This is a genomic window from Bradyrhizobium sp. AUGA SZCCT0105, from assembly GCF_018129565.1.
Taxonomy (GTDB): domain Bacteria; phylum Pseudomonadota; class Alphaproteobacteria; order Rhizobiales; family Xanthobacteraceae; genus Bradyrhizobium.
In genome coordinates this window covers 1-49282 of the sequence record NZ_JAFCMK010000020.1, presented here as the reverse complement: position 1 = coordinate 49282, position 49282 = coordinate 1, and the positions used below count along the sequence as shown (strand labels likewise).

46 protein-coding genes and 1 pseudogene are annotated in these 49282 nt (G+C 65.0%); 20 read left to right on the top strand and 27 right to left on the bottom strand.

Going from position 1 to position 49282, the window contains the following annotated elements; genetic code table 11:
• Positions 1 to 1516: pseudogene (locus JQ573_RS39535) on the top strand (hypothetical protein); the annotation flags it as partial.
• Positions 1517 to 1619: 103 nt separating this feature from the next.
• On the opposite strand, the gene JQ573_RS39530 reads toward JQ573_RS39535, so the two are convergent.
• The 3 genes from JQ573_RS39530 to JQ573_RS39520 all read right to left on the bottom strand — a co-directional run bounded on the left by JQ573_RS39530 (position 1620) and on the right by JQ573_RS39520 (position 6261).
• Complete coding sequence (locus JQ573_RS39530) at positions 1620 to 2846, bottom strand: GGDEF domain-containing protein (protein ID WP_212314390.1); 1227 nt, start codon at positions 2844 to 2846, stop codon at positions 1620 to 1622.
• A 106-nt stretch (positions 2847 to 2952) separates the two neighbouring features.
• Positions 2953 to 4464 carry a class I adenylate-forming enzyme family protein gene (locus JQ573_RS39525; RefSeq protein ID WP_212314391.1) on the bottom strand — a complete coding sequence of 504 codons (1512 nt, stop codon included), beginning with the start codon at positions 4462 to 4464 and terminating at the stop codon, positions 2953 to 2955.
• Positions 4465 to 4524: 60 nt separating this feature from the next.
• Positions 4525 to 6261: an extracellular solute-binding protein gene (locus JQ573_RS39520; RefSeq protein WP_212315430.1), complete on the bottom strand. Its 1737-nt coding sequence runs from the start codon at positions 6259 to 6261 to the stop codon at positions 4525 to 4527.
• 384 nt (positions 6262 to 6645) lie between these two features.
• Between JQ573_RS39520 and JQ573_RS39515 the strand changes: the two genes are divergently transcribed.
• Both JQ573_RS39515 and JQ573_RS39510 read left to right on the top strand, forming a co-directional pair.
• Complete coding sequence (locus JQ573_RS39515; RefSeq protein ID WP_212314392.1) at positions 6646 to 7482, top strand: invasion associated locus B family protein; 837 nt, start codon at positions 6646 to 6648, stop codon at positions 7480 to 7482.
• Between the two features lie 392 nt (positions 7483 to 7874).
• Entirely contained in the window at positions 7875 to 9149 is a 1275-nt protein-coding gene (locus JQ573_RS39510; protein WP_212314393.1) for an MFS transporter, read from the top strand.
• A gap of 50 nt (positions 9150 to 9199) precedes the next feature.
• Here the strand turns inward: JQ573_RS39510 and hspQ are convergent, their stop codons facing one another.
• Complete coding sequence (hspQ, locus tag JQ573_RS39505) at positions 9200 to 9532, bottom strand: heat shock protein HspQ (RefSeq protein WP_024584048.1); 333 nt, start codon at positions 9530 to 9532, stop codon at positions 9200 to 9202.
• Positions 9533 to 9653: 121 nt separating this feature from the next.
• Here hspQ and JQ573_RS39500 point away from each other — a divergent pair, with 121 nt between their 5' ends.
• A complete protein-coding gene (locus JQ573_RS39500; RefSeq protein ID WP_212314395.1) occupies positions 9654 to 10607 on the top strand; it encodes an AEC family transporter in 954 nt (317 codons plus the stop codon).
• A 12-nt stretch (positions 10608 to 10619) separates the two neighbouring features.
• Here JQ573_RS39500 and JQ573_RS39495 read toward each other — a convergent pair whose 3' ends face one another.
• The gene (locus JQ573_RS39495; RefSeq protein ID WP_212314397.1) at positions 10620 to 11804 is read right to left on the bottom strand and encodes a UbiH/UbiF family hydroxylase; all 1185 of its coding nucleotides are present in this window, start codon (positions 11802 to 11804) and stop codon (positions 10620 to 10622) included.
• 133 nt (positions 11805 to 11937) lie between these two features.
• Here JQ573_RS39495 and pcsA point away from each other — a divergent pair, with 133 nt between their 5' ends.
• From pcsA to JQ573_RS39480, 3 genes are all read left to right on the top strand, one after another.
• Complete coding sequence (pcsA, locus tag JQ573_RS39490; RefSeq protein ID WP_212314399.1) at positions 11938 to 12666, top strand: phosphatidylcholine synthase; 729 nt, start codon at positions 11938 to 11940, stop codon at positions 12664 to 12666.
• Positions 12663 to 13388 (top strand): TerC family protein, encoded by a 726-nt coding sequence (locus tag JQ573_RS39485; RefSeq protein ID WP_212314401.1) that lies wholly within the window; start codon positions 12663 to 12665, stop codon positions 13386 to 13388. The genes pcsA and JQ573_RS39485 overlap by 4 nt, the downstream gene beginning before the upstream one ends.
• 82 nt (positions 13389 to 13470) lie before the next feature.
• The gene (locus JQ573_RS39480; protein ID WP_092114426.1) at positions 13471 to 14445 is read left to right on the top strand and encodes a quinone oxidoreductase; all 975 of its coding nucleotides are present in this window, start codon (positions 13471 to 13473) and stop codon (positions 14443 to 14445) included.
• Positions 14446 to 14563: 118 nt separating this feature from the next.
• Here JQ573_RS39480 and JQ573_RS39475 read toward each other — a convergent pair whose 3' ends face one another.
• Entirely contained in the window at positions 14564 to 15760 is a 1197-nt protein-coding gene (locus JQ573_RS39475; RefSeq protein ID WP_212314403.1) for an acetylornithine transaminase, read from the bottom strand.
• 309 nt (positions 15761 to 16069) lie between these two features.
• Between JQ573_RS39475 and JQ573_RS39470 the strand changes: the two genes are divergently transcribed.
• A complete protein-coding gene (locus JQ573_RS39470; RefSeq protein WP_212314406.1) occupies positions 16070 to 16366 on the top strand; it encodes a hypothetical protein in 297 nt (98 codons plus the stop codon).
• A 6-nt stretch (positions 16367 to 16372) separates the two neighbouring features.
• Here the strand turns inward: JQ573_RS39470 and rimO are convergent, their stop codons facing one another.
• Positions 16373 to 17698, bottom strand: a complete 1326-nt coding sequence (rimO, locus tag JQ573_RS39465) for a 30S ribosomal protein S12 methylthiotransferase RimO (RefSeq protein ID WP_212314408.1) — start codon at positions 17696 to 17698, stop codon at positions 16373 to 16375.
• A gap of 120 nt (positions 17699 to 17818) precedes the next feature.
• Between rimO and JQ573_RS39460 the strand changes: the two genes are divergently transcribed.
• The 3 genes from JQ573_RS39460 (at position 17819) to JQ573_RS39450 (ending at position 19983) form a co-directional block, all read left to right on the top strand.
• A complete protein-coding gene (locus JQ573_RS39460; RefSeq protein WP_212314412.1) occupies positions 17819 to 18409 on the top strand; it encodes an ANTAR domain-containing response regulator in 591 nt (196 codons plus the stop codon).
• On the top strand, positions 18406 to 19563 hold the full coding sequence (locus JQ573_RS39455) for a CmpA/NrtA family ABC transporter substrate-binding protein (RefSeq protein ID WP_212314414.1): 1158 nt from the start codon (positions 18406 to 18408) through the stop codon (positions 19561 to 19563). The genes JQ573_RS39460 and JQ573_RS39455 overlap by 4 nt, the downstream gene beginning before the upstream one ends.
• Before the next feature lie 267 nt (positions 19564 to 19830).
• Complete coding sequence (locus JQ573_RS39450) at positions 19831 to 19983, top strand: hypothetical protein (RefSeq protein WP_212314415.1); 153 nt, start codon at positions 19831 to 19833, stop codon at positions 19981 to 19983.
• 154 nt (positions 19984 to 20137) lie between these two features.
• Here the strand turns inward: JQ573_RS39450 and JQ573_RS39445 are convergent, their stop codons facing one another.
• The 4 genes from JQ573_RS39445 to pxpB all read right to left on the bottom strand — a co-directional run bounded on the left by JQ573_RS39445 (position 20138) and on the right by pxpB (position 23264).
• Entirely contained in the window at positions 20138 to 20545 is a 408-nt protein-coding gene (locus tag JQ573_RS39445; RefSeq protein ID WP_212314416.1) for a hypothetical protein, read from the bottom strand.
• Positions 20546 to 20695: 150 nt separating this feature from the next.
• On the bottom strand, positions 20696 to 21469 hold the full coding sequence (locus JQ573_RS39440; RefSeq protein ID WP_212314417.1) for a LamB/YcsF family protein: 774 nt from the start codon (positions 21467 to 21469) through the stop codon (positions 20696 to 20698).
• A gap of 32 nt (positions 21470 to 21501) precedes the next feature.
• Positions 21502 to 22536 (bottom strand): biotin-dependent carboxyltransferase family protein, encoded by a 1035-nt coding sequence (locus tag JQ573_RS39435; protein WP_212314418.1) that lies wholly within the window; start codon positions 22534 to 22536, stop codon positions 21502 to 21504.
• Positions 22533 to 23264, bottom strand: a complete 732-nt coding sequence (gene pxpB, locus JQ573_RS39430; protein WP_212314419.1) for a 5-oxoprolinase subunit PxpB — start codon at positions 23262 to 23264, stop codon at positions 22533 to 22535. Before pxpB ends, JQ573_RS39435 begins: the two co-directional genes overlap by 4 nt.
• 213 nt (positions 23265 to 23477) lie before the next feature.
• On the opposite strand from pxpB, the gene JQ573_RS39425 reads away from it, so the two are divergent.
• Positions 23478 to 24176, top strand: a complete 699-nt coding sequence (locus tag JQ573_RS39425; protein ID WP_212314420.1) for a ribonuclease activity regulator RraA — start codon at positions 23478 to 23480, stop codon at positions 24174 to 24176.
• 23 nt (positions 24177 to 24199) lie between these two features.
• Complete coding sequence (locus tag JQ573_RS39420) at positions 24200 to 24604, top strand: cupin domain-containing protein (RefSeq protein ID WP_166205030.1); 405 nt, start codon at positions 24200 to 24202, stop codon at positions 24602 to 24604.
• Between the two features lie 160 nt (positions 24605 to 24764).
• Here the strand turns inward: JQ573_RS39420 and JQ573_RS39415 are convergent, their stop codons facing one another.
• Complete coding sequence (locus JQ573_RS39415) at positions 24765 to 25550, bottom strand: DUF2147 domain-containing protein (RefSeq protein ID WP_212314422.1); 786 nt, start codon at positions 25548 to 25550, stop codon at positions 24765 to 24767.
• A 188-nt stretch (positions 25551 to 25738) separates the two neighbouring features.
• Positions 25739 to 26512 carry a transporter substrate-binding domain-containing protein gene (locus JQ573_RS39410; RefSeq protein ID WP_409334701.1) on the bottom strand — a complete coding sequence of 258 codons (774 nt, stop codon included), beginning with the start codon at positions 26510 to 26512 and terminating at the stop codon, positions 25739 to 25741.
• A gap of 86 nt (positions 26513 to 26598) precedes the next feature.
• On the opposite strand from JQ573_RS39410, the gene JQ573_RS39405 reads away from it, so the two are divergent.
• The gene (locus tag JQ573_RS39405) at positions 26599 to 27117 is read left to right on the top strand and encodes a DUF1993 family protein (RefSeq protein ID WP_212314424.1); all 519 of its coding nucleotides are present in this window, start codon (positions 26599 to 26601) and stop codon (positions 27115 to 27117) included.
• On the opposite strand, the gene JQ573_RS39400 is transcribed toward JQ573_RS39405, so the two are convergent.
• From JQ573_RS39400 to JQ573_RS39370, 7 genes are all read right to left on the bottom strand, one after another.
• A complete protein-coding gene (locus JQ573_RS39400; RefSeq protein WP_212314426.1) occupies positions 27114 to 27773 on the bottom strand; it encodes a hypothetical protein in 660 nt (219 codons plus the stop codon). The two genes, JQ573_RS39405 and JQ573_RS39400, sit on opposite strands and share 4 nt — an antisense overlap.
• Positions 27774 to 27864: 91 nt before the next feature.
• Complete coding sequence (locus tag JQ573_RS39395) at positions 27865 to 29289, bottom strand: amidase (RefSeq protein ID WP_212314428.1); 1425 nt, start codon at positions 29287 to 29289, stop codon at positions 27865 to 27867.
• Between the two features lie 69 nt (positions 29290 to 29358).
• On the bottom strand, positions 29359 to 30348 hold the full coding sequence (locus JQ573_RS39390; RefSeq protein WP_212314430.1) for a hydroxyacid dehydrogenase: 990 nt from the start codon (positions 30346 to 30348) through the stop codon (positions 29359 to 29361).
• Between the two features lie 29 nt (positions 30349 to 30377).
• On the bottom strand, positions 30378 to 31478 hold the full coding sequence (locus JQ573_RS39385; protein ID WP_212314432.1) for an ABC transporter ATP-binding protein: 1101 nt from the start codon (positions 31476 to 31478) through the stop codon (positions 30378 to 30380).
• A gap of 31 nt (positions 31479 to 31509) precedes the next feature.
• The gene (locus JQ573_RS39380) at positions 31510 to 32421 is read right to left on the bottom strand and encodes a carbohydrate ABC transporter permease (protein ID WP_212314434.1); all 912 of its coding nucleotides are present in this window, start codon (positions 32419 to 32421) and stop codon (positions 31510 to 31512) included.
• Positions 32421 to 33359 carry a carbohydrate ABC transporter permease gene (locus JQ573_RS39375; protein WP_212314436.1) on the bottom strand — a complete coding sequence of 313 codons (939 nt, stop codon included), beginning with the start codon at positions 33357 to 33359 and terminating at the stop codon, positions 32421 to 32423. Before JQ573_RS39375 ends, JQ573_RS39380 begins: the two co-directional genes overlap by 1 nt.
• A 116-nt stretch (positions 33360 to 33475) precedes the next feature.
• On the bottom strand, positions 33476 to 34816 hold the full coding sequence (locus JQ573_RS39370; RefSeq protein ID WP_212314438.1) for an ABC transporter substrate-binding protein: 1341 nt from the start codon (positions 34814 to 34816) through the stop codon (positions 33476 to 33478).
• A 452-nt stretch (positions 34817 to 35268) separates the two neighbouring features.
• On the opposite strand from JQ573_RS39370, the gene JQ573_RS39365 reads away from it, so the two are divergent.
• A complete protein-coding gene (locus JQ573_RS39365) occupies positions 35269 to 36006 on the top strand; it encodes a Spy/CpxP family protein refolding chaperone (protein WP_409334702.1) in 738 nt (245 codons plus the stop codon).
• Positions 36007 to 36268: 262 nt separating this feature from the next.
• Here JQ573_RS39365 and JQ573_RS39360 read toward each other — a convergent pair whose 3' ends face one another.
• From JQ573_RS39360 to JQ573_RS39350, 3 genes are read right to left on the bottom strand one after another with little or no spacing between them, the layout of a single operon-like run.
• Positions 36269 to 36670, bottom strand: coding sequence for a VOC family protein (locus tag JQ573_RS39360; RefSeq protein ID WP_212314440.1), 402 nt, complete (start codon positions 36668 to 36670; stop codon positions 36269 to 36271).
• 24 nt (positions 36671 to 36694) lie between these two features.
• Positions 36695 to 37882 (bottom strand): acyl-CoA dehydrogenase family protein, encoded by a 1188-nt coding sequence (locus JQ573_RS39355; RefSeq protein WP_212314442.1) that lies wholly within the window; start codon positions 37880 to 37882, stop codon positions 36695 to 36697.
• Positions 37883 to 37893: 11 nt separating this feature from the next.
• Positions 37894 to 39300, bottom strand: coding sequence for an MFS transporter (locus JQ573_RS39350; protein ID WP_212314444.1), 1407 nt, complete (start codon positions 39298 to 39300; stop codon positions 37894 to 37896).
• Positions 39301 to 39567: 267 nt separating this feature from the next.
• On the opposite strand from JQ573_RS39350, the gene JQ573_RS39345 reads away from it, so the two are divergent.
• Both JQ573_RS39345 and JQ573_RS39340 read left to right on the top strand, forming a co-directional pair.
• Entirely contained in the window at positions 39568 to 39819 is a 252-nt protein-coding gene (locus JQ573_RS39345; RefSeq protein ID WP_212314445.1) for a PilZ domain-containing protein, read from the top strand.
• Between the two features lie 82 nt (positions 39820 to 39901).
• Positions 39902 to 40633, top strand: a complete 732-nt coding sequence (locus JQ573_RS39340) for an adenylate/guanylate cyclase domain-containing protein (RefSeq protein ID WP_212314446.1) — start codon at positions 39902 to 39904, stop codon at positions 40631 to 40633.
• A 142-nt stretch (positions 40634 to 40775) separates the two neighbouring features.
• Here the strand turns inward: JQ573_RS39340 and JQ573_RS39335 are convergent, their stop codons facing one another.
• A complete protein-coding gene (locus JQ573_RS39335; RefSeq protein WP_212314447.1) occupies positions 40776 to 42845 on the bottom strand; it encodes an ATP-dependent helicase in 2070 nt (689 codons plus the stop codon).
• A 112-nt stretch (positions 42846 to 42957) separates the two neighbouring features.
• On the opposite strand from JQ573_RS39335, the gene JQ573_RS39330 reads away from it, so the two are divergent.
• The gene (locus JQ573_RS39330; RefSeq protein WP_176531322.1) at positions 42958 to 43215 is read left to right on the top strand and encodes a hypothetical protein; all 258 of its coding nucleotides are present in this window, start codon (positions 42958 to 42960) and stop codon (positions 43213 to 43215) included.
• Positions 43216 to 43375: 160 nt separating this feature from the next.
• Here JQ573_RS39330 and JQ573_RS39325 read toward each other — a convergent pair whose 3' ends face one another.
• Complete coding sequence (locus tag JQ573_RS39325) at positions 43376 to 43630, bottom strand: hypothetical protein (RefSeq protein ID WP_176531323.1); 255 nt, start codon at positions 43628 to 43630, stop codon at positions 43376 to 43378.
• A 93-nt stretch (positions 43631 to 43723) separates the two neighbouring features.
• Entirely contained in the window at positions 43724 to 43924 is a 201-nt protein-coding gene (locus JQ573_RS39320; RefSeq protein WP_229166414.1) for a DUF3072 domain-containing protein, read from the bottom strand.
• 61 nt (positions 43925 to 43985) lie between these two features.
• Here JQ573_RS39320 and JQ573_RS39315 point away from each other — a divergent pair, with 61 nt between their 5' ends.
• Complete coding sequence (locus tag JQ573_RS39315; protein WP_212314449.1) at positions 43986 to 44306, top strand: hypothetical protein; 321 nt, start codon at positions 43986 to 43988, stop codon at positions 44304 to 44306.
• A gap of 364 nt (positions 44307 to 44670) precedes the next feature.
• Here the strand turns inward: JQ573_RS39315 and JQ573_RS39310 are convergent, their stop codons facing one another.
• Positions 44671 to 46626 (bottom strand): PAS domain-containing sensor histidine kinase, encoded by a 1956-nt coding sequence (locus tag JQ573_RS39310; protein ID WP_212314451.1) that lies wholly within the window; start codon positions 46624 to 46626, stop codon positions 44671 to 44673.
• A 283-nt stretch (positions 46627 to 46909) separates the two neighbouring features.
• Between JQ573_RS39310 and JQ573_RS39305 the strand changes: the two genes are divergently transcribed.
• Positions 46910 to 49282, top strand: a 2373-nt coding sequence (locus tag JQ573_RS39305; protein WP_409364741.1) for a HAMP domain-containing protein, incomplete at its 3' end; no start/stop codon positions are given.

Sequence of the window (49282 nt, the reverse complement as noted above, 5' to 3'; positions counted from 1 at the left end):
CGTCCAGGCCACCAACGCCGAGATCGATGTTTCGGCGGCGAACCTGTCGCAGGTGAGCTACGTGTTCGGCCCCGGCGGTTCGACGCCCGATACGCTCTGGGTGAGGGCCAATGACGGTATCTTGTGGGGCGCCTGGCAGAGCTTCACGGCGTCGCCGGGTCCCGACACGGCTCCGGTGGTGACGGCACCGAACGTAACCGCCAATCACGGGCAGTTCTCGGTTCTCGCCTCGAGCCTGTTCTCGGTCAGCGATGCCGAGCACGACACGATCACCCAATACGCGCTCTGGGACACGCAAGGTAACGGACATTGGGCCATCAACGGCGCCGTGCAGGCCACCAACGCCGAGATCGACGTTTCGGCGGCGAACCTGTCGCAGGTGAGCTACGTGTTCGGCCCCGGCGGTTCGACGCCCGATACGCTCTGGGTGAGGGCCAATGACGGCAGCCTGTGGGGCGCCTGGCAGAGCTTCACGGCAACACCGGGCCCCGACACGGCCCCGGTGGTGACGGCACCGAACGTGGCCGCGGTTCACGGGCAGACGTCGGCGCTCGCCTCGAGCTTGTTCTCGGTCAGCGATGCCGAGCACGACACGATCACCCAATACGCGCTCTGGGACACGCAAGGTAACGGACATTGGGCCATCAACGGCGTCGTGCAGGCCACCAACGCCGAGATCGACGTTTCCGCGGCGAACCTGTCGCAGGTGAGCTACGTGTTCGGCCCGACCGGCTCGACGCCCGATACGCTCTGGGTGAAGGCCAATGACGGCAGCATGTGGAGCGCCTGGAAGAGCTTCACGGCAACACCGGGGCCCGACCACCTTCCGGTCGTTTCGGCCTCGAACGTGGTGACGGTCTCCGGGCAGACGTTCGCCGCATCGAGCCTGTTCAGCGCCACGGACGCCGACGGCGATACCATCACGAAATATGCGCTGTGGGATTCCAACTCGAACGGGCACTGGAGCATCAACGGCACATCGCAGCCCGTGAATACCGAGATCGACATCACTGCGGCGCAACTTTCCCAGACGACCTATCAGGCCGGCTCGGGCACGGATCAACTCTGGATCCGGGCCAATGACGGCATTGCGTGGGGAGCCTGGCAGCCCTTCAACGTGACGGGCGAGAGCGCCACCAATGCCACCATCGCATCGGGCAGCACCCTGGAATTGACCGGAACGTCGAATGCCACCGTGGCGTTCCAGGGTTCGACGGGGACGCTCAAGCTGGACAATTCCGCGAGCTTTGCGGGCACCGTCGCCGGGATGACCGGTTCGGACGCGATCGATTTCGCGAACATCAATTTCGCGAACGTTCACACTCCGAGCTTCAGCGGAGACTCAACGCACGGAACGCTCACGGTGACGGACGGCACCGTCACGGCGAGCATTGCGCTGCTGGGCAACTACATGGCCTCGACCTTCACGACCTCAAGTGATGGCCATGGTGGGACCCTGGTTGTCGATCCGCCGGCGATGCAGGTCAGCCAGCTTGCGCAGCCACAGCATGCGTGAGGCTTGAGGATGAGGCATGCGGAGCCGCCCAGACAAGGCGGCTTCGCCTGCCGGCGATACCCGCGCAGCGATTGCAGCAACTGACAAGCGGCATAGAGCTTGTTTACGACGCCGCGCGCTCCGGCTTCTCGAACAATCGTCCCAGCAGCGACATCGCGGAATCGCCAGGCAGCAGCGTTGCGATGCTGACGGCGGGCTCGGCCCTGCTGTCGCGGCGGCCGTTCTGGGTGTGGCGCATCACGCTCGCCAATCGCCGCGTGATCGCCTGCGCGTTGCGCAGGTCGGTCCCGGCGAACGCCACGACCAGCGACCGGTCATCATGCACGGCGCCGAAATCGGCCTGGCGCATCAGCCGGCTGATGATCCGCGCGCCGTCGAATTGCGCGCGCGGCTGCGTATTGTCGAAGGTGAAACGCGCCACCGAGAGCGCGCCGCCGCGCTCGGCGGTCTGGTAGACGGCGGTCGCGAAGTCGCGCTCGAACGCGGCCTTGGTGAGCAGACCGGTGCGGGGATCGATCAGGCCCTTGGCGTCGATCGCCTTCAACATGCGGCCGAGCCGCGCCTCGAAGGCATGCTGCCGGATCATCGGCAACACCATGTCGCCGACGCGTGTCGGCCCGGCCGTGACGATCTCGAGGTTGGGCAGCTCGTAACGCGGCGTCAGCTCGCCGGAGGCGACGATCACGGGCAACGGACGGAAGCGAACATCCTCGGTCAGCACCGTCAGGAACGCATCCATCACGCGCGGGGTGAAGCCCTCGGCCAGCACGATACCGTCGATGTCGCGGTTGGAGAGATGTTTTGCGGCCGCCTCGATACTTAGCGCACCGACCACGCCGGCGCGTTCGCCGAGCGCGACCGACAGGGCCGGGTAGGCGCCGCCGCGGCCGATCAGGAGCGCGGTGGCCTCTCCGACCGGATCGATATCGGACATAGCGATCGGCGCCGGCGGCGTCAGGCGGCGCATCACGGTCGCATGCAGGGCGCGAACGCGTAAGGACGCGTTGAGCCGGGCGACCAGGCGATCCGGCATGCCTTTGTGCTGGAAGAACGCGATGACGGTGTCGGGCAGGGTGGTCGCGGGATCGACCGCGATCAGCGGCAGATAGGGCGCGCGGGCGGCGGCGCGCTTGGCCAGGCCCGACAGGGTGACGAAGTCGACGCCCTCGGCGGCCGCGATGATTGCGGCCGGCTTGACCTGCTCGATGGCGCGTCCGACCTCGCTCCAGTTGGTGACCACGACCGGAAACAGTTTCGTCTCATCGAGGACCGCGGCAAACGGCGGCTTTGCCGACGCCGATACGATGAGGACCGGACCTTGTTGAGACATTCGAACGCTCGAAACCAATGCACAGATCAGCAAACGGTTACGATGTTAGTTGGCATGGCTTAATGCGGCGTCAACACAATGCTAAGACTAACGCAATGATAAGACTTTAAGGCATTCCAGTGCCGCTGCGGTCGCGAAATGCTTCGATCATCAACGGGTTAAGCCCAAGTTCTGTCAGGGCGTCGCGGGCTCGCGCATTGTCCTGAGCCCGTCCGGCCAGCCGGTGGCCGCTCAGGCGGTCGGGCAGTGCCGTCAACAATGCGCCCTGGCCGAGCCGGCGCGACCACTCCTGCAACTCCCCGGCAAGGAAGCGGTAGCCGCCGACCGTCATGACCCCTGACGGCGGGGCGGTGATGTTGACGGCGCCGGTCGCGCGGTCGACCCGCGCAGCATATTCGGTGTCGACGTAATCACGCGGCGGCGGCGCAATCAGACTGTCGCCCGGGGGCGGTGGCGGCGCATAGGCCGCGACCGGTACCATGGGCCCGCGCAGGCCGAGCGTACCCTTCGGGGTCAGCAGGATTTCGCCGGCGATCGATGCGCCGGGAGCCTCACGCGGCGCGCCGTGCGGGCCGGGCTTGATCGGGGCCGGCGATCCATCCTCGGCGTTGCGGCGGGCGCCGAACAGCCCGGCCTCGCCGAACAGATAGACGTCGGTCATGGTCACCCGCTGCGAGGTCCAGTGCGCACTGGAGGCAACCTGCTCCGGCGTCCGCCAGAGGCCGATCGCGTTGCGCAGGGTGGGCAGGCGCTCCGACAGGCCGCACTCGTCGAGCCGCAGCGCGAGCTGCGCCGGCGCAATCAGCGTGTCGCAGCCGTGATCGTTGAACTGGGCTTCGAACGCTTCCTCGTCGAACGGGTGATGCATGACGAGCGTTCCGCCCGACAGCAGCCAGGTCACCAGCGACGAACAGATGCCGGCAAACGACATCGGCGCGAATGCCGACATGATGGTCGCGCCCTGTGCCAGGTCGCTCTCCAGCGACATCGCGAGCCCGCCGGCGATCAGGCCGAAATGCGCGCGCGGCACCGGACGAAAGCCCTCGCTGGTGACGTCGAAGGAGATCAGCGCCGCCTTGCGGCCGTCCTGGATCATCGGGCGCGAGGTCCGGGAGTCCTGCAGGATCGCGTCATCGAGCGACGCCATGCCTTCGGGCAGATCGGTGCCGAAGCCGCAGACATGGCGGATCGAAAAGGCTTCCGCCGCGGCGTTCATGGCGATGTCCGCATAGGAGACGCCGTCGATCTTGCCGCAGGTGACGATCGCCCGCGCCGCGGTGCGGTTGAGGACGGACGTCAGCTCGGCTTGCCGCCACAATAGCGGCAGCGGCGCCACCACCAGGCCGACACGATAGGCGGCGAGCACGGTCAGGGCGAATTCGATCGTCGAGGGAAGCTGAACCGCGATCACCGTATTGGCCGGCAATCCGCTCTCGACGAAGTGGGCGGCGATCGCCGAGATCGCGCGGTCGGCCTGAGCATAGGTCAGGCGCTTGCGGGTCTGTCCGGTGACGCGCTGCTTGTTGATCGGGTCGACCAGCGCCAGCGCCTCGGGTTGCCGCGCCAAGCTGCGCTTGAACAGCGTATCGAGCGTGGGCGAGGTGATCGACTGGTTCACAGGTTCAACGTCGGTTGCATCGCTTCGATCAGATCGGACCATGCCGCGTCGGGTCGCAGTTCACTTGGATTGCGCGCCGGGCTTCTGCCACCAGGTCTCCGGCAGGTAGCCCGTCAACGCCGTGGCCGAAGGTCGTTCTATCCGATTCCAGCGCGCGATCCATTGCTCTCCCAAGTTAAATAGGGGGATAGCGTAGAAGCCGGACATCAGGGCCCGGTCCAGCGCCCGCACCGCCGAGACGAAGGCCGGCCGCTCCCGCGCCGCGAGCAGCGCGGCGATCATGGCGTCGATGGCCGGATCCTTGGCGCCCATGTAGTTGCGGGTGCCCGGCACGTCGGCGGCCTGGCTGCCCCAGTAGAACCACTGCTCGTTGCCCGGCGACAGCGACTGGTCCCAGCGAATGGGGATCATGTCGAAATCATAGGCGACCCGGCGCTGCTCGAACTGCACCGCGTCGACCACCCGGACCGCGGCGTCGATGCCGGCCCGCTTCAGGTCGCGCTGATAGGCGAGGGCGATCCGCTCATGCTCGCGTGTCGTCACCAGAATCTCGATCCGGAGCGGCGTCCCGGTCGAGCGCTGCTTCAACACCGTGCCGTCGAGCGCGTAGCCCGCTTCCGACAGCAGCGCGAGCGCGTTGCGCAGAACGGTGCGGTCGCGGCCTGAGCCGTCGGTGTCGGGGAGGCGATAGCGGCCCTCGAGAATGTCGGGCACAATATGCGACAGATACGGCTTGAGCAGATCGCGCTCGCGGTCATCGGCCGGGCGGCCATAGGCCGACAAATCCGAGCCGGCGAAATAGCCGCCGGCACGCGAATAGAGTCCAAAATAGTAATTGCGGTTGATCCAATCGAAATCGAACAGCATCAGCAGCGCCTGGCGCACCCTGACGTCGGCAAACTTCGGCCGCCTGGTGTTGAACACCAGAAATTCGGATGGATCGGGCGTGCCGATCTTGATGGTGTCGCGGAGCACGTCGCCGTTGTTAGCGGCGGGGAAGTCGTAGCCGTCATGCCAGCGGAGCGGCTCGGGCTCGGTCCTGAAGTCATAGAGGCCGCGCTTGAACGCCTCGAACTGGCCGTTGGCGTCGCGGTAGTAATCGAGCCTGATCTCGTCGAAATTCCAGAGGCCGCGGTTCACCGGCAGGTCGCGCCCCCAGTAATCCGGATTGCGGGTGAAGGTCACGCTGCTGCCGGGCTTGACCGCCGTCACGCGGTACGGGCCGGAGCCGATCGGCGGCGCCAATGTGGTCTCCTCGAACTTGGAGACGTCGGTGGCGTGGCGCGGCAGGATCGGCATCAGGCCGAGGATCAGCGGCAATTCGCGGTCCGCAACGCCGCCAAAATCGAACCGCACCGTGAGCGGGTCGAGCACCTCGGCCTTTGCGACTTTCGAATAATACTGGTGATGCAGCGGACGGCCGTGATCGCGCAGCAGCTCGAGCGAGAACACGACATCGTCCGCCGTGACCTCGTGCCCGTCGGAGAAGCGCGCGCGAGGATCGAGATGGAATGTCACATAGCTTCTGGCATCGTCGGTCTCGACGCTGCGGGCGAGCAGGCCGTACAGCGTGAAGGGCTCGTCATTGTTCCGCACCAACAGGCTTTCGTAGACATAGCCGCGCTCGTAGGCGTAGCCCCGGAGCTGCTGCACGGCGAGACCCCTGACAATCAGCGGATTGAGGCTGTCGAAGGTGCCCTCCCGGGGGCTCAGGACCAGACGGCCGCCCTTGGGAGCGTCAGGATTGGCGTAGGGCAGGTGAGTAAAGTCGGCAGGCAGCGCGGGCGCGCCATGCATCGCGATGGCGTGGCTCTCGGTGGCGGCCGCAGGGTCAAGCGCGCTCGTCAGGAATGCCGGGATGGATGCCAGCACAAGCCAGACGACGGCCAATGCGGCGCGCCAACCGTGCCCGGGAACACGTGCGTGAGGCGCCCGATTTGATTCGCGAAACGTCACGCCTGGAGGTTTATCACAGGGCGCTGAAACTCGCCGTCACATGGGCGCAAATGCGCTTGTCGGCATTGATCTTTCCGCGCGCCGCTGTATTGAAGGCGTGCAATTGGAGGGCGGGAACGCCTGTCACGTATCCGCCTCAATTGACTAGGAGACAGCCGCCCAAACGGCTATGTGTCGGCGCCTGCAGCGGTTTCGGGCGCTGCCGTTCAGAAAGGGTTTTCCGCAATGAATTTCCGTATCTTGGCCGCCCCGGTCCGGCCGCATGGGCGAATTGTTGCCCTGATGGCGGCGACGGCATTCTCTGCAGCGCTCCTGGTTCCTGCCGCTTGGGCCCAGCAGCCGGCAGCGCCGGCGCCTGCGGCACCGAAGGCAGCGCCCAAGGCGGCACCGAAGGCAGCTCCGAAGGCGCCGGCGCCGGCAGCCCAGCCGGCGCCCCAGGCACAGGCACCGGCCGCAGGTCAGGCGCCCGCCGCGGCCGCCCAGCAGCCGCCCCAGGATCAGCAGATCCAGCTGATCTACGCCCCCTGGACCAAGTTCTGCCTGAAGGGTCAGGAAGCCAACGCCAAGCAGGTTTGCTTCACCGGCAAGGACGGCCGCATCGAGTCGGGCCAGCCGGTGATCGCCGCCGTGATCATCGAGCCGGAAGGCGAGCCGAAGAAGATCCTGCGCGTCACGCTGCCGCTCGGCATGCAGCTCGTTCACGGCACCCGCATCATCGTCGACGGCAACCCGCCGCAGCAGGCGCCCTATGTGATCTGCTTCCAGAACGGTTGCATGTCCGACTATGAAGCAACCCCCGAGCTGATCGCCAACATGAAGAAGGGCCAGAACCTCGTGGTCCAGGCGATCAATTCGAACGGCGCGCCGCTGACGCTGCCGCTGCCGCTCAACACCGAATTCGCCAAAGCCTATGACGGCCCGCCGACCGATCCGAAGGTGTTCGAGGAAAACTCGAAGAAGCTGCAGGAAGAGTTGCAGAAGCGCGCCGAAGAGCAGCGCAAGAAGCTCGAAGGCGCGGGCGGTGCCGCTGCGCCGGCTCCGGCCAATCCGGCAGCCAAGTAACAACGTCGATCACGCGTTCAAGAAAGCGCGAGATCGTCGCAAGCAAAAGGCGCCCGCAAGGGCGCCTTTTTTGTCATGCGAAACAGACTGGCTGATGGCAGCCTGCCGCGCTGGTGATCGCGCCGATCGTGTGCGATGGTCGCTCAAGGCAAATCGATCGCGCCAAGCCGCATCGTCGTTGCCTTGTCCGGACAAGTCCGGCGTCGAAGCCCAATCATAAATCCGTCACGGGAGGCCAGACGAAAGCGCGGGCAGCGCGCCTTCGATGCGCAAATGCGCGCGTGGTTCTGTGCGAACCCTGGCCGCTGTGCCGAAGCCTGATGGCGCGATGCGACTGGACTTTGCCTGGGGTCGCAAGCCCGTCCGCCGTTCGCAATCATGGAAGTCTCCCAATGTCCCAGCGAGTTAACACGCAGCGGCGGGAACCGCTTTCCCGGCCTTCGGAGCCGCCGACCGGGCGTGCTTCGGTCGATGCCGGCGGGCGCCTGAACCAGGACAACGTCCCCGGTGCCTTTCATCCGGGCATCGTTCATCTCGCGCTGGCGATGGGCGGGTTCGCGATCGGCATCGCCGAATTCGCGACCATGAGCCTGCTGCCGTTCTTCGCCCACGATCTGCACATCAGTGAGCCCCAGGCCGGCCACGCGATCAGCGCCTACGCGCTCGGCGTCGTGGTGGGCGCACCTGTCATCGCCGTGCTGTCGGCGCGCATGGCGCGGCGGACGCTGCTGATCGCGCTGATGGGCTTCTTTGCGCTGATGAACGGCTTCTCCGGGCTCGCGCCCGACTACCACACCATGCTGGTGCTGCGCTTCCTCGCCGGGCTGCCGCACGGTGCCTATTTCGGCATCGCCATGCTGGTCGCGGCCTCGCTGGTCCCGATCGACAAGCGCACGGCGGCGGTCGGCCGCGTGCTGCTCGGCCTCACCATTGCGACGACGATCGGCGTGCCGCTCGCCAACGGCGTGGGGCAGGCGATCGGCTGGCGCTGGGCCTTCGCGATCGTTGCCGGCCTCGCGCTCCTGACCGCCATCCTGGTCCTGATCTTCGCCCCGCGTGACGTCGCCGACAGCAAGGCGAGCCCGTTGCGTGAACTCTCGGCGCTCGGGCGCAAGCATGTCTGGCTGACGCTTGCGATCGGCGCCATCGGTTTCGGCGGCCTGTTCTCGGTCTACACTTATCTGGCGTCGACCATGCTGGCGGTGACGCACACGTCGCCCGCGCTGGTGCCCGTCACGCTATGCGTGTTCGGCGCCGGCCTCACCGCTGGCAACATCATCGTGCCGCGCTTTGCCGACCGCGCGCTGATGGCAACCGCGGGCGGGCTGCTGCTGTGGTCGGCCGCGACCTTGGCGTTGTATCCGCTGGCGGCGGCTAATTTCTGGACGCTGAGCGCCGACGTCTTCCTGATCGGGCTGGGCGGAGCACTTGCCACCGTGTTGCAGACCCGGCTGATGGATGTCGCGGGCGAGGCGCAGAGCCTCGCCGCGGCGCTCAACCATTCCGCCTTCAACGTCGCCAATGCGCTGGGACCGTGGCTCGGCGGAATGGCCGTCGCAGCCGGCTACGGCTGGACCTCGACCGGTCTCGTCGGCGCCGGACTGGCGCTGGCGGGTTTTGCGGTCTGGGCGATTGCCGCGGCGCTGGCTGCGCGTGAGGGGGTATGAGCGGGCTGGAGGCAACGCCGTCGCGTCCGTCGCCGGACAGGTGTCGCGCGTCAGTTCAGCGACGGGTTGCGCGGACGGTAGCCGCCCGATTTGTCCTTCACGAAGATCTCAGCCACCTGCGAGTGACGGATCGGTTCGCCCGAATCGTCGGGCAGCAGGTTCTGCTCGGACACATAGGCGACGTACTCGGTCTCCGAGTTTTCCGCGAGCAGGTGATAGAACGGCTGGTCCTTGTGCGGCCGCATGTCCTCGGGGATCGACAGCCACCATTCCTCGGTGTTGTTGAACTCCGGGTCGATATCAAAAATCACGCCCCGGAAGGAGAACACCCGGTGACGGACGATCTGCCCGATCTGAAACTTGGCGGTGCGCGCTTTGATCATGGTTCGTCGATAGACCAACATTGTGGCCGATGCTAGGGGCTAGGCCTCGAATTAACCCCCGGTTTACCGATTCTAGCCGCACCAAAACGACCCGAAATCCCGCCGAGAAACTACTTTCAGAATGATCGATATCCTCAATCTGGCGTTGCCGTATTTCGGCTTGATCTTCATCGGCTACGCGTGCGGAAAAGCCAAGGGTTTGCCCGAGAGCGGGCTCGCCTGGATGAATTTCTTCCTGCTTTACGTTTCGTTGCCGGCGCTGCTGTTCGGGATCATGTCGAAGACGCCGTTCGCCGAGCTGAACAACCCGCCATTCCTGATCGCCACCACGCTCGGAACCGTGATCGCGTTCTTCCTCGCGATGGTCGCAGGCAGACTGATCGGCGGGCTGTCGCTGCGCGAGGCGACGCTCGCGGGCCTGTCGGGCGCCTACGGCAATATCGGCTATATGGGGCCTGGGCTGGCGCTCGCCGTGCTCGGCGCCAAGGCGGCGGCGCCGACCGCGCTGATCTTCTGCTGCGACAGCATCTTCCTGTTCTCGATCGTGCCGCTCCTGATCGAGCTCACCGACCGCGACCATCCCTCGCTGCTGCACGCGTTCGGCGTGGTGCTGCGGCAGATCGTGCAGAACCCGTTGATCATGTCGGCGGTGTTCGGCGCGCTGGTGGCCGCGTTTCACATCCCGATCCCGGTCGCGCTCGACCGGACCATCCAGTTCCTCGAGAACGCCGCCGCTCCGACGGCGCTGTTCGTGCTCGGTATCACCGTGGCGCTGCGGCCGTTCGAGCGGGTGCCGTGGGAGGTGCCGGGCGTAGTCGCGATCAAGCTTCTGATCCATCCGCTGCTGGCCTTCGGACTGATGCTGCTGTTCGGTCCGTTCGCGCAGCCCTGGGCTGCGACCGCGGTGCTGATGGCCTCGCTGCCGCCGGCACTCAACGTGTTCGTGATCGCGCGCCAGAACGACACCTGGATCGAGCCGGCATCGGTCGCGGTGCTGATCGGCACCTTCGCCTCTGTTGTCACGCTGACCAGCGTGATGTGGTTCATCCAGAGCGGACGGCTGGTATTTCCCTAAGACAAGTAGGGGCTACCGCCGCCATGACGGCGCGAGGCCTTCGCGCATCGCCAGCCGCCGCAGCGGGCCGAACGCGCCGAGCAGATGCAGACCCGCGGCACGCGCCGTCTGCACACCGAGGAAATCGCTGAGCAACGACCGGTTGGCGATGTCGATCGCCCAGGTCCGGCTGGCGACATCCGGACGCCGCGCCGCCTGGTAGCGCGACAGCACATGTGGCGCGCCAGGATCCTCGCCGCGGCCGATTGCCTGGCCTGTGATCTCGGCAATATCGGCGGCATCGCGCAGTCCCATGTTGAGCCCCTGCGCGCCGATCGGCGGCAGCACATGGGCGGATTCGCCGACCAGCGCGATCCGGTCCTTGGCGAGCTGCCGGGGCCGCTCGATGGCGAGCGGAAACACGTGACGGCCGCCCTGAACCTCGACGCGGCCGAGAATCGAATGCGACTGCCGCTCGGCCGCTTCAGACAATTCGCCATCGCCAAGGGCCTTCAGCCGTTCGGCCTCCTTGGGCGCCGAGACCCAGACTACGCTGCTGCGGTTGCCGCTGAGCGGCACGAACACGCAGGGGCCGTGCTCGGTGTGAAACTCGGTCGAGATGTTCCGGTGCGGCCGGCTGTGGGTGATGTTGAAGGTGAGGGCGGATTGGCCGAGCTCGCGGCTGACCACCTCGATGCCGGCGGCCTCGCGCGAGAGTGAATTGCGTCCGTCGGCGCCGACCACGAGCCGGGCCGATAACGTCTGGCCCTGCCGCGTCACCACGGTGACCGCGGTATCATCCGGTTGCACCGAGGCGGCCTCGTCGTCGAACCGCGTCAGCACGGCCATCTCGCCGGCACGCTCCTCGAGTGCTGCGACCAGCGAGCGATTGTCGATGTTGAAGCCGAACTGCTCGCGGCCGATCTCGTCGGAGGAGAACCGCACCTCCGGCGCGCGGATCAGGCGGCCGGTGTCGTCGACGAGGCGCATGGTCTTGAGCGCGGCAGCCTTGTCGCTGCAGCGCCGCCAGACGTCGAGCCGCTCCAGGATCTCGGTCGAGGCGCCGAGCAGCGCGGTGGTCCGGTTGTCGGCATAGGGCGCGCGGCGCGCTAACAGCGCGGTACGCGCGCCGGCGTCGGCGAGGGCAATCGCAGCCGTCAATCCGGCCGGACCGCCGCCTATTACGATAACGTCATAATCCTGCGAGCTGTCGGTCATATCAGCACATTTGACATGCTTGGCCCGATTTTCAAGCCATCAGTAACCACCAAGAGTTTCCAACGATCTGCGCGGCGGAACGCCGCAAGACTGCATATGCAAAGGTGGCCGATTCCTGATAGCACTTCGGCCGATGGAGCACTCGAGCCAGCCGGATGCGTTGCCAGAACGGATGCGGACCGCCGCATTCTCCGTTCATATCTTCACGGCGCTCGGCGCCGGGGTCGCGCTGCTGGCGATGCTGGAGGCGGTTCGCGAGCACTGGGCCAACATGTTCGCCTGGCTCGGGGTCGCACTGATCATCGACGGGATCGACGGCCCGCTGGCGCGCCGGCTCGACGTGGTGCGGCTGCAGCCGAACTGGTCGGGCGAGGTTCTCGACCTGGTGGTTGATTTCGTCACCTACGTGTTCGTGCCGGCCTATGCGATCACCGCGAGCGGCATGCTGCTGCCGCTGGCTGCGCCGGTCCTCGGCATCGGTATCGTGGTTTCCAGCGCGCTGTATTTCGCCGACCGCCGCATGAAGGCCGACGACAACCATTTCCGCGGCTTCCCGGCGCTGTGGAATGCGGCGGCGTTCTACCTGTTCCTGCTGCATTTGCCGCCGGTGCTGTCGACGATCGTGGTCGCGCTGCTGATTGCGCTGACCTTTGCGCCGTTCCATGTGCTGCACCCGTTCCGCGTGGTGCGGCTGCGCTGGCTCACACTGTGGCTGCTCGGCGCCTGGGCGCTGCTCGGCATGTACACGCTTGCCAACGATTTCGTGGTCGGAGCCCCGATCACCTTCGGTCTCTGCGCCATCGCCGTCTACATCGTCGGCAGCGACACCTTGATCCGCCGGATGAAAGCCTTCAGAGCATGATGCAATTGATCACCAGCCCCGAGGCCTGGGCGGCGCTGTTGACCCTGACCGCACTCGAGATCGTGCTCGGCATCGACAACGTCATCTTCCTGTCGGTGCTGGTCTCGCGGATTCCGCAGCCGCAGGCCAACCGCGCGCGGCAGATCGGCCTGCTGCTGGCGCTGGTGTTCCGCATCATCCTGCTCAGCGTCCTGGTCTGGCTGATCGGGCTGACGCAGCCTGTGATCACCATCGAGAGTGTCGCGCTGTCGTGGCGCGATATCATCCTGATCGGCGGCGGCCTGTTCCTGATCGCCAAGGCAACCCACGAGATCCACGGCGAGGTCGAGGCGCGTGACGCCGAGGAGAATAGCAAGCCGAGCCCCAACGCGTTCTTCTGGGTGATCGTGCAGATCATCATCATCGATCTGGTGTTCTCGCTGGATTCGATCATCACCGCGATCGGCATGGCGCAGGACATCGAGATCATGATCGCGGCGGTCGTGATCGCCTGCGCGATCATGTACATCTCGTCGGGACCGGTGGCGCGGTTTGTCGCGGAGCATCCGACCACCAAGATGCTGGCGCTGGCGTTCCTGGTGCTGATCGGCGTGGCGCTGGTGGCCGACGGATTCAAATTCCACATTCCGCGCGGCTACATCTACTTCGCGATCGCATTCTCGGCGGCGGTCGAGATGTTCAACGTGCTGGCCAGGCGCAACCGCAAGAAGCCGGCGCACTAACCCCGGTTCCAGGCCGCTTGGTTGACAAGCCGGCGCCGATGGCATTCGCTCGTTTGACGTTGAGATCTGAGGGAGCGACGACATGACCAAGGCTGTGCGGGTGCACAAGGTGGGGGGCCCTGAGGTCCTGACCTATGAGGATGTCGAGGTGGGGGCGCCGGGGACCGGCGAGGTCCGCATCCGCCAGCATGCGGTCGGGCTGAACTTCATCGACGTCTATTTCCGCACCGGCCTCTACAAGGCGCCCGGCCTGCCGTTCATCGCCGGCAATGAGGCCGCGGGCGAGGTCGTGGCCGTCGGTCCGGGGGTGACCAATTTCCACCCCGGCGATCGCGTCGCCTACTACTACAACCTCGGCGGCTACGCTTCAGAGCGCGTCATCCCGGCCGACAAGCTGGTCAAGTTGCCCGACCACATCACGTATGAGCAGGGCGCCGTGCTGATGCTCAAGGGGCTCACGGTGTGGTACCTCCTGCACAAGACCTTCAAGGTCGAGCAGGGCCATCGGGTGCTGATCCACGCCGCAGCCGGCGGCATCGGGCTGCTTGCCTGCCAGTGGGCGCATGCGCTCGGTGCGCACGTCATCGGCACCGTCGGCTCGAAGGCGAAGGCCGATATCGCGCTCGCCAATGGCTGCGACCACGTCATCCTCTACAACGAGGAAAACTTCGTCGAGCGCGTCAAGCAGATCAGCCGCGGCGAGCTCTGCGACGTCGTCTATGACGGCGTCGGCAAGACCACGTTCCCGGGATCGCTGTCGTGCCTCAGGCCACGCGGCCTGTTCGTCTCCTTCGGCAACGCCTCCGGGCCGGTGCCGCCGTTCCCGCTCGCCGAGCTCAACAACCACGGTTCGCTGTTCGCGACGCGGCCGAAGCTCAACGACTATGTCGGCACCCGCAAGGAGCTGCTCGAAGGCGCCGACACGCTGTTCGCGGCCGTGATCAACGGCAAGCTGCACGTGCCGATCAACCACGCCTATGCGCTCAAGGACGTCGCCAAGGCGCATATCGATCTGGAGAGCCGGGCGACCACGGGCGCGGCGATTCTGCGGCCGTAGGTCCACGTCGTTCCGGGGCGATGCGCGAGCATCGAACCCGGAACCTCGAGATACCCCGGTGCGCAAGTGCGCACCTGAGGTTCACGCTTCGCGTGCCCCGGAATGACGGAATGGACGGTTACGCCACGCGCCGCGCCGCACCGACCTTCGTCAGCACGCCATCCAGACAATCGATCATCGCCGATATCTCCTCCCGCGTGACGTTGAGCGCCGGCATGAAGCGCAGCGTGTCCGGCTGCGGCGAGTTCACCAGCACGCCGGCCGCGAACGCCTCGGCGACGACGGCGGCGCCGATCGGCATCTTGAGATCGAGCGCGAGCAGGAGGCCGCGGCCTCTGATCTCGCCGAGCCCGTGACGCGCCGACAGCCGCTGCAATTCGCGCTCGAGCAGCAGACCGGCATCGACGACCGATTTCAAGAAATCGGGCTGGGCGATCTTGTCGAGCACGACAAGCCCCGCGGCGCACATCAGAGGGTTGCCGTTGAAGGTGCCGCCCTGATCGCCGTGATCGAAGCAGGAGGCATGCTCGGTCGCGAGCAGCGCTGCGAGCGGCACGCCGCCGCCGATGCCCTTGCCGAGCGTCATGATGTCGGGCGCGATTCCGGCGTGCTCATAGCCGAACAGCTTTCCGGTCCGGCCGATGCCGGTCTGGATCTCGTCGACAATCAGCAGCAGGCCACGCTGCTGGGTCAGCGCCCGCAGCTCCTGCAGAAATCGATCCGTCGCGGGCCACACGCCGGCCTCGCCCTGGATCGGCTCCAGCATCACCGCCACCGTCGATGGCGAAATCAACTTCCGCACCGACTCGATGTCGTTCAGCTTGGCCTTTCGGAATCCCGAGACCTTTGGCTCGAACAACGGCTCGAACGCCTTCTTGCCCGACGCCGACATGGTCGCGAGCGTCCGGCCGTGGAAGCCGCCTTCGAAGGTGATGATCTCGTGCGCGCCACCCTTGTACTTGGCGCCGAATTTGCGCGCGAGCTTGATCGCGCCCTCATTGGCCTCGGCGCCGGAATTGGCGAAGAACACCTGATCGAAGCAACTGTTGTCGACCAGCATCTTCGCCAGCTTCAGGCTCTGCTCGTTGTAGAATGCCGGGCTCGGCGTCAATAGCCGCCTGGCCTGCGCGGCCAGCGCATCGGCCACGATGACCGGCGAGTGGCCGAGCGGATTCACGGCCCAACCCTGCACGAAATCGAGATAGCGGTTGCGGTTGGCGTCCCACAAATACGAGCCTGCGCCGCGCACGAACACGACCTCGGGGCGAGCGGTGATGTCCATCAGCGCATCGAACGGATGGGTAGCGTTGGTCATGTCGATCTCCTCTGGGGTCGGTGTGGGGATTAAGGGCAGGCCGAAAAGCAAGAAGGCCGCGCCTTGGGGGCGCGGCCTTCTCGAAAACCTTGGCTGATTTAACTAATCAGCGGTGGCGTCGGACACGGCGCAGCCCAGCATCGTCGCGGGTGCGACGACGGTTGATGGCGCGGCGGTGGGTCCGGTTCAGCTTCATGGCGCAGGGCCATACAGCCGAAGGGTAGGAGATGTCAAGCGGGAGGTGATATCGCACGCAAGCTGCTCGTGGAGCGTGATACGCTGCGACGAGGCAATCCTGGAGGTGACGCCGTGATCAAGCTGCTGATCGAACGAGATCTTCCGGCCGATTTCGAAGTGACCGATGACGCGCAGGCGGCGCGTCATGCGCGGATTGCGCTGGACGCCATCATCGCGACGCAGGGCAGGATGCACTGGCTTTGCACCTACGCGACCGACGACCGCAAGCTGTTCGGCCTCGTCGTGGTCGAGAGCGAGGAGGTCATCGATGTCTATGTGCGCAATGCAGGCATCGCCAGCTCGGTCCGCATCCATCGCGTGCTTCGAACGCTGGATCCCGCGCTCGCCGCTCCGCCGACTGCGAGTTAGGCACGTTCAGAATCCTGCGACGCTGCCGTGCAGGTCGTATTCATCGGCGCGCTCGATCTTCGCGGTGACGATCTCGCCGACCTTGAGCGGGCGGCGGCTGGTGAGATAGACGGCGCCGTCGATCTCGGGCGCGTCGGCCTTTGACCGGCCCTTGGCGACCGTCGGGCCGACCTCGTCGATGATCACCTGCTGGCGGGTGCCGACCTTGCGCTTCAGGCGCCTTGTCGAAATCTTCTGCTGCCGCGCCATCAGCGCATTCCAGCGCTCCTGCTTGACCTCGTCGGGTACGGCATTGCCGATGGCATTCGATGCGGCGCCGGCAACCGGCTCGTATTTGAAGCAGCCGAGGCGGTCGATCTCCGCTTCATCCAGCCAGTCGAGCAGATAGGCGAAATCGGAATCGGTCTCGCCGGGGAAGCCGACGATGAAGGTCGAGCGCAGCGTCAATTCGGGGCATTGCTCGCGCCACTTCTGGATCCGCGCCAGCGTCTTCTCCTGGGCGGCCGGGCGCTTCATCGCGCGCAGCACGTCGGGGCTCGCATGCTGGAACGGGATGTCGAGATAGGGCAGCACCTTGCCCTCGGTCATCAGGCCGATCACCTCGTCGACATGCGGGTAGGGGTAGACATATTGCAGCCGCACCCAGGCGCCGAACTCGCCGAGCTCCTTGGCGAGATCAAAGAACTTCGCACGCACGCTGCGATCCTGCCACTGGCTCTCGGCGTATTTCAGATCGACGCCATAGGCCGAGGTGTCCTGCGAGATCACAAGCAATTCCTTGACGCCGGCCTTCACCAGCTTCTCGGCCTCGCGCAGCACGTCATTGGCCGAGCGCGACACCAGATCGCCGCGCAGCTTCGGGATGATGCAGAAGCTGCAACGGTTGTTGCAGCCTTCGGATATCTTCAGATAGGCGTAGTGGCGCGGCGTCAGCTTGACGCCCTGCGGCGGCACCAGGTCGAAATGCGGGTTGTGCGCCGGCGGCAGCGCGCGGTGCACGGCGTCCAGCACGCTCTCATATTGCTGCGGTCCGGTGATCGAGAGCACGCCGGGATAGGCGCTCTCGATCTGCTCGGGCTCGGCGCCCATGCAGCCGGTGACGATGACCTTGCCGTTCTCAGCCATGGCCTCGCCGATCGCCGCCAGCGATTCCTGCTTGGCGCTGTCGAGGAAGCCGCAGGTGTTGACGATGACGATATCGGCGCCATCATGCTTGCGCGCGAGCTCATAGCCCTCCGCGCGCAGCCGGGTGATGATGCGCTCGGAATCGACCAGCGCCTTGGGGCACCCCAAGGACACAAAGCTCACTTTCGGCGTGGCGGCCTCTTGCATATCTTCTCAAATCTGCCTGATTGATGGGCAGGAGCTAGTCCCAATTGCCGAGAATTACAACCCTTTCCGCTCCTCCCCGGCGTGATATGGATGGTTCTTGCCGGGCTTTAAGAGTGGTCGATGAGCGCTGAATCGTCTCCAAAGATCGTCATAGTCGACGAGAGCCCGATCCGTGCGGCCATCCTGGAGGAGGGACTGCGGGAGGCCGGCTATACGGACGTGGTCCACATCAGCGAGATGCAGAGCCTGCTCGCGCGGATCTATGCGCTCGACCCCGAGATCATCGTCATCGACCTCGAGAACCCCAGCCGCGACGTGCTGGAACAAATGTTCCAGGTCAGCCGTGCCGTCCGCCGCCCGATCGCGATGTTCGTCGACCAGAGCGACGCAGCTTCGATCCAGGCCTCGGTCGAAGCCGGCGTCTCCGCCTACATCGTCGACGGCCTCAAGAAGGAGCGGATGAAGCCGATCCTCGATCTCTGCGTCTCCCGCTTCAATGCCTTCGCCAAGTTGCAGGACGAGCTCGACCGTACCAAGCATGCGCTGGAGGAGCGCAAGGTGATCGATCGCGCCAAGGGCATCCTGATGAAGGTGAAGGGGCTGACCGAGGAGGAGGCCTACGTGCTGATGCGCTCGACCGCGATGCGCGAGAAGAAGAAGATCGGGGAGATCGCGCAATCGATCCTGACGGCGTCGGAGCTCTTGAAATGACCGCACCCCTGCACATCGGATTCATTCCGCTGGTTGACGCTGCCGCCCTGATCGTCGCGACCGACAAGGGATTTGCCGCGGCCGAAGGCCTCGACGTCACGCTGGTGCGCGAAGTGTCGTGGTCGAACGTCCGCGACAAGCTCAATATCGGCCTGTTCGACGCGGCTCATCTGCTGGCGCCGGTGGCCATCGCCTCGAGCCTCGGGCTCGGCCACGTCAAGGTGCCGATCGCAGCACCCTTCAATCTCGGGCTCAACGGCAACGCCATCACGGTATCGCCGGCGCTGCACGCGGCGCTGCTGGAGGAGATCGACGGCGACCGCTTCGATCCGATGGCGACCTCGCGCGCGCTTGCCCGCGTCGTGGCGAAGCGGCGCAAGAGCGGGGCCGAGCCGTTGACGTTCGGCATGACCTTCCCGTTCTCGACCCACAATTATCAACTGCGGTTCTGGATGGCCGCCGGCGGCGTCGATCCCGACGAGGACGTCCAGCTCGTGGTGCTGCCGCCGCCCTACATGGTCGACAGTCTCGCCAACGGCCATGTCGACGCGTTCTGTGTCGGCGCGCCCTGGAATTCGATCGCGGTCGATCTCGGTGTCGGCCACATCCTGCACTTCGTCTCGGACATCCTGCTCAGCGCGGTGGAGAAGGTGCTGGCGGTGCGCCAGAGCTGGTCGGAGAAGAACGCCGACGTCGTGGCCGCGCTGGTGCGCGCGCATCTGCGCGCCGCGGAGTTCATCGAGCAGCCGGAAAACCGGCCCGAGGTCGCGCGCATCCTGGCGCAGCCCGAGCGGCTCGGCGTCGACGCCAGCGTCATCCAGCGCACGCTCGACGGCCGGCTGAAGATCTTGCCCGACGGCACCATGCGCGAAAGCAGTCGCTATTTGCTGGTCGGGCGCGAGGCAGCAGCGCGGCCGGACCCGGGGCAGGCGGCCTGGCTCTACGCGCAGATGGTTCGCTGGGGCCAGACGCCGTACCGGCCGGAGGCGCTGAAGGCTGCCATGGCCGTGTTCAGGCCGGACCTCTACGACGCCGCATCCGGGCGCCCGGCTGGCACCTCCAACGCCATCGGTGCGTTCGCCGGTCCGCCGTTCGATCCGAACGACGTTCCCGGCCATCTGGCGGCCTTCAAGATCGGGCGCTGGAAGCCCTGAGCGCGGTGCAGCGGCCGCGCCTCAGCTATCCACCTCCGGCTACTTTGCATGGGGTTGTTTTCGAGATTTTCGGCTATTGCGGGACCGGCGCGGGTTCCCGACGCCTCGAATTGCAACGAATAAGATTCTCGGGCGAGCGCACGGGAAAGAATTTTCCTCTCGGAACCGTGTTCCCGAAGGCGGCGGCATCGCTATTTCTACCGCCCGCTTGAATCCGGGCGCGAACGCTATTCCATATGGCCGAGAATGGGGCGTTGGAGATCGACCATGCGCGAGCTATCGGCGGAAGCCCGCCTGCACTTTTACGCGCGACAAATTTCGAGGAAGTCCGGGTCCGGAGTTCACACTGCGGCGCTCTACAGCGCGTTCGCGGTGATCGCGGCGATTGTGTTCGGCACGCTGTCCGTCCACCCGTTCTGAGCTAACAAGAGAATTGAAAAGCCGCCGTCTGATGGCCTCAGGCGGCGGCTTTTGTTTGCGAACTTGCAGGGTGCGTTAGCCGAAGGCGTAACCCGCCACCTTCGTACCGCGAGAAGGTGGGTTACGCTTCGCTAACCCAGCCTACGCAACGTCATCAGTAGCCGTAACCGTATCCGTACCCACCGCCGCCGCAGGTGTTGCAGGTCGGCTGGACCGGCGCGTAGTAGGAATAGCCCGGCGAGACCATCTGGGTGCGCTCTTGCGTCGCGTATTGCGGCGCGATGCGCTCATAGGCGACGCCTTCGGGCGCGACCATCACGGTCTTCGGCACCATCACGGTACGATACTGCGCCGGCGTGCGATGCGCGATGACGCGGCCCGGCGACACCATCACGGTCTCCTGCACGGTGCGATACTGCGGCGGCACGGTCTGCACCTGATAGCAGGTCGTGCAGGGCTGGGGCGGCGGCGTATAGCAGTTGTAGCAGCCGGCGGAGGCTGCGCTGGTGAAGGCGGCCGTGGCCACCGCAGCAATTGCGAGGGAGAGGCTGGTGCGGAACATGCTTTCGTACCCAATTTCCTGAGAGGACAATCAAAGGCTCGGAAGCTGCACCTAGCAATCAAACGGCAAGTTTGGGTTTAAGAAGACTCTTAACGGAATCTAAAAGGGTCGGCGCGACGGCCGACCCTTGGCAGTCGACGTGTTTGCGGCTCAGGGCGCGGTCTTGAACGGCGCGACCGTGATGCCGGCCTTGCTCAGCGCCTCGCGCAAGCCGCGCGCGATCTCGACGGCACCATGCGTGTCGCCATGGATGCAGACGGTATCGGTCTGCATCTTGATCACCTTGCCGGTGACCGAGACGACCGCGCCATCCTGCACCATCCGCACCACGCGCTCGGCGATCGCCTTGGGATCGTGCAGCACTGCGCCGGGCTTCTTGCGCGACACCAGATTGCCGTCGTCCTCATAGGCGCGGTCGGCAAACACTTCATGCGCCATCCGCAGATTGGCGGCTTCACCGGCGCGCACCAGCTTCGAGTTGGCGAGCACCACGAAGATGAGATTGCGGTCGACCGCCTTGATCGCATTGGCGATCGCCCGTGCGGTCATGTCGTCCTCACAGGCGACGTTGGATATGGCGCCGTGTGCCTTCACATGGGTGACCTTGTGGCCGGCCGCGGTCGCGATCGCCTGCAGGGCGCCGATCTGATAGGCGATCAGGTTCTCGATCTCGGAGGATGTCAGCCCCGGCATCGGGCGGCGGCCAAAGCCATGCAGGTCGCGATAGCCGGGATGGGCGCCGACGCTGACGCCGCGCGCCTTCGCGAGCTCGACGGTCTTGCGCATGATGTCGGCATCGCCGGCATGGAAGCCACAGGCGACGTTGACCGAGGTCGCAAGCTCGATCATCGCGGCATCATTGCCCATTTCCCAGGGGCCAAAACTTTCGCCGAGATCGCAATTGAGGTCGATGGTTGCAGTCATGACGATCGATCCGTTTGTTGTTCGTATTTGATTCAGGGTAGCGCAACTTGCCAGGTCGACACATCCACGGCGCTGACGGCCTGACCCGCGACATTCGCATCCCGCAGCGCCTCGATGTTGAGACCGAAATCGTCGATGCCGCGGAGGCGATCGGACAGGGAATGCAGCAGCGCATGGAACTTGATCGCCTCGGCCTGCGCTTCCGCCATCGTGACGGACTTGAAGCGGAACGGCCGGCCGGCGGAGGTCTGCGCGAAGCGGCCAAGATCGGCCGTGATCACGGTCGCGATCTTCGGATAACCACCGCTGGTGCCGCGGTCCGGCATCAGCACGATCGGCTGGCCGTTGCCGGGCACCTGGATGCTGCCGTTAACGGTGCCGTCGGAGACGATGTTGTGGCCGTCGCGGTGCTTGATGACAGCCCCTTCGAGCCGGTAGCCCATGCGGTCGCTGGTGGCCGAGATCTTCCACTCGCTGTCGAGGAACAGCTGCTTGTTTTCCTCGGTGAACTCGTCGTCCTGCGGGCCGAACACGATGCGGATCGGCGCATCGGTAGCGGCCGGCAATTCGATGCGGCGCTCGGCGGCTCCGCTCGCAGCTTTCGTCTTCAACTCGTCGCCGCTTTGCAGCGGCCGCGGGTAGGGGCTGCCGAGCCCGGCCCGGGCGTTGACGGCGAGGCTGCCGAACATCGGCTCGCCTTCGATGCCGTGCTCGATCGCGAGATAGCTGAACGAGCCGCCGCGCGCAAAGCCGAGAGTGAGCGTCTCACCGTCGGCGAGCGTTGCCGAACTGTCGAAGGCAACCGGCCGGCCACCGATCTCCGCATTGCGCGACGCGCCGGCGAGCCCGATGCGGACGGCGCCGCCGCGCGCGGTGAAGGTGGCGCCGAATGGACCGATTTCGACCGCAGCGGCGAACGGCTCATTGCCGACCAACGTATTGGCGGCCGCCAGCGAAAGCCGGTCCATCGCGCCGCTCGGCGTCAGGCCGTAGCGCTGCGAGCCCGGGCGTCCGCCGTCCTGCACCGAGCTTGCCGGGCCGATCGAGGTGACGACGAGCTTGCTCATGGCGTCACCAGTTCTGCGACGAACGCGCCAGCCTCGGCGGCACGATCCTGTTCGGCAAAGGTCTTGGCATCCACTGCCGTGAAGCTGACGGCATCGCCCGGCTCCAGCAGGAAGGTCGGATCGCGATGCAATTGGTAGGTTCGCACCGGGGTGCGGCCGAGCAGGTGCCAGCCGCTCGGGCCGGCCAGGCACTGCACGCCGGTCTGGATGCCACCGATCGAGATGGTGCCGGCAGGGGTCACGAGCCGCGGCTCCTTGCGCCTCGGGATATGCAAGAACGTGTCCAGCCCGCTGAGATAGGACCAGCCGGGCGTGAAGCCGATCATGGCGACGCGATAGTCGCCGGCGGCGTGGCGCGCGACGATGTCATCGGGCGTGGTCTGGAGTGCCTTCGCCACATCCTCGAGATCGATGCCGTGCTCGCCGCCATAGGTGATCGGGATCCGCCAGCGCCGCGTTCCGGCCTCAGACGGCGGTGCCTTGGCGGCGCGCGCAAGCAGCTGCTCGCCGAGCGCATCGAAGGTGATCTGCCCGGGATCGTAATGCACCAGCAGCGACCGGTAGGTCGGCACGGTTTCCGTGATGCCGGCGATCGGCTCGGCTGCTATCACGCGGTCGAGCGCGAGCACCCGCCGGTTGGCGGCGTCATCGATGGTGCGGCTGAATTCCACCGTGATGGCGCTGTCGCCACTCGGCAAAAGGCGGGGAGGACTTAAGGGTTCGGCCATCGGCTCAAGCAGATTGGGTCGGCCATCAAGCTAGCGTGTTTCGATTCAAAACGGAATTCGCTTCGTGCAAAATGATGCAGCAACTTCAATAAATTAATCGGCATGCCGGCGATAAATTCAGGTGATCGCAGCTTTTTCGCGCAGCCCTTGACGCAGGGCTTTCGCCCGGCAACATGCGCCGGTCTTTTCCTCCCATCGGAGCAAGCTTTCCAGATGTCACTGTCCGCCGAAGCGATCGCGACGCTGTCGCACGTGTCCACCGCCACCATCACCACGGTCCTGCTCAAGAAAGGCCTGCGCAACATCTGGATGCGCGGCACCAAGCCCTTAAAGCCCGGGCAGAAGCGGTTGGTCGGACCGGCCTTCACGCTGCGCTTCGTGCCGGCCCGCGAGGACCTGGCGACGCCGGAATCCTGGTCGTCGCCGATCTCGACCCGTACCGCGATCGAGGCGATGCCGGCGGGCTGCATTGCCGTGGTCGATGCCATGGGCATCACCGATGCCGGCATTTTCGGCGACATCCTCTGCGCGCGCATGGTCAAGCGCGGGGTGACGGCGCTGATCACCGATGGCGTGGTGCGTGACCTCGAAGGCGTGCTCGGCACCGGCCTGCCGGTGTGGTGCGACGGCTACGCCGCGCCGCCGTCGGTTGCGGGCCTGACCTTCGTCGGCTGGGGCGAACCGATCGGCTGCGGCGGCGTTGCCGTGTTTCCGAACGACGTGGTGGTGGCCGACCAGGACGGCGCGGTGCTGATCCCGCAGGCGTTCCTTGACCAGGTGCTGGCCGAGGGACCCGAGCAGGAACGGATGGAAGCCTGGATCGTCAACGAGGTGAACAATGGCGCCCAGCTGCCCGGCCTGTATCCGATGAATGCCGAGACCAAGGCGCGCTACGCCGCGACCAAGAAATAACGTCAAGAGAGGGAGGTAACCCCATGGATATCCACGTTTCCGGCTCGCGGCCGACCCGCCGCGCGCCGAAGGAGAACTTCACCGGCAGCGTGCTGCAGGACCCGATCAACATGGCGCCGGCGCCGGCCCGGCTGAATGCCTCGCGCGTGTCGTTCGAGCCCGGTGCGCGCACCGCCTGGCACACCCATCCGCTCGGGCAGACGCTATACGTGATCTCAGGCATCGGCCGCGTGCAGGCCAAGGGCGGGCCGATCAGGGAAATCCGCCCCGGCGATGTCGTCTGGATCCCGCCGAACGAGAAGCACTGGCACGGCGCTTCGCCCGACAACAGCATGACCCACATCGCCATGCAGGAGGCGCTCGACGGCGTGTTCTCGACCTGGATGGAGCACGTCACCGACGAGGAATATAACGGCAAGCTAGGCTGACGCGCTGCTGCGAGCCAACGGAAAAGCCCCGCGCATTGCGGGGCTTTTTTGTTGCTCGTTTGCCGTAGCCCGGATGGAGCGAAGCGCAATCCGGGGGCGGTCTCTCCCGCGGTGAAAATCCCGGATTTCGCTTTGCTCCATCCGGGCTACATGGTCCGCGTCAATTCACCCGCGTCCAGGTCTGGCCGCCGCAGAACATGCCGCCGAACGCGCAGCCCTGGACACGTAGCGTGTCGGGGCTCTTCAGCGCGATGGTGGAATCGTAGGTGCTGCCGCTGTTCGGATCGAAGATGCGGCCGCTCCATTTGTCCTTGCCCGGCTTCATGTTGATCAGAACCTGCTCGCCGTTGGCGTTCGATGTCTTGTCTACCGAGTAACCGCAGAGATTGGCGCCGCATTGCTCGATACGGACCTTGCCCTCCTTCTCTTCGGTCAACCAGACGCCGAGCGGCGAGTTGGCTTGTTGCACGGGGTTCGCTGCCGGCTTGGGTGCAGGCGATACGGCGCCGACCGTCGGGGCCGGCTTTGCCGCCGGCGTCGCGCTTTGCTGCACAATTGGCGGTGGCGGCGGTGTGGTCGCTGCCGTAGCCGGAGCTGGCCCAACGCTCGTGTTTGCGGGCTCTGTCGTTGCAGCTGGGGACGCTGGCGCCGTGGCCTGATCGACTGCGGCCGGAGAGGGTGATGCAGCGGCCGCGGGCGGCGTGGCGGCCATGGACGGAGAATCCGTTTTGGCGTCCTTCGGCGCCGTCTCGCGCTTCTGCTCGGCGTCCTTGTGCTTGGCGCGCTTGGTGCTGCGGCCGGTATTGTCATAGACGCCGGGGATCGAAACCGTTCCGCGATCGGGATCGATCCGAATGGTGCGGCCGCCGTAATCGAACGTATATTGCGCCTGCGCTGTCGCCGTGCTGGCCAGCACGAGCGTGGCGATCGCCAGAAGCTTTCTCATCTCGACCTCCAGTGCAGGGAATCCCGTTCGCGAGGCTATTTGGTGGCCGCCTCGCTGAACGTGCCCCAAATCACGGTCAGAACATGAGTCGTGTCCTCGCGCCCCAGGTTCAAATCACCGGATTGCGATCTGGTTTCAGGCCGTGCGCATCAATTTGCGGCACGCGAGCAGCAAAAACTTGACGCAGGCTATTCGAACCACGCGGCATAGACCTTCGCGTAGCTGCCGTCTTCGCGCGCGATGTGGAGCCACTGGTCGACGAACGCCTTCAACGCGACGTCGCGCTGCATCCAGTAGGCCTTTTCCGCGAAGTCGAACGGCTTGTCGGGATGCACGGCGCAGAGCACGCCGGGATGCAGCTTCTGCTGGTAGCGCGTCTCGGACGCGTCGGTCATCATCAGGTCGGCATCACCCTTGGCGATCTCGTCGAAGATTTTGGTGTTGTCGTTGAAGACACGAATGTCGGCGGCCTTCACGTTGGCGCGCGCGAAGCGCTCGTTGGTGCCGCCGGGATTGACGATGACACGGGTGCCGGGCTTGTCGATCTCGGCGATCGTCTCAAACTTGCCCTTGTCGGCGCAGCGTGCGATCGGCGTCTTGCCTTCGCGCATGATCGGTGTCGAGAACAGGCCCTTCTTCTGCCGGTCGAAGGTGATGGAGACACCGCCCATCGCGATGTCGAAATTGTCGGCCTCGAAATCCTTCATCATCTGCGGCCACGATGTCGGCACGAACTCGACCTTGACGCCGAGCGCCTTGCCGAGCGATTGCGCCATGTCGACGTCGAAGCCGCGAAACGCCTTCGTCTCCTTGTCGAGCGCGGTGAAGGGCAGATAGTCGCCGGTCATGCCGACGCGCAGCGTGCCGCGCTTGACGATCTCATCGAGCCGGGACGGCGCCGGCTGCGCTTGCGCGGCAGAAATGAGCAAAGCGAGAGCGAGGCCGGCCAGCGCGCGAAACATCAGACTTCTCCGTCAATTCCGATGACATGTCGTTGCGGAGCATTTAGACCAGATGGGACGATCAGGCCAGCACAGCGGGCGCAACAGTGACCATCTCGCTCCATGAAGCATCCGTCGGCGTCTATGTGCCGTATCTGCGCAATCTTTCCGCGCTGCTGGATCATGCCGAAGCCCACGCCGGGGCGCGCAAGATCGATCCGGCCGTCCTGCTCGAGATGCGGCTTTCCCCGAACATGTACAGCCTTCGCCAGCAGGTCGGGGAGGCGAACCGGCATGTCGTCCTGAGCTGCGCGCTGCTTGCGGGGTGCGCGCCGCCGGTCTTCGCCGAGACGGCGCCCGGCATCGCCGGGCTGAAGGCCCAGATCGCGGCCACGATTGATTTTGCACAGGGCCTGCCGCGGGAGGTGATCGACGCCGCCTGCGACAGGGACGTCGTATTCACGTTCCGGAGCGGCGCGACCAGAACCTTCACCGGCAAGTCCCTGATCCTGACCTTCAGCGTCCCACAGTTCTTCTTCCATGTCGCGACGGCGTACGACATCCTGCGCCATGCCGGCGTCGATCTCGCGAAGAAGGACTTTCTGGGACCACCGAGGTCAAGCTAGGCCTCGTGGCGGTCCTTGCTTGCCTGAAGGGCGGCCGCCGTGCGGCTGACGATCTCGTGCTTGAAATGCTCGAAGCGCCGCCGCGCTTCGGCCTCGCGATCGTCGACGAATTTGATCGCGGCGTCCCTGTCCATCGGGCCGTTGACCAGCGGGGTCGATCCTTCGCCGACGGTCTCGTCGACATAGTATTGGGCGCCGTCCTCGCGCACCGTCCAGCGAAACCGCAGCGCGGCCATCGGGCCTGGTCCGGACTTGGAATAGCCATTGGCCTCGATCGGCTGAGGCGGCGGGATCGGCTCTGGCTCCGGCACGCTCGGCTCGGGTTCGCTTGGCTCGGTCTCACTCGGCTCAGACTGTTCGACCAGGAGCTCGGACTCCTCGATCGACGCAGGCTCAACCGTCGTCGGCTCGGCAGTCGCGGTGTCCATCGACTCCGTCTTGATGGACACGGCCTCGACGGTAACGACCTCGATGGATGTTGGCAGGGGCGGTGGCATCGCTATCGAGACCGGCGGCTCCTCGGCAGGCTCAGGTGCGTTGTCCGCCGCTTTGTCGGACGACTTGGTGTCAGACGGCTTGGACTTCTCGGGAGGCGTCGTCGTCTGATCGAGAATGCTCGCGATTGCGGCGAGCGCATTGTCGGTCGGGTCACTCACGGTTCGGTCTCCCAGGCATGACGCCGGCGGAATCGTGCCGACGCCCTTCCTATCTACCTGATTGGACTGCCCTTTGTCGCGTCCGATTGAGCTAGGCGCAAACCGGCGGACGCCGGTCCTTCCAGGGACGAGCCTGTTCGAGCTGGCCGGCCAGGCGGAAAAGCAGCCCTTCCTCGCCAAGCTTGGCCGCGAACATCATGCCGAGCGGCAGACCGGCCTTGTTCCAGGCCAGCGGCACCGACATCGCCGGCTGCCCGGACATGTTGAACATCGAGGTGCCAGGCATGTAGCGGCGCAGCACCGGCGCGATGTGGGTCAGGTCCTCGGACATCGTGTTCAGCTCGCCAATGCGTAGCGGCGGTGCGCACAGCGTCGGGCTGAGGAAGATGTCGCAGCCCTCGAAAAAGGTCGCAAGCCCGCGCGAGATTTGGAACGCCGCAAGCTGCGCGGCGACGTAGTCGGCGGGGGTCATCTTGACCGAGTTCTGGCCGCTGGCGAGCGTCAGCCGCTCGACATCGTCCGAGGTCAGCGTGCGCCCGACGCGCTGTTCGAGCAGGCGGATGGTCAGCGCCGTGTTGCCGCCGACGATTGTTGTCATGACCGCGGCGGGATCGGCGGCAAGCGGCGGCGCGCGCTCCTCGACATGATGGCCGAGGCCCGCGAGCAGCTTGGCGATGTCGCGGACCGCCGCGGCAATTTCGCGATCGATCGCATCGCCATAGGGCGACTTGTCGATGAAGCTGATGCGCAGATGGCCGGGGTCGCGGCCGACCTCCTGCGAAAACGGCCGCTCCGGCGGCGGCGCGACATAGAGGCTCGACGGCTCCGGGCCATGGATCGCATCCATCATGACCGCGCTGTCGCGGACGCTGATGCTCAGCACATGGCCGACGGAGAAGCCGCCCCAGCCTTCGCCGCGATCGGGACCGCAGGGGTTGCGGGCGCGCGTCGGCTTCATGCCGAACACGCCGGAGGCAGAGGCGGGGATCCGGATCGAGCCGCCGCCGTCGCTGGCATGCGCCACGGGCAGGATGCGCGCAGCGACCGCAGCCCCCGCGCCGCCGGACGAGCCGCCGGAGGAATGGTCGAGATTCCAGGGATTGCGGGTCGGGCCGAACAGGCGCGATTCCGTCGTCGGCATCAGGCCGAACTCCGGGCTCGCACTCTTGCCGAAGATCGCAAGTCCGGCATCGAGGAAGCGCTGGGTCAGCGTACCGTTGTGATCGGCGACGAAGTCCTTCAGCAGGCTGGCGCCCGACGTGGTGCGGGTGCCCTCGAGCAGATCGAGATCCTTGAGCAGGAATGGCACGCCGGTGAAGGGGCCATCAGGCAACCCCTTGGCGATCTGGCGCTCGGCGTAGTCGTAGTGCTTGACGACGACCGCGTTGATCTTCGGATCGATGGCCGCGGTGCGCGCAATCGCCTCGTCGAGCAGTTCCTTTGGCGTGACGTCCTTCTTGCGGACGAGCTCGGCGAGACCGACCGCATCGTAGTTGCCGAATTCCTTGAAAGCCATGTGCATGCTCCGCATCGCCGGGCCGACCTCGCGGGATCGGCCGCGGCGCCAGCGAGAAAGGCTGAAAGCTCAGCCGAGGACGTCCTGATTGATCACGTTCTGGCGCAGCGGATTGCCGTCCAGCACGCTCAGGATATTTCGCGCGGTCTGCTCGCTCATGCGATCGACAGCCTCGACGGTCACGCCTGCGACGTGCGGTGCCATGATCACATTTGGCAAAGCGTGCAGGGGCTGGCCGACCGGCGGCGGCTCGACCTCGAACACGTCGAGGCCGGCGCCGGCGAGCTTGCCCGACACCAGCGCGTCGTGCAGCGCCTTCTCGTCCACGATGCCGCCGCGCGCGGTGTTGATGAGATAGGCGGTCGGCTTCATCAACCTGATCCGCGTGGCGTTGAACAGGCCAACGGTCTCGGGCGACTTCGGGCAATGGATCGTGACGAAATCCGCCCGCGGCAGCGCCGCTTCGAGGCTCGGCACCGCCTCACAGCCGGCCGCGGTGATCTCGCCGGCCGCCTTGTAGGGATCGTACACCAGCACGTTCATTTCCATCGCGAGGCAGCGCTTGGCGGTGCGGGTGCCGATGCGGCCGAAGCCGACGATCAGGACCGTCTTGCCGTACAGGTCGAACGGCAGCACGCCGAGGCGGCTCGCCCAGGTGCCGTCCTTGACCATCGCGTGCATCTCGTTCGCGCGCTTGGCCAGCGTCAGCATCATGAACAAGGCCTGCTCGGCGACCGACGGTGAGTTCGCGGTGCCTGCGACCATCAGCGGCACCTTGCGGCGCGACAATGCCGGCACGTCGACCGCGTCATAACCGACGCCGATCCGGGTCACCACCAGCATGCCCTTGGAGGCCTCCAGCTCCGCCTCGCCGAAGCGGGTCGCGCCGAGCGCCACGCCATGGACCGGCGCATGCTGCTCCAGCATCGCCTGGAAGTCCTTGGCCGAGATCAGGTTGGGAAATTCGACGAGTTCTACATCATCCCGTTCATTGAGGAGGGCCCGTGCCCCCGGCGACAAAGTCTGGGTGATGAAAATCTTCTTCTTGTTGGTAGCCATTTCCTGCCCTTGAGGTTTCCTGTGCGCCGTCAAAGCACGGCGCCGGTCACCTCGTTTAGCAAATGCATATTGTTGAGGTCCACAGCCAATCGGAGCGGGCTGCCATCCTGCGCGCCGGCATTGGGATTGACCCGGCCGCAGAGCTGGGAGCCCTCGAGCGTGAAGTAGACCAGCGTCTCCATGCCCATCGGCTCGGTGACGTCGAGCACTGCGTCGAACGGCTCGATACCGGGCTCGGCATGCGGCCGCGCCTCCATGACGTGCTCAGGCCGCAGACCCAGCAGCAGCTTGTCGGTGCGGGAGAGGCCCTGGTAGCGGGCGGCGCGCGCCGGCGGCAGCGGGAAGGAGAGGCGGTCGGTCAGCCGCACGTTGAGCTTGCCGCCGACGTCCTCGAGCCGGCACGGCACGAAATTCATCGCGGGCGAGCCGATGAAGCTTGCGACGAACCGGGTCGCCGGCTTGTGATAGAGTTCGTTGGGCGTGCCGATCTGCTCGATCCTGCCGTGGTTCATCACCACCACGCGGTCGGCCAGCGTCATCGCCTCGACCTGGTCGTGGGTGACGTAGACGGTCGTGGTGCGGACCTTCTGGTGCACCTTCTTGATCTCGATCCGCATCTGCACGCGCAGCTTGGCGTCGAGGTTGGACAGCGGCTCGTCGAACAGGAACACCTTCGGGTTGCGCACGATCGCGCGTCCCATCGCGACGCGCTGGCGCTGGCCGCCGGAGAGCTGCTTCGGCTTGCGGTCGATCAGGTCGGTGATGTCGAGCATCCTGGCGGCTTCCGTGACCCGGCTCTTGATCTCGGCCTTGGGGTAGTGCTTCAGCCGCAGCCCGAATGACATGTTCTCGGCGACCGTCATGTGCGGATACAGCGCGTAGTTCTGGAACACCATCGCGATGTCGCGGTCCTTCGGCGGCACATCGTTGACGACATCGCCGCCGATCATGATATCGCCGTCCGAGATGTCCTCGAGGCCGGCGATCATCCGCAGCGTGGTCGACTTGCCGCAGCCGCTCGGCCCGACCAGCACCACGAACTCATGGTCGGCGATATCGAGGTCGATGCCGCGCACCGCCTCGACCTCGTCGTAACGCTTCACCACCTTGCGCAAACTGACGTCGGCCATGAATCCTACCCTTATCCTACCTTTGTCGCGTTCAGCCCTTTGTCGCACCGGCGGTCAGGCCGGCAATGTAGTAGTCCATCAGGAAGGCGTAGATGATCAGCGGCGGCGCGGCGCCGAGCAGGGCGCCGGTCATGATCTGTCCCCAGTTGAAGACATCGCCCTTGATCAGGGTCGTGATGATGCCGACCGGCAGCACGAGCTGGTCGGTCGAGGTGGTGAACACCAGGGGATAGAGGAACTGGGCCCAGGAGACGGTGAAGGCAAAGATCGTCGCCGCGATCAGGCCGGGCAGCGCGACAGGGATGAAGATCCGGGTCAGCGTCTGGAACCAGCTCGCGCCGTCGATGATCGCGGCCTCGTCGAGCTCCTTCGGGATCGAGGCGAAATAGCCGATCATGATCCAGGTGCAGAACGGCACGGTGAGCGTCGGATAGATGAACAGCAGCACGTACCAGCGATTGATGAGCTGAACGCCGGTCCAGTCGCCGATCACGGCGAACATCTTGAACAGCGGGATGAACAGCAGGCTGTCCGGAATGAGATAGGTCAGGAATACACCGGTCGCGAGCGTCGCCGAACCCCAGAACTTCATCCGCGCCAGCGCAAAGGCCGCGGGCACGCTGATCAGCATCGTGATGGTGACCACGATGATCGAGACCCAGGCCGAATTCCAGAAGAAGCGCAGGAACTGGTTCGAGGTCAGGAGCTGAATGTAGTTCTCGAGTGTCGGGTGGTACACCCACCACGGATTGGTCGCTGCCGAGATCTCCGCGCTGCCCTTCAGCGAGGTGATCAGCATGTAGAGCGGTGGCACCAGCGAGAAGATCGCAAACAGCGTCAGGAAGAAATAGGACCAGCGCAGCGCCCAGGTCCGGTCGCGGCTCATGCTGCCGTATTTGATCTTGCGGGTTGGTCCGGACTTGTCGATCGTCACCGTGCTCATCAGGATTCATTCCCGCGTTTGTTGATGTCGCGCAGGATGAAGATCGCCGCGACCGCGAGGATCGGCACCATGAACAGCGAGACGCTGGCGCCGAGGGGAATGTCGCTGCCCTCGATGCCGACGCGGAACGCCCATGTCGCGAAGATGTGGGTGTGGTCGAGGGGGCCGCCCGCGGTCAGGATACGCACGATGTCGAAATTGGCGAAGGTCACGATCAGCGAGAACAGCGTGGTGATCGCGATGATGTTGCGCATCATCGGCAGGGTCACGTACCAGATGCGCTGCCACCAATTGGCGCCGTCGATCGCGGCCGCCTCATAGAGCTGCTCGGGTACCGATTTCAACGCCGCCAGATACATGATCATGAAAAACGGCGCGCCGTACCAGACGTTGACCAGGATCACCGAGAAACGCGCCCACATGGCGTCGCCGGTCCACGGGATCGGCCCGATGCCGAAGTACGCAAGCGTGTAATTGAAGGCGCTGTAGGACGGATCGAACAGCCACAGCCAGGCCAGCGTGCTCATGGCCGGCGGGATCACCCATGGCACCAGCAGCATGCCGCGCCATTTGCGCTGCTTGTTAGCCGGCACGTTGTGCACGAAATGCGCGACGATGAAGCCGATCAGCGCTTTGAACACCACCGCCGAGATCGCGAAAATGCAGGATTGCTTGACCACCAGCCAGAAGGTCTCGCGCTTGAACAGGAACTCGAAATTGCCCAGGCCGACGAACTTGGTCATCGCCTTGTTCAGCGTCGCCAGATGCAGCGAGTAGATGGCCGGATAGATCACCAGCACGCCGATCAGGAGGATCAACGGCAGCGCCATCAGGAACGCGGACATCGACTTGCGCCGCAGCGCGTTGCGCAGACCGGTGCGCCGTCGCCCTGCCGGGGCTGCGGCTGTACGGTTGGATTGGAATGCGACGTCAACCATAACGCAGGTCCCTCGCGCGGGTTGGTTGCACGGCTCGCCGGTTCGGCGGCCGGGATGTGAAGACGAGACCCCGCGCGGCCGGCACTACGGACGGTCGCGCGAAAGCTCGCTCGTCGTCAGCTTCGCATGAAGCCTTCGCACTCGCCCTCGGCCCAGGCGAGGGTCTTCTCCATGCCTTCACCCTGGAAGTAGCGCAGGCACATCTTGGTCAGGGTGGCCTGGAAGTAGATCTGCTGCGCGACCTTGGGCGGGGCAGGCGAGGCCGCCATCGACAGCGTCTGGTGCTTGAAGGGGTTCGGGTAGTGGAAGAGCGTGCCCTTGGGCGGCCCTACCTCTTCCCAGACCTTCAACGTCGTGAGCTTTTCGTAGGCCGGCAGGTCGTAGCCGCCGCTCGCGACCACCATCTTCTCGATCGATGCCGGTTGCGACAGGTGAGACAGCAGGCTCTTGGCGGCCTCCTTGTTCTTGGAGAACGACCAGATCGACCAGAAGAACGGCAGGTAGGGCGCGAAGCGTCCCTTGGGTCCGGCCGGGAAGCCGTGGGTCCAGCATTGCTCCGCGACTTGCGGGGCATCGCGCTTGGCGACCGCCCATGCGCTCGGCGGGTTCATGATCATCGCGCCCTTGCCGGCGACCAGCCACTTGTTGTTGGAGGCATCGTCCCATGCGGAGACATCGGGCGGCAGGAAGGCGAGCAGCTTCTTGTAGTACTCGAGCGACTGGCGCACCGCATCGGTCTTGACGGTCAGGTTGCCCTTGGCGTCGACCAGTTGCGCTCCGAACGAGTGGAAGATCGCGCCCGCGGTGTCGACACTGTCGCTGGTTTCGCCGAGACCGATGCCGAACGGGAACCCGGCCTTGTGGCAGGCTTCGGCCGCCTTGAGGAACGTATCGAGCGTCCAGTTGTCCGCCTTCGGCGGGCTTCCGGCCGGATACATCTCCTGGACGTCGATATTGGCGTATTTCTTCATCAGGTCGATGCGCGAGCAGGGGCCCTTGATCTGGCTGCCGACGCTGGCGGGAACACCGAGCCATTTGCCGTCGGCCTGGCCGAGATATTTCACCGTGCCGTTGACGTCGCCGTTCAGCTTGAGGAGCGGGTCCATGATGTCATTGACCGGCTCGAGCAGCTCGGCATTGGCCTGTGGCCACCAGGTCGGCATCTGGAAGATATCGTGACCGGATTTCGCCTGCGCTTCGGCGGCGATGGTCACGATGTTCTTGTTGCCCTGGCTGGTGATGTAGTCGAGCTGGACCTCGACCTTTTCCTTGGCGGCCCATTCATTGACGAGCTCGGTGGAGGCACTGTTCGCACCCGGCACCCAGTGATCCCAGAAGCCCATCGAGAGCTTTCCGGCTGCGTAGGCGCCACGTACGTAGGGGGCTGTAATGAGCGCCGCCGATGACAGCGCTGTCGCTGCAACGAATTCTCGGCGCGAAAGCTTCTTCCGTGACATGGCATTCCCTCCCTGGTAGCCGACGGACAAAAGACTTTTTGAATCCCGCTGTTGTTTTTGTGCGTCGCGTTCGCGCGACGTCGCGGGATTTCATTCACACTGATCAGAACAGAATTGCCGGCTGCTGTCGAGAAACGAGATGCCTATGCCAAGTAGTACTAACGTTGTGGTCAAATCGCAGGCAGTGTCATCAGCATCACTACAGTTGCCCCGTGGTTTGCCGTGCTTGCGGTGATCATGCTGCGACGCACGCGGAGGTTGGCACAGCGATGCTCGCGGACGGTGCGCGGTTGAGCCGCAGGTTTCCGGCCACACCTGACCGAGCCATGTTCCGTCATGTTGATGCCCGGCGCGACCGATGGACTTGCCGAAGCCGGAAACGATAAACTCCGGATTCGTCGAACCTGCCCGCCGCGTCAGTCCAAGCCACCATCGATCACGGAGACCCGATCATGCTCATCCCGGTAGCGAAGCTGCGAGCGCAGTGGAGATTGTGCGCCGCGGTTGGGGCCGCCGCCGTCACGCTGCTTGCAGTGCCTCATATGGTCGATGCGCAGATCGTGCAGGGCGTCGAAAACGGCGCGCGCGAAGGCAACAAGGCCGCCGGACCGGTTGGCGGAGTTCTCGGCGGAGCAATCGGCGGCGTCGTCGGGGTGGTAACCGGCGTGACCGGGGTCTTGACCGGTACCAATGCCGGAAACGGAAAGAACGCCCAGCCTCCGGCGTCCAGCGACAAGCAGGGCGCCAAGGCCGCCAAATCGGCCAAGGCCGCCGCCAAGGACAAGGGCGCGAAGCAAGCGCCGACCGTGCTGACCCAGGCCGGGGCGCCGCAGCTCACGGCCGAACAGATCGTCGCCAACAGCGACGCCAACATCGACCGGATCAAGAAGGAGCTCAACCTGACGCCGGAGCAGGAGAAGAATTGGGCCGGCTTCAACAGTGCGATGCACTATCTCGGTCACAATGGCGCCGACCGCCTCAACCTGCGCATTGCACGGGCGCAGCGCGATCCGCCTGATGACATCATCGAGCAGATGCGCAACGAGGCCCAGTTCCTCAATGACCGCGCCGTCGATCAGCGCGGCGTCGCCGACGCCGCCGAGCCGCTCTATGCGAGCCTCGACGACAAGCAGAAACAAATCTTCATCAACGAAATGGTCCGGCTCAGCCACGAGCGCGGGCTCGATTAGCGCCATTTCCGACGGCGAAGTGGGGACGAATAGCCGGGCCACCAAGCCCTGGGGTAGGTTAAAGGCGCAGCACCCGGCTATTCTGCCGCAGCGGCGCGGCCCGGTTAATTCGTCATTCAATGTTGAAGAAAAACGGACCGGATCACGCCCGAGTGATGGCCGAGTCAGGGCCTTGTCGGGAACCACTTTGCTGAGATGAAAGTTTGGCCGGCACATGCGCCGGCCAATTGTTGAGCAACGGAATAATCCGGCGAAGACCGGTTCAGCTCTTCGGGAAGTTCAGCTCCACGCCGACGCCGTCGGGATCGTAGAGGAAGATCTGGGTGTCGCCGGTGCGCGGCACGATCTGCTCACGGAAGCTGACGTTCTTCGCCTGCAGGCGCTTGCGCACGGCATCGACGTCGGTGGCGGCGAAGGCAATATGATCGAGCCGCCCGGTGTCTTCATATTTCTTCTCGGTGCCGCGCACCACGATGCCGTCGCGCGGTTTGCGAGTGCCCATTAAATGGACAGTGGCCTGGCCGCCGGAATAGAGCCAGTAGCCGGGGAAATCGAGCGGCGGACGATCGCCATTCTCGAGCCCGAGCACATCGCAATAGAACGCCTTGGTCTTCTCCAGGTCCTGCGGTTCGATCGTGAAATGCTGTAGTCCACCCAGTGGCATGGTTCTTCTCCCTGAGAAATCGGGTTAAACGAAGCTGAGGTCGGCATCGACGCCCAGCATCCAGGCGCCGACGGTCTCGAAATGGCTGAAGCGGCCCTGCAGTTGCTGGGTCACGGTGTGGATGTCGCGGAAGCGCCGCTCCAGCGGATGGCCGTCGAAGATCGCGGTGGCGCCGGCCGTGTTGTAGGCGAAGTCGACGGCTTCCCGTGCCTTGTGGATGGCATGCGTTGCCGCCATCCGGATCGTCATGCGCTGCGCGACCGTAATGCTGTGCCCGGCAACCAGGTCATGCCAGATATCCGCCATCGACTGCAGCAGGAAGGCGCGGGCGGCGCGCAGATTGACCTCGGCCTGCGCGAGGCCGGATTGCACCACGGCATTGTCGCGCAGCGTCTTCTTCATGCCGCGCGGCACCTTGTTGCGGGCGACGTCGATGAAATCGTCCAGCGCGGTACGGGCGATGCCGCAGGCAACCCCGGCGAAGCCGACCTGATAACAGGTGTGGTTACTCATCCGGTACAGCGGACCATTCTCGCGGCATTCGCGATCGAACTCGCGGGTGATCGAATGGTCCGCGCGGACGAAGACGTCGTTGAGCGCGAACTGGTCGCTGGCGGTGCCGCGCAGCCCGACCGTGCTCCAGATGTCGGTCCATTCGACGTCTTCGGTCCGCACCAGCATGGTGCGCTCGACCTGCTCGCCATTGGCGTCGCGGCGCGGCGAGCCGTCGGCGGCATAGACCGGGCAGTGGGCGCCGAGCCAGGTGGCGTGCCGTCCGCCTGATGCAAACGACCAGACCCCGGTGACGCGGTAGCCGCCTTCGCACTCGACCGCCTTGACCTTCGGGCCGGGTCCCCAGGCCAGCACAGCGCGCGGATCGGCAAACACCTCCTGCGCGACCGGCAGGTCGAGATAGGCCGCCGACATCGCACAGCCGCCGGCCTGGCTCAGGCACCACGCCGTCGAGGCATCGGCCTTGGCGATGGTTTCGATGACATGGAAGAAGGTGACGGGATCGGTCTCGACCCCCTCCGTCGAGCGCGGCAACAGCAGGCGGAACAGCCGCGCCTCATGCAGCCGGTCGAGCAGATCGAGCGGCAGGCGGCGGGTCGTCTCGATCTCGTCGGAGGCGGCTGCAACCGCGTCCCTGACCGCCTCGGCGCGGGCGATCACGTCGCGATCGCCGGCAAGATCGGCAGAAGGTGCGTTCATGTTCACCTCCCTCAGGCGCGCCGGATGGTTGCGGAGGCCGCGACGTCGGCCGTCGCGTTGAGCTCCTTGTCGATCTGTTCGATCGACTTGCCCCGGGTCTCGAGCCCGAAGAACAAATAGACGGCGCCGGCCATCAGGAACCAGCAGCCGAGATAGACGAAGGCGGTCGGGATCTGGGTCAGCGGCACATCCGGCTTGAGATAGTTGTTCGAGCCGACGATCAGGGCAAGCCCGACTGGTCCGATGATCTTGCCGATGCCGCCGAAGCCATAGGCCGATCCCATGCCCGTGGTGCGCAGATGCGACGGCCAGACCTCCGCGGCATAGGGGCCGACGATCGCAAAGCCGCCGTCGGCGAAGAAGAACGCGGCGCCGAGCAGCAGCCAGAACGCCGAGATGCCGAACAGCGTCGCGTCGTAGTGATAGCCGGCAATGATGGTCAGCGCGCCGGCGCCGAAGCCGAGCAGGCCGCCGGCGATGCGCCGTCCCAGCAGTTCCGAGAAGTAGGAGAACGAGATGCGTCCGAGGAAGCCGGTGATGCTGAGCAGGATCATCATTTTGGCGGCCTCCTGCGGCGAAACCTTCAGGAGCAGCACGAACAGCGCGGGCGCCCACAGCGTGATGCCGTAGACGCCGGTCTGCGCGCCGGCATTGCCGAGCCAGGAGACGATCAGGCTGCGCGGATATTTGAACAGATCGAACCAGCTTGTCTTGACGATTGGGCCGGCGTCGGCCGCGCTCGGTAACGGCAGCTCCGATGGTGGCACCTGCAGCGCCCAGGCCAGCGACTTGCGGGCTTCGTCATAGCGTCCCTGCCGGCACAGCCAGCGCGGCGACTCCGGAACCCAGAGCCGGACCAGCAGCACCAGGACAGCGGGCAGCACGCCGATCGCAAACAGCAGCCGCCACTGATCGGTGCCCATGATCGCGCCCAGAACCGCGCCGAGGCCGACGCCGAGCGGGATCACGCAGGTCACGAGCCCGCCGACCCAGCCGCGCTTATGCGAGGGCATGAACTCCTGCACCAGCGGCAGGTCGACACAGTAAAGTCCGCCGACGCCGGTGCCGACGAAGAAGCGCAGGATCGCCAGATAGACCCAGCCATTGTCGGGCGTGAAATAGAGCAGGCCGGTCGCGATCGAGAAGTTCAGGACGGTGCCGACGAAGACGATGCGGCGCCCGACCTGGTCGGCGAGCCAGCCCCACAGATAGGCGCCGAGGATGGCGCCGATGCCGGAACTCATCAGCACGGTGGCCGATTGGCCAAAGGTGAGTTTCCACGGCCCGATCAGGAACGCGAGCACAAAGCCGATCAGGAAGTAGTCGAAGAATTCCAGCGCATCGCCGATGATGGCCGCCGCGAGGATCTTGATCTGGTTGCCGGTCAGAGTCGTCCGGCGATCGAGAATCTCGAACATGGCGCGTCTCCCCATGGCGCCTGTTCGTTGTTGTTGGGAGCGTGCGTCGCGCCAGCGCATCGCCCATACGGTGAGGCTATCCTCGCGCTGTCGCGAACGGCAAGCCCGCACCGACGCGGGGCTCATCTGCACGGGCGCGATAAGCGATTTGGCCTACTGCTGCGCACAAATCGTGGTGCGAAAGCCTGATGCGGGCCGCGGGACCCGTTGACTCCTGCAATGCCGATCGCCCACGTTTGCGTGAAGAAAGTTTAGGGGGCAGGCCGGGTGGACGAAAAGCGCAAGCATCCGCGAACCGAGGTCAATGAACCCGGCTATGTCTCGTCGGGCGGCTCGGTCATGCATTGCACGATCGTGAACATGTCGCCGGAAGGGGCGGCCATCGAGGTCGAGAATCCAGCCTTCGTCCCGCACAGATTCCGCTTGGTGATGGCCCGGGACGCCTCGGTCGTCTATGACTGCCAGGTGATCTGGAGCAAGAAGACGCGGATTGGAGTGAGTTTCGTGACGGCCGCCTGAGTGCGACAATCTCCAGGGAACGCCGTGACCGACCGTGCCAGGTGGGGCGGGTCTGGTTGCTGGAACAGCAGGTGAGGCGCCGATGACTCCGGAACCCGCAACAATCTGCCTCGGCTGCTGGCAAAACCTGCATATGCCGATCCCGTTGCGCGGTCCCTTGTCGGCGCCATTCCGCCTGTTCGGTGTCCGGCCGAGCCGTATGAATCCGAACACCTGCACGATCTGCGAGATGGCCTTCTCGAAGATCATGAAGGCGCGCGCCGTGACCATCGACGCCACCCTCCTGTTCGCCGATTTGCGCGGCTACACCACGCTGACGCAGACCATCGCGCCGGCCGGGCTGACATCGCTGCTCGATGCGTTCTACGACGACTGCGCCGCCGCGATCTGGCGCTATGACGGCATTCTCAACAAGACGATCGGCGATGCCGTGTTCGCGATCTTCAATTTTCCGGTGCGGCGGGAGGATCATGCCGTGCAGGCCCTGCTGGCGGCGCGCGAGATCCAGCGCCGTTTCCAGGATAGGCACGATGCCCTGGTGCGGGCGATCGGCGCCGGCGACATCGAGCTCGGCATCGGGATCGGGATGGACAGCGGTGACACCAATTTCGGAGAGTTCGGCCAGACCCATCGCGACCTGACCGCGGTCGGCACGGTCGTCAATCGCGCGGCACGCGCCCAGGCGATGGCAAAATCCGGCGAGATCCTGGTCACGACGGCCGTGCGCGACCGAACCCGCGACATGATCACCTCGGCCGGTTCCGATTATACGCTGAAGGGCTTCGACCAGCCGGTGACGCTGTTTTCTGCCTGAATTGACGCGTCGCAAAAAAAACGGCTCCAGCGTGCCATAGCGCGCCGAAGCCGTCGGGATGGTCGTTTGCCGATTACGAACGTCGCCTCAACGCCGGACCGGCGGCTTCGTTCCCGCCCACGTGAAATCCTTTTGAACCGGGTCAGCGCCACATGCCGCGCATCCGGGCGCCGATATCGATCGGCGGCGCCCGGCTGGCGGAGGAGGCCTGCGCGGCCGCGGCGCGCGGCCATGTAGTCCGCTCGAACATTGGCAGCAGCCGTTCCGGGATGAAGCGGGTACGCGAGGCGTACATGTGGCGGTCACCCTTTGCGGCCTGGCCATGGACGAAAAAGCGCTGCGGCAGCAGCAGATGCAGATCGTCCTTGGCGCGGGTCATGGCGACATAGAGCAGGCGGCGCTCCTCCTCGAGCTCGGCTGAAGTGCCGGCGCCGAGATCGGAGGGCATGCAGCCGTCGACGACGTTGAGCACGTAGACGGATTTCCATTCCTGCCCCTTGGCGGAGTGAATGGTCGACAGGATCAAATAATCCTCATCGAGCAGCGGCACACCGGCCTGGTCGCTGGTCGCGTCGGGCGGATCGAGCGTGAGTTCGGTGAGGAAGCGTTCGCGCGACGGATAGCCGGCAGCGATCTGCTCGAGCTGAATGAGGTCGGCGCGGCGGACCTCGCTGTCCTCGTGGATCCGATCGAGATGCGGCTCGTACCAGAGGCGCGCGCGTTCGATGTCGACCGGCCATTCCGAGTAGCGGAGGTTCTCGATCGCCTCGACGAACAGCCGCCAGTCGGCGCCGGCGCGTGGCGGCGCAGGCAGCGCCACGAGCGCCGCGATCGGATCGGGGGCTTCTGCCATGCGGTCGAGCACGCGCTGCGCCGAAGCCGGCCCGACACCGGGCAACAGATGCAGGATGCGAAAGCCGGCGACCCGGTCGCGCGGATTGGCGGTGAAGCGCAGCAGCGCCAGCATGTCCTTCACGTGCGCGGCGTCGAGGAATTTGAGGCCGCCGAATTTCACGAAGGGAATGTTGCGGCGGGTCAGCTCGACCTCCAGCGGACCGCTGTGCGAGGAGGTGCGGAACAACACCGCCTGATGCTTCAACAGCGCGCCTTCCTCACGGTTGGCCAGCACCTGCTCGACGATGTAACGGGCTTGATCGGCTTCGTCGCGGATCGTGACGAGCAGCGGCTTGCGGGTCGAGGTCCGGTCGGTCCACAGGTTCTTGGTGAAGCGTTCCTTGGCGAGCGAGATCACGCCATTGGCGGCCGCCAGGATCGGCTGCGTCGAGCGATAGTTGCGGTCGAGCGTGACGATCTCGGCGGCCGGGCTGAACTGGCTCGGGAAGTCGAGGATGTTGCGCACGGTGGCGGCGCGGAACGAGTAGATCGACTGTGCGTCGTCGCCGACGACGGTGAGCCCGCGTCCCGCCGGTTTGAGCGCGAGCAGGATAGAGGACTGCAGGCGGTTGGTGTCCTGATATTCGTCGACCATCACATGGTCGAAGCGGCCGCCGATCTCCTCGGCCAGGGCCGCATCGGTCACCATCTGCGCCCAGTAGAGCAGCAGGTCGTCGTAATCGAGCACGTTCTGCCGCTGCTTGGCTTCGACATAGGCCGCGAACAATTGCTTCAACTCGCTGGCCCAGCCGGAGCACCACGGGAAGAACTGGCCCAGCACGGCCTCGATCGGCATCTCCGCGTTGACGCAGCGTGAATAGATTGCAAGGCATGTGCCTTTGGTGGGAAACCGGCTTTCGGTGCGGGAGAAACCGAGATCGTGGCGGACCAGGTTCATCAGGTCGGCGGAGTCCTCACGGTCATGGATCGTGAAGGCCGGGTCGAGCGCGATGCGTTCGGCGAATTCCCGGAGCAGTCGTGCGCCGATGCCGTGGAACGTGCCGGCCCAATTCAGCGCATCGGTCATGATCGAGGCGCGATCGCCGAGCACGCGCCGCGCGATGCGTTCGACGCGGCCGGCCATCTCGGCGGCTGCGCGTCGCGAAAAGGTCATCAACAGGATGCGGCGCGGATCGGCGCCCGCGACGATCAGATGTGCGACGCGATGGGCGAGTGTATTGGTCTTGCCGGAGCCCGCGCCCGCGATCACCAGCAACGGGGCGCCGACGATGCCATCCTTGCCGACCCCGTGCTCGACGGCGCGGCGCTGCTCGGAATTGAGCGCATCGAGATAGGCTGTGTTGGCAAGATCAGGCACGAATCACCCCCACGAAACGCTAACAGACATTGCGATTCCGTGGAGCCGGCGCACCTCCATGGGAGCAGAGAAATTAGATTGACATTAACGCGCCGCGGAGCACAACCGCGCCATGGCTGATGTTTCCAAATCCGACACGCCGCTGAAGGCGACATTCAGAGTGCGGCTGAACGGCGAGACGGTGACGCTCGCGACCGTCGGTCAGGCCTACCGCTTCATCAGCAATCTCAGCGCCGTCGAATGGATGGAGTTCCGCTCGCTGCATGACGACGCGCTGGTCGCGCTGGAGCGCGCGGCCGGTAACGCCATGCTGACGGTGCAGGCAACCTCCGCGCTGCGGATGCTGTTCGTCCGCGCCAAATTGCTCTGAAAAGAAATGGGCCGCCTTGGCCCTCCGCGGCGGCCCGAGAGTGCGGCCGAAGCGCATTGCGCACCCGGCCGTCGCGTGTACCGCCGTTACCTTGTTTGCGGCCATAACGAACGGGCCTTACGAAAGGCGCGCCGATTCGGCTGTAGCTGCAACACCACAATCAGTGGCCGACGTCGTCGACGAGGCGGTCATACACAAGGGCAGAGCGCAGGTTCATTGTTGCGATCCTCAGATAGCTGGGCTCGCGCATCGCGTTGTTAAACATCATGATCGCCGTCTTCCAGTACCCGCGCTCGCGCTGATCAATGTTCAGCGCTGACAGGTAGTCCGCCGCGTCGCCAACGGTCGCGAGCGTTCGCCCGTCTTTCAGCGTGATCGGGAACGCAAGCGGCGACCGCTTCTCCAGCTCTAGCACGAAAGGCTCCCCCAAAAGGCAAACAGCAATAGCAGAACAGACCTAGCTGCGCCGCTATATCAAAGCCTTAAGGGAGTGTCCGGGTTGGGCAGTTCAGAAGGAATCCGCCAGTGCGATCTCCGCCCGGAGGGCATCGATGCGCCGTTCGGCTTCCTCCGATGTCAGGTCGCGTGCGTACTGGTTCGGCTGATAGGCCTCCTCGGCCAAGGTCCGCAACCGTAGCGCTTGGGCACGCGACATCAGCCCGCCCAGCCGCTCCGCAACCCCGCCAAATCTTACCGCTGCCATGCTCATCGCTCACCTCACTTGCCGGATCGTGACTTGACAATATGTTCTATTTTTGTTCTAACAAGCCATGGACAACAAGATCAATGAAATTCGTCGCAAGATCAGCACTTTGCGGGCTGAGATGACCTTGGTCGAGGCGTCGATCCGGGATCAGGTCAACCGCGATCTGGATTGCAGCGAAGCGTCATACCGGCTGATGGCAATGCGCGCCGAAGTGACCGAGCTCATCGGCCGGTGGAAGGCCGCCGGCGGCGGCGAGCGCCTCCCCACGGTGCGGGAGCGGCTGAGCCGAAGCTTTGCGGATCGTGCCGTCGCGACCGGCAAGCCGGCACCCGACAAATCGGACAAAGGCAAGCTCAGGCCGGGCCAGAGCAACGCCAGGGTTTGACCGGTCCTCCCGAGCGGGAGGGCGCGTCACACACCGGCGCGAGTCCGAATCTGGTTTCGAGGCGGGAACCCTAGCCGCGGGTGGGCATTTTCTTGTGGTGAGAGCAAACACCATAGCATCGCCCAGCGCCATGATCGCCGATCCGACCGCGCCACCGCGGGCATCGATGAATGACGATCGCAGCCCGTTGCTGACGCTGATCTCCTGCATCAGCTGCATCAGGACGATGCGGCTTGAGAGCAGCTCTCCGGGCAGCGAGGGCAGGGACATCCTTCAATATCGCTGCGAACAATGCAGCCGCATCGAACGGGTGCAATTGGTGCGGCGAACCTGGCCAGCGGACCGTTAGCCCTCGATTTGAAGATTATGACCGCGCTCTCGCCTTCCTGGGCAGATCTTCATTTGCCGGGAGATCGTCCGACACGCTTACGGAGCGTTGCCCCGTCAGCTTCGAGAGTTCGCGGCTGAGGTCTTGAATGCGGTACGGCTTGCGCAGAACCGGAAAGTCGGACCGCACGTTGCGCGCACTCTCGCTGTAACCCGTCGTCAGCAGGATCGGCAGCTCGGGCCTCCTGTCGCGGATCGTGCGCGCCAGCTTCAGCCCATCCATCTTGCCGGGCATCACGATGTCGCTGAACACCACGTCGACCCCGTTGGTCTCGATTTCCGATAAGGCAGCCTCTGCGTTCGAAGCCCAGCGCACGGTGTAGCCGAGCTGTTCGAGCAGGCCCGTGCTCGCATCGGCGACCGCCGGATTGTCCTCGATCAGCAGGACCGTTGCGGAGCCGCGCACGCTGTCGCCCGCGGTCGTACCCGTTGCGGCCTCGGTCCCGCGCGGGAGGTAGATGCTGACCGTGGTGCCCTTGCCAAGCATGCTTGCAATCTCGATCCGGCCGTCCGCCTGGTGGGCGAAGCCGTGGACCTGGGACAGTCCGAGGCCGGTCCCTTTGCCGACCGGCTTGGTGGTGAAGAACGGGTCGAAGACCTTGCTCAGCACATCCTGGGGGATGCCTTCGCCGGTATCGGCTACGCTGACGGCCACCTCGGTGGTTGCGGGTACGTTTCGGGCCGAGACCGTCAGCGTGCCGCCACTAGCCATCGCGTCCCGCCCATTGACGACAAGGTTGATCAGCGCGGTCTCGAATTCGTTCGAGTCGACGAAGATCGGCCAGAGATCCGGCTGGATCTCCAAGTTCAGCTTGATCGCGCTGCCGAGCGCGCTGCTCAGCACCTCGCGCACCGCGGTGATCCTGTCGGCGACATCGATGGTCTGCGGGTTGACGCTCTGGCGGCGCGCGAAGGTGAGCAGCTGGCTGGTCAGGGATGCGGCGCGGTCGGATGCGGTTTCGATCGCGCTCAGGGCAAGCTGGCCGCGCTCGCTCGTCACCTCGCGCTTGATCCGGTGCAGGTTTCCCGAAATGATCATCAGCAGGTTGTTGAAGTCGTGCGCAACGCCGCCGGTCAATTGGCCCAGCGCATCCATCTTCTGCGATTCCGCGAGCTGTCGCTGCACCAGTTCGAGCTTCTGCTGCGCCTCACGCCGCTCGGAAATGTCCCGCGTGATCTTGGCAAAGCCGACCAGACTGCCGTCGCTGTCGCGGATCGGATCGATCACGACGCTGGCCCAGAAGAACGAGCCGTCCTTGCGGACTCGCCAGCCATCCTCCTCGTAGTGCCCGGTCTCTTCCGCGATCTTGAGCGCGCGGGCCGGCTTGCCCGCGGCTTGGTCGGCCGGCGTGTAGAACCGCGCGAAGCTCTGGCCGATGATTTCGCTTGGCGAATAGCCCTTGATGCGCTCGCCGCCGGCGTTCCAGTTGGCGACGATGCCGGCCGGCGTCAGCATGTACAGCGCGTAGTCGGTGACGTTGCTCACTAGTAGGCGGAACTGGCTTTCGCTGGCGTCGAGATCCGCGCGCGCCTGTTGGCGCTCGGTCACGTCGCGGGTGACCATCGCATAGCCGATCAGCTTGCGCTTCTCGTAGATCGGATCGATGACGACAGAGGCGTAGAATTGCGAGCCATCCTTGCGGATGTACCAGCCCTCGGCCACGGCGTGCTTTTCCTTCCGCGCCATCCGCAACGCCATCGCGGGAAGGCCCGATGCACGATCCTCCTCAGGGTAGAAGACCGAGAAGTGCTTGCCGAGGATCGTCTTGGCCGGATAGCCGGTGATGCGCTCGGCGCCCTTATTCCAGTTGATCACCCGTCCATCGGGGGCGAGCGTGCAAATCGCATAGTCAATCGCCCCTCCGGCCAACAGGCGGAAGCTGCGTTCGCTTTCGAGAATGCCCCGCTTGAGCTCGTCTGACTTTTTAACCATCACCAATCCTGCCAACGCCGGGAACGTTCCGGGGAGGCCAATGTTCCAATGCGATCAAATGCGCCGATCGGGCCCAAGCAATATGAACGGCTTACGCTACTGCGCAAAAAGTTCCAATGCGCATGGGAACTTTTGGTTCCATCGACGATTAAGCCCCTCGGTTTGCGTCACAAATCGCGGTTTTGGCGTTTTCCCGCTTGAATAGATCAAGGGCAGTCATTCTTATGGTCACACTGGCTTCTCCGAGTCCCTGGATTCGTGGCCAGCGCGTAGGGGAAATTACATGACCGATCTCGGTTCGCCGCCTCGTCCCCGTGCTGATACACGCCGCGCCCAATCATCGAACGGAAGCCTCGATTCCTCACACGATCTGCTGCAATCGCTGCAGGCGATGCGCGGCGGCGACTTCTCGGTTCGGATGCGTGGCGACTATCTCGGTATCGATGGCAAGATCGCCGACGCCTTCAACGAAATCGCAGCCGCCAACGAGCGCATGGCGCAGCAATTGGCGCGCGTCGGACAGGTCGTCGGCCGTGAGGGACAGACCCGCCAGCGCGTCAATTTCGGCCTTGCCAGCGGCGCTTGGGCCGACATGGAAAGCTCGGTCAACACCCTGATCGACGATTTGCTTTGGCCGACCCGCGAAGTCACCCGCGCGGTTGCCGCGGTGGCGCAGGGCGACCTGCTGCAGACCGTGCAACTCGACGTCGAGGGCAGGCCGCTGCGCGGCGAATTCCTGCAGTCGGCGAACATCGTCAACACGATGATCAAGCAGCTCTCTGTGTTCACCTCGGAGGTCACGCGCGTGGCCCGCGAAGTCGGCACCGAGGGCAAGCTCGGCGGCCAGGCCCAGGTGCCGGAGGTGACCGGCGTCTGGAAGGACCTGACCGAGAGCGTCAACTCGATGGCCAACAACCTGACCGGCCAGGTCCGCAACATCGCAGAGGTGACGATCGCGGTCGCCAACGGCGACTTGTCCAAGAAGATCACGGTCGACGTCCGCGGCGAGATCCTGCAGCTGAAGGAAGCCATCAACACGATGGTCGATCAGCTGCGGTCATTCGCTTCCGAAGTGACGCGCGTGGCGCGCGAGGTCGGCACCGACGGCAAGCTCGGCGGCCAGGCGATCGTGCCCGGCGTCGCCGGCACCTGGAAGGACCTTACCGACTCGGTGAACGCGATGTGCGGCAACCTGACCGCTCAGGTCCGCAACATCGCCAACGTGACCACGGCCGTGGCGCGCGGTGACCTGTCACGCAAGATCACGGTCGATGTCAGCGGCGAGATTCTCGAGCTGAAGGACACCATCAACACGATGGTGGACCAGCTCAATTCGTTTGCCTCGGAAGTGACGCGCGTGGCGCGCGAAGTCGGTACCGAAGGCAAGCTCGGCGGCCAGGCCCAGGTGCCCGGCGTCGCCGGCACCTGGAAGGATTTGACCGACAACGTCAACTTCATGGCGTCGAACCTGACCGCCCAGGTCCGCAACATCGCCGACGTCGCGACCGCGATCGCCGGTGGCGACCTGTCGAAGAAGATCACGGTGAACGTATCGGGCGAGATCCTTCAGCTGAAGGAAACGCTCAACACGATGGTCGACCAGCTCAACGCGTTTGCGTCGGAAGTGACGCGGGTGGCGCGCGAGGTCGGCACCGAAGGCAAGCTCGGCGGCCAGGCCAACGTGCTCGGCGTCGCCGGCACCTGGAAGGATCTGACCGACAACGTCAACTTCATGGCGTCGAACCTGACCGCGCAGGTCCGCAATATCGCAGGGGTCACCACCGCGGTCGCCAATGGTGACCTGTCGAAGAAGATCACGGTCGACGTGCGCGGTGAAATCCTCGAGCTGAAGGACACCATCAACACGATGGTGGACCAGCTCAACGCCTTCGCCGGCGAGGTGACGCGCGTGGCGCGCGAGGTCGGCACCGAAGGCAAGCTCGGCGGCCAGGCCGAGGTGCGCGGCGTCGCCGGCACCTGGAAGGATTTGACCGACAGCGTCAACTCGATGGCCTCGAACCTGACGGCACAGGTCCGCAACATCGCCGAGGTCGCGACCGCGGTGGCGAAGGGCGACCTGTCGAAGAAGATCACCGTGAACGTGTCGGGCGAAATCCTTCAGCTGAAGGAAACGCTCAACACGATGGTCGACCAGCTCAACGCCTTCGCTGGCGAGGTGACGCGCGTTGCGCGCGAGGTCGGCACCGACGGCAAGCTCGGCGGCCAGGCCGAGGTGCCCGGCGTCGCCGGCACCTGGAAGGATTTGACCGACAGCGTCAACTCGATGGCCGGCAACCTCACGGCGCAGGTTCGTAACATCGCCGAGGTCGCGACCGCGATCGCCGGCGGTGACCTGTCGCGCAAGATCACGGTCGACGTGCGCGGCGAGATCCTTCAGCTGAAGGAAACGCTGAACACGATGGTCGACCAGCTCAACCGCTTCGCGGGCGAGGTGACGCGCGTGGCGCGCGAGGTCGGCACCGACGGCAGCCTCGGCGGCCAGGCTAACGTGCCCGGCGTCGCCGGCACCTGGAAGGATCTGACCGACAGCGTCAACTCGATGGCCGGCAACCTCACGGCGCAGGTCCGCAACATCGCCGAAGTGACGACCGCCGTGGCGCGCGGCGACCTGTCGCGCAAGATCACGGTCGACGTG

Excerpts from the sequence above, each read along its gene's own strand:
- JQ573_RS39440 (WP_212314417.1), bottom strand. The coding sequence starts at position 21,469 with ATGACTGCAACCATCGACCTCAATTGCGATCTCGGCGAAAGTTTTGGC.
- JQ573_RS39445 (WP_212314416.1), bottom strand. The coding sequence starts at position 20,545 with ATGTTCCGCACCAGCCTCTCCCTCGCAATTGCTGCGGTGGCCACGGCC.
- JQ573_RS39455 (WP_212314414.1), top strand. The coding sequence starts at position 18,406 with ATGACCGCACCCCTGCACATCGGATTCATTCCGCTGGTTGACGCTGCC.
- JQ573_RS39315 (WP_212314449.1), top strand. The coding sequence starts at position 43,986 with ATGGACAACAAGATCAATGAAATTCGTCGCAAGATCAGCACTTTGCGG.
- JQ573_RS39350 (WP_212314444.1), bottom strand. The coding sequence starts at position 39,300 with ATGTTCGAGATTCTCGATCGCCGGACGACTCTGACCGGCAACCAGATC.
- hspQ (WP_024584048.1), bottom strand. The coding sequence starts at position 9,532 with ATGATCAAAGCGCGCACCGCCAAGTTTCAGATCGGGCAGATCGTCCGT.
- JQ573_RS39320 (WP_229166414.1), bottom strand. The coding sequence starts at position 43,924 with ATGAGCATGGCAGCGGTAAGATTTGGCGGGGTTGCGGAGCGGCTGGGC.
- JQ573_RS39520 (WP_212315430.1), bottom strand. The coding sequence starts at position 6,261 with ATGCATGGCGCGCCCGCGCTGCCTGCCGACTTTACTCACCTGCCCTAC.
- JQ573_RS39500 (WP_212314395.1), top strand. The coding sequence starts at position 9,654 with ATGATCGATATCCTCAATCTGGCGTTGCCGTATTTCGGCTTGATCTTC.
- JQ573_RS39360 (WP_212314440.1), bottom strand. The coding sequence starts at position 36,670 with ATGCCACTGGGTGGACTACAGCATTTCACGATCGAACCGCAGGACCTG.
- JQ573_RS39510 (WP_212314393.1), top strand. The coding sequence starts at position 7,875 with ATGTCCCAGCGAGTTAACACGCAGCGGCGGGAACCGCTTTCCCGGCCT.
- JQ573_RS39375 (WP_212314436.1), bottom strand. The coding sequence starts at position 33,359 with ATGGTTGACGTCGCATTCCAATCCAACCGTACAGCCGCAGCCCCGGCA.
- JQ573_RS39340 (WP_212314446.1), top strand. The coding sequence starts at position 39,902 with ATGACTCCGGAACCCGCAACAATCTGCCTCGGCTGCTGGCAAAACCTG.
- JQ573_RS39450 (WP_212314415.1), top strand. The coding sequence starts at position 19,831 with ATGCGCGAGCTATCGGCGGAAGCCCGCCTGCACTTTTACGCGCGACAA.
- JQ573_RS39390 (WP_212314430.1), bottom strand. The coding sequence starts at position 30,348 with ATGGCTACCAACAAGAAGAAGATTTTCATCACCCAGACTTTGTCGCCG.
- JQ573_RS39420 (WP_166205030.1), top strand. The coding sequence starts at position 24,200 with ATGGATATCCACGTTTCCGGCTCGCGGCCGACCCGCCGCGCGCCGAAG.
- JQ573_RS39355 (WP_212314442.1), bottom strand. The coding sequence starts at position 37,882 with ATGAACGCACCTTCTGCCGATCTTGCCGGCGATCGCGACGTGATCGCC.
- JQ573_RS39415 (WP_212314422.1), bottom strand. The coding sequence starts at position 25,550 with ATGAGAAAGCTTCTGGCGATCGCCACGCTCGTGCTGGCCAGCACGGCG.
- JQ573_RS39515 (WP_212314392.1), top strand. The coding sequence starts at position 6,646 with ATGAATTTCCGTATCTTGGCCGCCCCGGTCCGGCCGCATGGGCGAATT.
- JQ573_RS39365 (WP_409334702.1), top strand. The coding sequence starts at position 35,269 with ATGCTCATCCCGGTAGCGAAGCTGCGAGCGCAGTGGAGATTGTGCGCC.
- JQ573_RS39530 (WP_212314390.1), bottom strand. The coding sequence starts at position 2,846 with ATGTCTCAACAAGGTCCGGTCCTCATCGTATCGGCGTCGGCAAAGCCG.
- pxpB (WP_212314419.1), bottom strand. The coding sequence starts at position 23,264 with ATGGCCGAACCCTTAAGTCCTCCCCGCCTTTTGCCGAGTGGCGACAGC.
- JQ573_RS39495 (WP_212314397.1), bottom strand. The coding sequence starts at position 11,804 with ATGACCGACAGCTCGCAGGATTATGACGTTATCGTAATAGGCGGCGGT.
- JQ573_RS39310 (WP_212314451.1), bottom strand. The coding sequence starts at position 46,626 with ATGGTTAAAAAGTCAGACGAGCTCAAGCGGGGCATTCTCGAAAGCGAA.
- JQ573_RS39460 (WP_212314412.1), top strand. The coding sequence starts at position 17,819 with ATGAGCGCTGAATCGTCTCCAAAGATCGTCATAGTCGACGAGAGCCCG.
- JQ573_RS39330 (WP_176531322.1), top strand. The coding sequence starts at position 42,958 with ATGGCTGATGTTTCCAAATCCGACACGCCGCTGAAGGCGACATTCAGA.
- rimO (WP_212314408.1), bottom strand. The coding sequence starts at position 17,698 with ATGCAAGAGGCCGCCACGCCGAAAGTGAGCTTTGTGTCCTTGGGGTGC.
- JQ573_RS39410 (WP_409334701.1), bottom strand. The coding sequence starts at position 26,512 with ATGTTTCGCGCGCTGGCCGGCCTCGCTCTCGCTTTGCTCATTTCTGCC.
- JQ573_RS39475 (WP_212314403.1), bottom strand. The coding sequence starts at position 15,760 with ATGACCAACGCTACCCATCCGTTCGATGCGCTGATGGACATCACCGCT.
- JQ573_RS39480 (WP_092114426.1), top strand. The coding sequence starts at position 13,471 with ATGACCAAGGCTGTGCGGGTGCACAAGGTGGGGGGCCCTGAGGTCCTG.
- pcsA (WP_212314399.1), top strand. The coding sequence starts at position 11,938 with ATGGAGCACTCGAGCCAGCCGGATGCGTTGCCAGAACGGATGCGGACC.
- JQ573_RS39485 (WP_212314401.1), top strand. The coding sequence starts at position 12,663 with ATGATGCAATTGATCACCAGCCCCGAGGCCTGGGCGGCGCTGTTGACC.
- JQ573_RS39395 (WP_212314428.1), bottom strand. The coding sequence starts at position 29,289 with ATGGCTTTCAAGGAATTCGGCAACTACGATGCGGTCGGTCTCGCCGAG.
- JQ573_RS39380 (WP_212314434.1), bottom strand. The coding sequence starts at position 32,421 with ATGAGCACGGTGACGATCGACAAGTCCGGACCAACCCGCAAGATCAAA.
- JQ573_RS39425 (WP_212314420.1), top strand. The coding sequence starts at position 23,478 with ATGTCACTGTCCGCCGAAGCGATCGCGACGCTGTCGCACGTGTCCACC.
- JQ573_RS39435 (WP_212314418.1), bottom strand. The coding sequence starts at position 22,536 with ATGAGCAAGCTCGTCGTCACCTCGATCGGCCCGGCAAGCTCGGTGCAG.
- JQ573_RS39370 (WP_212314438.1), bottom strand. The coding sequence starts at position 34,816 with ATGTCACGGAAGAAGCTTTCGCGCCGAGAATTCGTTGCAGCGACAGCG.
- JQ573_RS39385 (WP_212314432.1), bottom strand. The coding sequence starts at position 31,478 with ATGGCCGACGTCAGTTTGCGCAAGGTGGTGAAGCGTTACGACGAGGTC.